The sequence below is a fragment of the Aureimonas sp. D3 genome (genome assembly GCF_001463805.1).
Lineage (GTDB): Bacteria > Pseudomonadota > Alphaproteobacteria > Rhizobiales > Rhizobiaceae > Aureimonas > Aureimonas ureilytica_A.
In genome coordinates this window covers 1-56269 of sequence record NZ_BBWM01000035.1, presented here as the reverse complement: position 1 = coordinate 56269, position 56269 = coordinate 1, and the positions used below count along the sequence as shown (strand labels likewise).

57 protein-coding genes and 1 pseudogene (1 of these 58 cut by a window edge) are annotated in these 56269 nt (G+C 61.0%); 18 read left to right on the top strand and 40 right to left on the bottom strand.

All coding sequences use genetic code 11. The features are described from left to right. Positions 1–147, top strand: partial view of a CinA family protein gene (locus tag AUL36_RS10300; protein WP_062220252.1) — the end only. The gene continues 366 nt to the left of window position 1, outside the view; only the last 147 of its 513 coding nucleotides appear in the window; its start codon lies off the left edge, out of view; the stop codon is at positions 145–147. Here AUL36_RS10300 and AUL36_RS10295 read toward each other — a convergent pair. The 14 genes from AUL36_RS10295 to tpiA form a co-directional block, all read right to left on the bottom strand. Then, entirely contained in the window at positions 135–608 is a 474-nt protein-coding gene (locus AUL36_RS10295; protein WP_058635980.1) for a type II toxin-antitoxin system RatA family toxin, read from the bottom strand. The genes AUL36_RS10300 and AUL36_RS10295 overlap by 13 nt on opposite strands. Positions 609–613: 5 nt before the next feature. Further along, the gene (lipA, locus tag AUL36_RS10290; RefSeq protein ID WP_058598353.1) at positions 614–1585 is read right to left on the bottom strand and encodes a lipoyl synthase; all 972 of its coding nucleotides are present in this window, start codon (positions 1583–1585) and stop codon (positions 614–616) included. Between the two features lie 42 nt (positions 1586–1627). After that, entirely contained in the window at positions 1628–1882 is a 255-nt protein-coding gene (locus AUL36_RS10285) for a GlsB/YeaQ/YmgE family stress response membrane protein (protein ID WP_058598354.1), read from the bottom strand. A gap of 111 nt (positions 1883–1993) precedes the next feature. Next, entirely contained in the window at positions 1994–3445 is a 1452-nt protein-coding gene (lpdA, locus tag AUL36_RS10280; protein ID WP_062220250.1) for a dihydrolipoyl dehydrogenase, read from the bottom strand. A 56-nt stretch (positions 3446–3501) separates the two neighbouring features. Then, positions 3502–4137 carry an SGNH/GDSL hydrolase family protein gene (locus AUL36_RS10275; RefSeq protein WP_062220248.1) on the bottom strand — a complete coding sequence of 212 codons (636 nt, stop codon included), beginning with the start codon at positions 4135–4137 and terminating at the stop codon, positions 3502–3504. A gap of 31 nt (positions 4138–4168) precedes the next feature. Next, positions 4169–5572: a pyruvate dehydrogenase complex dihydrolipoamide acetyltransferase gene (locus tag AUL36_RS10270; RefSeq protein WP_062220246.1), complete on the bottom strand. Its 1404-nt coding sequence runs from the start codon at positions 5570–5572 to the stop codon at positions 4169–4171. Between the two features lie 176 nt (positions 5573–5748). Further along, positions 5749–7158 (bottom strand): pyruvate dehydrogenase complex E1 component subunit beta, encoded by a 1410-nt coding sequence (locus AUL36_RS10265; RefSeq protein WP_062220244.1) that lies wholly within the window; start codon positions 7156–7158, stop codon positions 5749–5751. A gap of 9 nt (positions 7159–7167) precedes the next feature. Then, on the bottom strand, positions 7168–8217 hold the full coding sequence (pdhA, locus tag AUL36_RS10260) for a pyruvate dehydrogenase (acetyl-transferring) E1 component subunit alpha (RefSeq protein ID WP_306302761.1): 1050 nt from the start codon (positions 8215–8217) through the stop codon (positions 7168–7170). A gap of 189 nt (positions 8218–8406) precedes the next feature. Then, the gene (locus AUL36_RS10255; RefSeq protein ID WP_062220242.1) at positions 8407–8727 is read right to left on the bottom strand and encodes an FtsB family cell division protein; all 321 of its coding nucleotides are present in this window, start codon (positions 8725–8727) and stop codon (positions 8407–8409) included. 159 nt (positions 8728–8886) lie between these two features. Next, on the bottom strand, positions 8887–10167 hold the full coding sequence (eno, locus tag AUL36_RS10250) for a phosphopyruvate hydratase (protein ID WP_062220240.1): 1281 nt from the start codon (positions 10165–10167) through the stop codon (positions 8887–8889). Between the two features lie 75 nt (positions 10168–10242). Next, positions 10243–11076 carry a 3-deoxy-8-phosphooctulonate synthase gene (gene kdsA / locus AUL36_RS10245; RefSeq protein WP_058635286.1) on the bottom strand — a complete coding sequence of 278 codons (834 nt, stop codon included), beginning with the start codon at positions 11074–11076 and terminating at the stop codon, positions 10243–10245. A gap of 25 nt (positions 11077–11101) precedes the next feature. Then, complete coding sequence (locus tag AUL36_RS10240) at positions 11102–12730, bottom strand: CTP synthase (protein WP_058598362.1); 1629 nt, start codon at positions 12728–12730, stop codon at positions 11102–11104. Positions 12731–12835: 105 nt separating this feature from the next. Then, positions 12836–13435, bottom strand: a complete 600-nt coding sequence (gene secG, locus AUL36_RS10235) for a preprotein translocase subunit SecG (RefSeq protein ID WP_062220238.1) — start codon at positions 13433–13435, stop codon at positions 12836–12838. 77 nt (positions 13436–13512) lie between these two features. Then, the gene (gene tpiA, locus AUL36_RS10230) at positions 13513–14292 is read right to left on the bottom strand and encodes a triose-phosphate isomerase (protein ID WP_062220236.1); all 780 of its coding nucleotides are present in this window, start codon (positions 14290–14292) and stop codon (positions 13513–13515) included. 147 nt (positions 14293–14439) lie between these two features. Here tpiA and AUL36_RS10225 point away from each other — a divergent pair, with 147 nt between their 5' ends. From AUL36_RS10225 to lexA, 6 genes are all read left to right on the top strand, one after another. After that, positions 14440–16326: a SurA N-terminal domain-containing protein gene (locus AUL36_RS10225; protein ID WP_062220234.1), complete on the top strand. Its 1887-nt coding sequence runs from the start codon at positions 14440–14442 to the stop codon at positions 16324–16326. Next, on the top strand, positions 16323–17354 hold the full coding sequence (gene trpD, locus AUL36_RS10220) for an anthranilate phosphoribosyltransferase (protein WP_062220233.1): 1032 nt from the start codon (positions 16323–16325) through the stop codon (positions 17352–17354). Before AUL36_RS10225 ends, trpD begins: the two co-directional genes overlap by 4 nt. Then, complete coding sequence (trpC, locus tag AUL36_RS10215; protein ID WP_062220231.1) at positions 17351–18160, top strand: indole-3-glycerol phosphate synthase TrpC; 810 nt, start codon at positions 17351–17353, stop codon at positions 18158–18160. The genes trpD and trpC overlap by 4 nt, the downstream gene beginning before the upstream one ends. After that, positions 18157–18639, top strand: coding sequence for a cyclic pyranopterin monophosphate synthase MoaC (gene moaC, locus AUL36_RS10210; RefSeq protein ID WP_062220229.1), 483 nt, complete (start codon positions 18157–18159; stop codon positions 18637–18639). The genes trpC and moaC overlap by 4 nt, the downstream gene beginning before the upstream one ends. Then, positions 18636–19847: a molybdopterin molybdotransferase MoeA gene (locus tag AUL36_RS10205; protein WP_062220228.1), complete on the top strand. Its 1212-nt coding sequence runs from the start codon at positions 18636–18638 to the stop codon at positions 19845–19847. Before moaC ends, AUL36_RS10205 begins: the two co-directional genes overlap by 4 nt. Before the next feature lie 71 nt (positions 19848–19918). Then, a complete protein-coding gene (gene lexA / locus AUL36_RS10200) occupies positions 19919–20653 on the top strand; it encodes a transcriptional repressor LexA (RefSeq protein ID WP_062220225.1) in 735 nt (244 codons plus the stop codon). Here the strand turns inward: lexA and AUL36_RS10195 are convergent. After that, positions 20634–22907 (bottom strand): ComEC/Rec2 family competence protein, encoded by a 2274-nt coding sequence (locus AUL36_RS10195; protein ID WP_210168850.1) that lies wholly within the window; start codon positions 22905–22907, stop codon positions 20634–20636. The two genes, lexA and AUL36_RS10195, sit on opposite strands and share 20 nt — an antisense overlap. A 133-nt stretch (positions 22908–23040) precedes the next feature. Here AUL36_RS10195 and gltX point away from each other — a divergent pair, with 133 nt between their 5' ends. Both gltX and gltA read left to right on the top strand, forming a co-directional pair. Then, positions 23041–24465, top strand: coding sequence for a glutamate--tRNA ligase (gltX, locus tag AUL36_RS10190; protein ID WP_062220222.1), 1425 nt, complete (start codon positions 23041–23043; stop codon positions 24463–24465). Positions 24466–24750: 285 nt separating this feature from the next. Further along, on the top strand, positions 24751–26037 hold the full coding sequence (gene gltA, locus AUL36_RS10185) for a citrate synthase (protein WP_058598373.1): 1287 nt from the start codon (positions 24751–24753) through the stop codon (positions 26035–26037). Between the two features lie 29 nt (positions 26038–26066). Here the strand turns inward: gltA and lpxB are convergent, their stop codons facing one another. From lpxB to AUL36_RS10115, 14 genes are all read right to left on the bottom strand, one after another. After that, positions 26067–27242: a lipid-A-disaccharide synthase gene (lpxB, locus tag AUL36_RS10180; RefSeq protein WP_062220220.1), complete on the bottom strand. Its 1176-nt coding sequence runs from the start codon at positions 27240–27242 to the stop codon at positions 26067–26069. Then, complete coding sequence (locus AUL36_RS10175) at positions 27239–28123, bottom strand: LpxI family protein (RefSeq protein ID WP_244497097.1); 885 nt, start codon at positions 28121–28123, stop codon at positions 27239–27241. Before AUL36_RS10175 ends, lpxB begins: the two co-directional genes overlap by 4 nt. Then, complete coding sequence (lpxA, locus tag AUL36_RS10170) at positions 28120–28929, bottom strand: acyl-ACP--UDP-N-acetylglucosamine O-acyltransferase (RefSeq protein ID WP_062220216.1); 810 nt, start codon at positions 28927–28929, stop codon at positions 28120–28122. The genes AUL36_RS10175 and lpxA overlap by 4 nt, the downstream gene beginning before the upstream one ends. A 3-nt stretch (positions 28930–28932) precedes the next feature. Continuing rightward, positions 28933–29400 (bottom strand): 3-hydroxyacyl-ACP dehydratase FabZ, encoded by a 468-nt coding sequence (gene fabZ, locus AUL36_RS10165; protein WP_058635417.1) that lies wholly within the window; start codon positions 29398–29400, stop codon positions 28933–28935. Continuing rightward, positions 29393–30451 (bottom strand): UDP-3-O-(3-hydroxymyristoyl)glucosamine N-acyltransferase, encoded by a 1059-nt coding sequence (lpxD, locus tag AUL36_RS10160; RefSeq protein WP_062220214.1) that lies wholly within the window; start codon positions 30449–30451, stop codon positions 29393–29395. The genes fabZ and lpxD overlap by 8 nt, the downstream gene beginning before the upstream one ends. A gap of 22 nt (positions 30452–30473) precedes the next feature. Further along, entirely contained in the window at positions 30474–32918 is a 2445-nt protein-coding gene (bamA, locus tag AUL36_RS10155; protein ID WP_058598377.1) for an outer membrane protein assembly factor BamA, read from the bottom strand. Between the two features lie 200 nt (positions 32919–33118). Further along, entirely contained in the window at positions 33119–34258 is a 1140-nt protein-coding gene (rseP, locus tag AUL36_RS10150; RefSeq protein ID WP_062233273.1) for an RIP metalloprotease RseP, read from the bottom strand. 84 nt (positions 34259–34342) lie between these two features. Continuing rightward, entirely contained in the window at positions 34343–35134 is a 792-nt protein-coding gene (locus AUL36_RS10145) for a phosphatidate cytidylyltransferase (protein ID WP_244497096.1), read from the bottom strand. A gap of 63 nt (positions 35135–35197) precedes the next feature. Beyond that, positions 35198–35884 (bottom strand): isoprenyl transferase, encoded by a 687-nt coding sequence (locus AUL36_RS10140; RefSeq protein ID WP_058598464.1) that lies wholly within the window; start codon positions 35882–35884, stop codon positions 35198–35200. An 84-nt stretch (positions 35885–35968) separates the two neighbouring features. After that, entirely contained in the window at positions 35969–36526 is a 558-nt protein-coding gene (gene frr / locus AUL36_RS10135; protein WP_058598380.1) for a ribosome recycling factor, read from the bottom strand. A 32-nt stretch (positions 36527–36558) separates the two neighbouring features. Beyond that, on the bottom strand, positions 36559–37272 hold the full coding sequence (gene pyrH / locus AUL36_RS10130) for a UMP kinase (RefSeq protein ID WP_058635303.1): 714 nt from the start codon (positions 37270–37272) through the stop codon (positions 36559–36561). A 105-nt stretch (positions 37273–37377) separates the two neighbouring features. Beyond that, positions 37378–38304 (bottom strand): translation elongation factor Ts, encoded by a 927-nt coding sequence (gene tsf / locus AUL36_RS10125; RefSeq protein ID WP_058598382.1) that lies wholly within the window; start codon positions 38302–38304, stop codon positions 37378–37380. 108 nt (positions 38305–38412) lie between these two features. Next, complete coding sequence (rpsB, locus tag AUL36_RS10120) at positions 38413–39201, bottom strand: 30S ribosomal protein S2 (RefSeq protein ID WP_058598383.1); 789 nt, start codon at positions 39199–39201, stop codon at positions 38413–38415. Positions 39202–39387: 186 nt separating this feature from the next. Further along, a complete protein-coding gene (locus tag AUL36_RS10115) occupies positions 39388–40194 on the bottom strand; it encodes an EipB family protein (protein ID WP_062220210.1) in 807 nt (268 codons plus the stop codon). Between the two features lie 100 nt (positions 40195–40294). Between AUL36_RS10115 and AUL36_RS10110 the strand changes: the two genes are divergently transcribed. From AUL36_RS10110 to AUL36_RS10095, 4 genes are read left to right on the top strand one after another with little or no spacing between them, the layout of a single operon-like run. After that, entirely contained in the window at positions 40295–40759 is a 465-nt protein-coding gene (locus tag AUL36_RS10110) for a RidA family protein (RefSeq protein WP_062220205.1), read from the top strand. 5 nt (positions 40760–40764) lie between these two features. Beyond that, positions 40765–41490, top strand: a complete 726-nt coding sequence (locus tag AUL36_RS10105) for a glycerophosphodiester phosphodiesterase (protein ID WP_062220204.1) — start codon at positions 40765–40767, stop codon at positions 41488–41490. Between the two features lie 23 nt (positions 41491–41513). Further along, entirely contained in the window at positions 41514–42731 is a 1218-nt protein-coding gene (locus AUL36_RS10100; protein WP_062220202.1) for a GNAT family N-acetyltransferase, read from the top strand. A 58-nt stretch (positions 42732–42789) separates the two neighbouring features. Beyond that, a complete protein-coding gene (locus AUL36_RS10095) occupies positions 42790–43215 on the top strand; it encodes an HIT family protein (protein WP_062220200.1) in 426 nt (141 codons plus the stop codon). Between the two features lie 4 nt (positions 43216–43219). On the opposite strand, the gene AUL36_RS10090 is transcribed toward AUL36_RS10095, so the two are convergent. The 5 genes from AUL36_RS10090 to AUL36_RS10070 all read right to left on the bottom strand — a co-directional run bounded on the left by AUL36_RS10090 (position 43220) and on the right by AUL36_RS10070 (position 47883). Further along, a complete protein-coding gene (locus AUL36_RS10090; protein ID WP_062220197.1) occupies positions 43220–43591 on the bottom strand; it encodes an AzlD domain-containing protein in 372 nt (123 codons plus the stop codon). After that, entirely contained in the window at positions 43588–44448 is an 861-nt protein-coding gene (locus AUL36_RS10085; protein WP_244497095.1) for an AzlC family ABC transporter permease, read from the bottom strand. The genes AUL36_RS10090 and AUL36_RS10085 overlap by 4 nt, the downstream gene beginning before the upstream one ends. Next, entirely contained in the window at positions 44399–46915 is a 2517-nt protein-coding gene (gene clpA / locus AUL36_RS10080) for an ATP-dependent Clp protease ATP-binding subunit ClpA (protein WP_062220193.1), read from the bottom strand. Before clpA ends, AUL36_RS10085 begins: the two co-directional genes overlap by 50 nt. A gap of 8 nt (positions 46916–46923) precedes the next feature. Continuing rightward, the gene (gene clpS / locus AUL36_RS10075) at positions 46924–47292 is read right to left on the bottom strand and encodes an ATP-dependent Clp protease adapter ClpS (RefSeq protein WP_058598465.1); all 369 of its coding nucleotides are present in this window, start codon (positions 47290–47292) and stop codon (positions 46924–46926) included. Positions 47293–47523: 231 nt separating this feature from the next. Then, entirely contained in the window at positions 47524–47883 is a 360-nt protein-coding gene (locus AUL36_RS10070) for a phasin family protein (RefSeq protein WP_058598392.1), read from the bottom strand. A gap of 310 nt (positions 47884–48193) precedes the next feature. Between AUL36_RS10070 and AUL36_RS10065 the strand changes: the two genes are divergently transcribed. Next, positions 48194–49645: a D-alanyl-D-alanine carboxypeptidase gene (locus AUL36_RS10065; RefSeq protein ID WP_062220191.1), complete on the top strand. Its 1452-nt coding sequence runs from the start codon at positions 48194–48196 to the stop codon at positions 49643–49645. A 157-nt stretch (positions 49646–49802) separates the two neighbouring features. Further along, positions 49803–50030, top strand: a complete 228-nt coding sequence (locus tag AUL36_RS10060; protein ID WP_156419986.1) for a hypothetical protein — start codon at positions 49803–49805, stop codon at positions 50028–50030. A gap of 58 nt (positions 50031–50088) precedes the next feature. Here AUL36_RS10060 and AUL36_RS10055 read toward each other — a convergent pair whose 3' ends face one another. Continuing rightward, on the bottom strand, positions 50089–50520 hold the full coding sequence (locus AUL36_RS10055) for a DUF1489 family protein (RefSeq protein WP_062220189.1): 432 nt from the start codon (positions 50518–50520) through the stop codon (positions 50089–50091). Positions 50521–50630: 110 nt separating this feature from the next. Here AUL36_RS10055 and AUL36_RS10050 point away from each other — a divergent pair, with 110 nt between their 5' ends. Both AUL36_RS10050 and AUL36_RS10045 read left to right on the top strand, forming a co-directional pair. After that, entirely contained in the window at positions 50631–51344 is a 714-nt protein-coding gene (locus AUL36_RS10050; RefSeq protein WP_062220187.1) for a DUF599 domain-containing protein, read from the top strand. Further along, on the top strand, positions 51341–51604 hold the full coding sequence (locus AUL36_RS10045) for a DUF3253 domain-containing protein (protein WP_062220186.1): 264 nt from the start codon (positions 51341–51343) through the stop codon (positions 51602–51604). Before AUL36_RS10050 ends, AUL36_RS10045 begins: the two co-directional genes overlap by 4 nt. Here AUL36_RS10045 and AUL36_RS10040 read toward each other — a convergent pair. After that, positions 51574–52392, bottom strand: coding sequence for a YdcF family protein (locus AUL36_RS10040; protein ID WP_062220185.1), 819 nt, complete (start codon positions 52390–52392; stop codon positions 51574–51576). The two genes, AUL36_RS10045 and AUL36_RS10040, sit on opposite strands and share 31 nt — an antisense overlap. Positions 52393–52473: 81 nt before the next feature. Further along, entirely contained in the window at positions 52474–53304 is an 831-nt protein-coding gene (locus AUL36_RS10035; protein ID WP_062220183.1) for an aldo/keto reductase, read from the bottom strand. 97 nt (positions 53305–53401) lie between these two features. On the opposite strand from AUL36_RS10035, the gene AUL36_RS10030 reads away from it, so the two are divergent. After that, positions 53402–54355, top strand: a complete 954-nt coding sequence (locus AUL36_RS10030) for a heparan-alpha-glucosaminide N-acetyltransferase (protein WP_062220181.1) — start codon at positions 53402–53404, stop codon at positions 54353–54355. Positions 54356–54392: 37 nt separating this feature from the next. Here AUL36_RS10030 and AUL36_RS10025 read toward each other — a convergent pair whose 3' ends face one another. The 3 genes and pseudogenes from AUL36_RS10025 to AUL36_RS10015 all read right to left on the bottom strand — a co-directional run. Beyond that, a complete protein-coding gene (locus AUL36_RS10025) occupies positions 54393–54785 on the bottom strand; it encodes a MerR family transcriptional regulator (protein WP_058635320.1) in 393 nt (130 codons plus the stop codon). A gap of 127 nt (positions 54786–54912) precedes the next feature. Then, entirely contained in the window at positions 54913–55560 is a 648-nt protein-coding gene (locus tag AUL36_RS10020) for a Crp/Fnr family transcriptional regulator (protein ID WP_192843816.1), read from the bottom strand. 363 nt (positions 55561–55923) lie between these two features. Further along, positions 55924–56269, bottom strand: a pseudogene (locus AUL36_RS10015) (hypothetical protein); the annotation flags it as partial.

The window sequence follows — 56269 nt, the reverse complement described above, 5'->3', positions numbered from 1 at the left end:
GCGGTCTCGACGCGCGCTCGAACCCGTCATCACGTCGAGCAGTTCGGTGATCTAGGACGTGACCGAGTGCGCGACGGCGCTGTCATCATCGCGCTCGACCTTCTTCTCGAGGCACTTTCCCGCACCGAGCGCGATCAAGCGGGTTGATCACTCGCGGCAGTGTTCGACTTGTAAATCTCGTCCGCGCGTTCTTTGAAGGCCGACGAAAACCGCCGAAAGGCGAAATCGAACATGGAACCCATCAGGAGTCCGAGCGTGCGGCTCTTGAACTCGTAATCGATGAAGAAGACGACCTCGCAGCCATCAGGATGGTCTCGAAACATCCAGCGGTTTTCGAGATACCGAAATGGCCCATCGACATATTTCACGTCGATTTCACGCTCCGCCGGCTTCAGCAGAACCTGCGACGTAAACGTCTCGCGAACCATCTTGTACGCAACCGTCATATCCGCGATCAGCAACATCTTCTCATCACGCTCTTTTCTGGAGCGCACGACAAGGCGTTGGCAGAGCGGCAGAAACTCGGGATAGCGCTCGACATCCGACACGAGGTCGAACATCTGGCGAGGCGTATGCCGGACGATCTGGCTGTTTTCGAACTTAGGCATGAAATTTAAGCTGCGGCCTGCTTGGCCAAGCGCGCCGCCTTCAGCCTTTCGAAATCCTCACCCGCATGGTGAGAGGACCGCGTCAGAGGGCTGGACGCCACCAGAAGGAAGCCTTTCGTTTTCCCAACGGTCTCGAACGAGGTGAACTCCTCCGGCGTGACATAGCGGATCACGGGATGGTGCTTGCGTGTCGGCTGGAGATATTGGCCAATCGTCATGAAATCGACGTCCGCCGTCCGAAGATCATCCATCAGCTGAAGAATTTCGTTCCGCTCTTCGCCCAACCCAACCATGATGCCCGATTTTGTGAAGATCGTCGGATCGAGCTCCTTGACGCGCTGCAGCAGGCGGATCGAATGGAAATAACGCGCGCCCGGACGTACGGTCAGATAATTGCGCGGCACCGTTTCGAGGTTGTGGTTGAAGACATCGGGCTTCGCCTCGACCACGCGCTCCAGCGCTCCCGGCTTTCTTAAAAAATCGGGAGTCAGGATTTCGATTGTCGTGCCCGGTGCCGCCGCGCGGATTGCGCGAATGGTCTGCACGAAATGCTCGGCGCCGCCATCGGGAAGATCGTCGCGATCCACCGACGTGATCACAACATGGGAGAGCCCCATTTTCGCCACGGCGCGTCCGACACTTGCCGGCTCCTCCGGGTCGAGAGCGTGCGGAAGTCCGGTAGCGACGTTGCAGAAGGAACACGCTCGCGTGCAAATTCCGCCCATGATCATGAAGGTGGCGTGCTTCTTCTCCCAACATCCACCGATATTGGGGCACCCCGCTTCCTCGCAGACGGTGACGAGTCTGTTGGATTTGACGAGTTCGCGCGTCTCGAAATAGCCGGGGGAAACGGGCGCCTTGACGCGAATCCAATCGGGCTTCGGCAGCACCTCCGTATCGGGACGGTGGGCCTTTTCGGGGTGTCGTGGCCGAGGCGCCGCCTCAGCCACTGTGCGCGTGTCGAGAATGGTGACCATGAGCCTTATCTAAGACAGGCCACCTTCGGACGCAACGAGACCTTAGGCTCGGCCGCGGATCGCGCGCCAGAGGAAGATCAGGATGCAGGCGCCGACGATGGCGACGATGAGCTGCGTGAGCCAGTTCGGATTGGTGTAGACGCCGAGCAGGCCGAGGATGAAGTTGAGGAACAGGGCACCCACGATACCCAGAATGATGTTGGTCAGAAGGCCGACATTGGCCTTCATGATCTTTTCCGCGATCCACCCCGCCAAACCGCCGAGGATGATCGACATGATGATTCCAACGCCGTTCATACAGAAACTCCTTCCAAGCCTGCGGCCATCTGGCTCGCCCAAAGTGTAGATGGGCGAAATTGTGGCTGGTCAAGGCGGGATGGAGTTTCAAAACGGCGTCGGAGCGACGGATCACATGTGGATGACGCGTCCATAAGCGTCGAGAACGCTCTCATGCATCATTTCCGAGAGCGTAGGATGCGGGAACACCGTATGCATCAGGTCTTCTTCGGTGGTCTCCAGACCCATGGCGACCACGAAGCCCTGGATCAGTTCCGTCACTTCCGCGCCCACCATGTGCGCGCCGAGAAGCTCGCCAGTCTTGGCATCGAAAACGGTTTTGACCATGCCTTCCGGCTCGCCCAGAGCAATAGCCTTGCCATTGGCGATGAACCGGAATCGACCGACTTTCACCTCGCGGCCGTTTTCCTTGGCTTTGGCTTCTGTCAGTCCCACCGATGCGACCTGTGGCTGGCAGTAGGTGCAGCCGGGGATTTGCTCACGCTTCATCGGATGGACATGAAGCCCCTTAATCGCTTCGACGCAGATCGTGCCTTCATGCTCAGCCTTGTGCGCCAGCATCGGCGCACCCGCGACGTCGCCGATTGCGTAAACACCTTCGATATTGGTTCGGCCGACCGCGTCGATCTTGATGATGCCGCGCTCCACGGCAACGCCGATCGCTTCGAGGTTCAGACCTTCGGTATTCCCCTGAACACCAACGGCCGAAATCAGCCGCTCGGCCTTCAGCACCTGGCTCTTGCCGCCCTGCTCGACCGTCACTTCCACGCCGTCGCCGGTCTTGGCGACCTTCGCGACCTTGGCATCTGACAGAATCTTCAGACCCTGCTTCTCGAACTGCTTGCGCGCGACCGCTGCGATCTCCGCGTCTTCAACGGGCAGGATCTGCGGAAGCAGTTCGACCACCGTCACGTCCGCTCCCATGGTCCGGTAGAACGACGCGAACTCGATCCCGATCGCACCCGATCCCATCACGATCAGCGATTTCGGCATGGAAGCCGGCTTCATCGCCTCGAAATAGGTCCAGATGCGGTCGCCATCCGGCTCGATGCCCGGAAGCACGCGGGGCCGCGCGCCGGTCGCGATGATCACATGTTTGGCCTTGTACGTCCCATGGCCGAGCACGCCCTTCGGAACCGGGTTCTGCGGCTGGACAGCCGGTTTGGTCGGCTCGCCGACCTCGACTTCGACCGGACCACCCTTCCCGGCCTTGCAGATCTTGGCCTGACCCCAGATGATATCGATCTTGTTCTTCTTCATGAGCATCGCGACGCCGCCGTTCAATTGGGCGGACACGCCCCGCGAACGCTTCACCACGGCATCCATTTCGAAGGTCGGCTTTTCGATCTTCAGGCCGTAGTTCGAGCCATGCTCGGCATAGTGGAAGATTTCGGCCGAGCGTAGGAGCGCTTTGGTCGGGATACAACCCCAGTTCAGGCAGATTCCCCCCATATGCTCGCGCTCGACAACGGCCGTCTTGAAGCCGAGTTGCGCGGCACGAATGGCTGCGACGTAGCCGCCCGGACCACCACCGATAATGAGGATGTCGTAGCTCTCGGCCATCGTGACGGCTCCTTCTGAGACAAGGACGACGCGCCCGAAGTGGCGCGAGACAATTTCTAGAAACGGGACTTCAAGGCTGATGCCAAGGCAAAGCCTAGTGTGCGGGTGTTTTCTGCGTCGAGATGAACGCCATCCAAGGGGGCGGCCAGGCAATGATCTGAGGCTGCCAGATGAGCGCATTGCTCCTGCTGCGCAACGCGAGCATAGGCGGATTTGAGCTGCCTCGACTCTTCGATCGCGCCGCCGAACATCTGATGAAAGTCCGGGTCCTGCGTTGGCACCAAGGCTGGTGGGGAGACGATCAACACATCGGGGATAGCGAAGCCCATCGTCGATCGGAACTCACGAACCACAGCGATGAGGCGCTGGATACCGGCAGCAGCCTGAAAAGCCGTTCCGCCGCCGGTGTGGCGCTTTAGATCATTAGTGCCGAGCGCTAGAATCACGACGTCGATCGGCTCATGGGAAGCGAGCATGGTCGGTAAAATTCGCGCGCCGTTGCGATCCGCAGCCGCTAGATGGTCGTCATACGCTGTGGTTCGGCCGTTCAGCCCTTCGGGAATGATCCTGACGTCATCGCCCAATTGGTGGGCGATGACGGATGGCCAGCGATCACCATAGGCATGGCGGCCGGGGCCCTCGGCATCATAGCCCCATGTGAGGGAGTCGCCGTAGCATAGAATCGTCTTCATGCCTGCGCGTCTCCCTCCCGAAGCTAAGTCGTTAGACCAACATGCTCATCGGGTTTTCGATGAACTGCTTGAACGCCGAAATCAATTCGGCTCCGAGCGCACCGTCCACAGCCCGATGATCCGTCGAGAGCGTCACCGTCATCACGTTGGCGACCGAGATCGCCCCGTTCTTGACCACGGCCCGCTCCTCGCCCGCACCGACCGCGAGGATCGTGGCATGAGGCGGGTTGATGACGGCGGAGAATTCTTTGATGCCGAACATACCGAGGTTCGACACGGCGGTCGTGCCGCCCTGATACTCTTCCGGCTTGAGCTTGCGGCTGCGAGCGCGCTTAGCGAGATCCTTCATCTCGTTGGAGATGGCGGACAAGGTCTTTTCCTCGGCGCGACGAATGATCGGCGTGATCAGACCGCCATCGATGGACACGGCCACACCGACATCGGCGTGCTTGTGCTTTAGCATCGCGCTATCGGTCCAGGACACGTTGGCGTCCGGCACCGCCTTCAGCGCGCAGGCCATGGCCTTGATGACCATGTCGTTGACCGAGAGCTTATAGGCCGGGCGCTCGCCCGCCTCACCCTTGATGGTCGGGGCTGCCGTATTCAGCTGCTTGCGCAGCGCGAGCAGCGCGTCGAGTTCGCAATCCACCGATAGGTAGAAATGCGGCACCGTCTGCTTGGATTCCACGAGACGCTTGGCGATGGTCTTACGCATTCCGTCATGCGGAATCTTCTCGTAAGAGCCTTCTGCGAAGAGCTTGAGCGTGGCGTCGTCGTTGGAGGCTTTCGCAGCCGGGGCCGGCGCAGCGACGGAAGCACTGGCCTGCGCCTGAGGCTTGTTCTCGGCGGCGGGCTTGGGGCTTTGCGCCGCGCGTTCGACGTCGAGTTTGATGATGCGGCCATGCGGGCCCGAACCGGAGACGGCTCCGAGATCGACGCCCTGCTCCTTTGCGATACGGCGGGCCAAAGGCGAAGCGAACACACGTGTTCCCTTCGAGGCCGATGCCGAACCGGCCTGACCGCCTTCGCTCGATGTTGCGGTTTCTGGTGCGCGCTCATAGCCGCGCTGGGAGGCATCCTTCGCGGACGCTTCCGAACCGACCGCGGCATTGTCGGCCGCTGGCGACGATGCTGCCGGCTTGGAGGCGGAGGCGGCAGCACCGTTGCCGGTCTCGGCTGCCGACGCGTCCTCGCCTTCCGCTGTCAGAATGGCAATGATCGCGTTGACCTTGACGCCTTCCGTGCCGGCGGGAACGAGGATCTTGGCCACCGTGCCTTCGTCCACGGCCTCGACTTCCATCGTGGCCTTATCGGTCTCGATTTCGGCGATGACGTCTCCGGACGAGACCTTATCGCCTTCCTTGATCAGCCACTTGGCGAGATTGCCTTCTTCCATGGTCGGCGAGAGCGCCGGCATCGTCACGTTGATCGGCATCTGCCCGGATCTCCTCAATCGCCCTCATGGTGGGGCTTCGAATTCGTCTTACGCTGTGCGGGCGGCGAGCGATCTCAAGCCTTGCACGACCCGCGCCGCGCGGCAGGAGACAGCGCGCACGTTGTCTCCTCTTTTTTCGAAAGGCTTCCTCGAAATGGAGGAAGCTCAGCTTGATGTCAGCGGTAGCAGACGGCCTTGACCGCCTCGACGACGTCCTTTGCCGAGGGAAGCGCGAGCTTTTCCAGATTGGCGGCGTAAGGCATCGGAACATCCTTGCCGCAGACCTTGAGCACCGGCGCGTCGAGATAGTCGAAGGCGCGGACCATCAGCTGCGAGGCGATCTCGGAGCCGATCGAGCTCTGCGGCCAGCCTTCTTCGACGGTAACGCAACGGTTCGTCTTCTTCACCGAGCGGACGATCGCATCGACATCCATCGGACGAATGGTGCGAAGGTCGATGACCTCAGCGTCGATCCCTTCCTTCGCCAACTGCTCGGCCGCCGCGACCGCATAGGTCATGCCAATACCGAAGGAGACGATCGTGACGTCTTTGCCCTTGCGGTGGATGCGAGCCTTGCCGATCGGGACAGTCCAATCCTCGACCTGCGGCACTTCGAAGGAATGGCCGTAGAGAATCTCGTTCTCGAGGAAGATGACGGGATTGGGATCGCGGATGGCAGACTTCAGAAGACCCTTCGCGTCCGCCGCTGAATAGGGCTGCACGACCTTGAGGCCCGGAATATGGCTGTACCAGGCGGCGTAGTCCTGGCTGTGCTGCGCGGCGACGCGCGCCGCCGCGCCATTCGGCCCACGGAACACGATCGGGCAGCCCATCTGACCGCCGGCCATGTAAAGTGTCTTGGCCGCCGAGTTGATGATCTGATCGATCGCCTGCATGGCGAAGTTGAACGTCATGAACTCGACGATCGGACGCAGACCCGCCATGCCCGCGCCGACGGCCATACCTGCAAAGCCATGTTCGGTGATCGGCGTGTCGACCACGCGACGCGCGCCGAACTCGTCGAGAAGCCCCTGGCTGATCTTGTAGGCGCCTTGATATTCCGCGACTTCCTCACCTAGGAGGAAAACAGTCTCGTCGCGGCGCATTTCTTCTGCCATGGCCTCGCGGAGCGCTTCGCGCACCGTCTTGGTTTCCATGGTCGTTCCGGCCGGAATTTCTTCTGCGAAGTCGCCATCGGCGTCTTCGGCCGTGGGATGCGACAGGCTCTGGGCCGGAACGGCAGCCGGCTTCGACTTTTCGGCGTCGGTCGCCTCGGGCTTGGCTTCCTGCGGAGCGCTGGCAGCGGCCGGGGCCGAAGCCTTGCCGATATCGGCGGCGCTTTCGCCTTCACCCAGCAGGATCGCGATCGGCGCATTCACCTTCACGCCTTCCGTGCCGGCGGCGACGAGGATCTTACCGATTGTCCCCTCGTCCACAGCCTCGACTTCCATCGTGGCCTTGTCGGTTTCGATCTCGGCGATCACGTCGCCCGGAGAGACGCTATCGCCCTCCTGCTTGACCCACTTCGAGAGAGTGCCCTCTTCCATGGTCGGCGAAAGGGCGGGCATCAGGATTTCGGTCGGCATGGCGCCCTCTTACTTCGCGGCCTGCGGAATTTCGTCGGCGTAAATATCGGTCCAGAGTTCCGACACATCGGGCTCGGGATCGTTCTGTGCGAAATCCGCCGCGTCCGCCACGATGTCGCGAACGTCCTTATCGATCGCCTTCAGCTCATCTTCGCTCGCATTGTGCGCTTCCAGAAGACGCTGGCGAACCTGCTCGATCGGATCGCGCTCGGCGCGCATCTTCTGAACTTCATCGCGCGTGCGATACTTCGCGGGGTCCGACATCGAATGGCCGCGATAGCGATAGGTCAGCATTTCGAGAATGATCGGACCCTTGCCCGAACGGCAATGCTCCATGGCGAGATCCGCTGCGGCCTTGACCGCGCGCACGTCCATGCCATCCACCTGGATGCCCGGAATCTTGAACGAAATGCCGCGATGAGCGAAGTTCGTTTCGGCCGACGCGCGATTGACCGACGTGCCCATCGCATAACGATTGTTCTCGATGATGTAGATCACCGGCAGCTTCCACAGCGAGGCCATGTTGAAGCTCTCGTAGACCTGCCCCTGATTGGCAGCGCCATCGCCGAAATAGGTGATGGAGACGGAGTCGTTGCCGCGATAGCGGTTGGCGAAGGCGAGACCTGTTCCCAGAGACACCTGCGCGCCGACGATGCCATGGCCGCCGTAGAAATGCTTCTCCTTCGAGAACATGTGCATGGAGCCGCCCTTGCCCTTCGAGTAGCCGGAACGGCGACCCGTAAGCTCGGCCATGACGCCGCGCGATTCCATGCCCGTGGCCAACATATGGCCATGATCGCGGTAACCGGTGATGACCTGATCACCCTCTTTCATCGACATCTGCATGCCGATGACCACGGCCTCCTGGCCGATGTAAAGGTGACAGAAGCCGCCGATGAGACCCATGCCGTAGAGCTGGCCGGCCTTTTCTTCGAAGCGACGGATCAGGAGCATGTCCCGATAGGCGCGAAGGTCGTCTTCGCGCGAAAAGTCCAAGGGGGCCGGAGGCTCGAAACTTTCGAGCGTCTTGACGATTTCGGCAGAGGACTGTGCGTCCATTTCGGCCACGTCGACTGAGGCGGCCTTCTGCTTACCGGTTGCCATTCGTGATTCCTCGTCCTCGACGCCCGCAAGAGCGGACCGATCGCGCGCAGTATAGCGATGCGCGCTATCGGAGCAAGAGACCGAACCAACTTAACTCGAATAAGATTAAATGCTGCAATGCAGCAGATATTAACGCGAAGAGGGTTAACTCTTCCAGCGTTCGAGAATCGTAATCTCGTCTTCGTTGGACATGTTCAACGAACGGCGTGCCCGCTCGTCGATCATATCGCGTTCTAACGTTCCGTCACTCAGAAGTTTTACGCGCTGTTCCAGGGCTTTGCGCGAGTGGACGAGATCGTCATAGGTCTTCGTCTTTGCCGCCAATTCTCCCTGCATTTCCTGCCCCGCCTCCAATCCATAGCGACCGGTCTGAGACTGCATCGCGAAATAGGCGAGGCACGGCAGTGTGATTGCCGGGACGATGAGCGGTGTGAACCAGGACTTGCGTTTTTGCTTCGTGCGCATGAGCTTCTCCTCTTCGGAGGATAGCCGGTATGAGCTTAAGGCGGTGTTAAGGCTGACAAAGCCTTTCCATTACGTATCGGCGTGCTTTGAACGTTTGATATGAAAAAGGCCCGCCATCGGAGGCGGGCCCTTCTGTCGATTAAGCGATATGCGCGAAACTCAGCCGCGCGTACGCAGAATGCTGCGGCCGGCATAGATTGCCTGATCGCCCAGTTCTTCCTCGATGCGCAGGAGCTGGTTGTACTTGGCGAGCCGATCGGAGCGAGCGAGCGAGCCGGTCTTGATTTGACCGCAGTTCGTCGCAACTGCGAGATCGGCGATGGTCGAGTCTTCGGTTTCCCCGGAGCGGTGCGACATCACGGCCGTATAACCGGCACGATGCGCCACATTGACGGCATCCAGGGTTTCGCTGAGCGTGCCGATCTGATTGACCTTCACGAGAATGGAGTTGGCGACGCCCTTCTCGATGCCCTCACGCAGACGAGTCGAATTGGTGACGAACAGATCGTCGCCGACCAGCTGCACCTTGTTTCCGACGCGATCGGTCAGGCTTTTCCATCCGGCCCAATCGTCCTCGGCCATGCCGTCTTCGATGGAGATGATCGGGTAAGCGGCCGCCAGCTCGGCGAGGTAGGCCGCCATCTCGTCAGCCGAGAGCTTACGCTTCTCGCCTTCGAGATCGTAGACGCCACCCTTGAAGAACTCGGTCGATGCGCAATCGAGCGCCAAGAAGACGTCCTCGCCGGGACGATAGCCCGCCTTCTCGATCGAACGGACGACGAAATCGAGACCATCCTTCGCTGATGCCAGATTGGGCGCGAAGCCACCTTCGTCACCGACATTGGTGTTGTGGCCCGCGTCTTTCAGCGCCTTCTTCAGCGTGTGAAAGATTTCAGCGCCCATGCGCAAGCCTTCGCGGAAGCTTTCCGCGCCGACCGGCATGATCATGAATTCCTGGAAGTCGATTGGATTGTCGGCATGGGCGCCGCCATTGATGATGTTCATCATCGGCACCGGCAGGACGCTGGCGCTCGCGCCGCCGACATAGCGATACAGAGGAAGACCAGCGGACTCGGCGGCAGCCTTCGCGACCGCCAGCGAAACACCCAGAATGGCGTTAGCGCCCAGGCGGCTCTTGTTGGCCGTTCCATCGAGTGAGCGCATGACGGAATCGATACGAATCTGGTTTTCGGCCTCGAATCCGACCAGAGCTTCGAGCAGATCGTTGTTTACGGCTTGAACTGCCTGCTGAACGCCCTTGCCGCCGTAACGATCGTCGCCATCGCGAAGCTCCACGGCTTCGTGCGCGCCAGTGGAGGCACCGGAGGGAACCGCAGCGCGCCCCATGGAGCCGTCTTCCAGCACCACATCGACCTCGACGGTCGGGTTGCCCCGGCTGTCCAGAATTTCCCGTGCGATGATATCGATAATCGCCGTCATGCTCGTTCCCTCATTCGACTGGGGCTGGGGTCGGCGCCTTGTAGGCTGGATTGGCCCTGGGACGCCAGAGACAGTTCAAAAGGCTTTGGCCGCTGCGTCGAGCGCCTTCAGGCGGCGCAGCAGTTCCGGCATATCATCGAGACGAACCATGTTCGGGCCATCCGACGGCGCGGAATCCGGGTCTTCGTGGGTTTCGATGAAAAGGCCGGACACGCCCACCGCAACGGCGGCTTTGGCAAGGGTTTCCACGAAGCGGCGCTCGCCTCCCGATGAGCCGCCCTGCCCGCCCGGCTGCTGCACCGAATGCGTCGCGTCGAACACCACGGGCGCACCGATCTCGGCCATGATCGGCAGGGCACGGAAATCGGACACCAGCGTGTTGTAGCCGAAGGACGCGCCGCGCTCGGTCAAAAGAATATTTGGGTTGCCGCTCTCGAGAACCTTGGCAGCAACATTGCGCATGTCCCACGGCGCCAGAAACTGACCTTTCTTGATATTTACAATGCGACCCGTGCGGGCTGCGGCGATCAGAAGGTCCGTCTGGCGGCAGAGGAAAGCTGGGATTTGCAGAACGTCGCAGACTTCCCCGGCCACAGCGCACTGTTCTTCCGTGTGCACGTCAGTGAGAACTGGAATATCGAACGTCCGTTGGACCTCATCGAACACTGGCAGCGCGCCGGTGAGCCCGATACCACGACGCCCGGACAAGCTGGTTCGATTGGCTTTGTCGAAGCTGGCCTTGAAGACATAGCCGATCCCGAGATCCGCCGTGATGCGCTTCATGCGCTCCGCGATCATCAGGGCGTGATCGCGGCTTTCCATCTGGCAGGGGCCAGCGATCAGGGCGAAGGGTCGATCCTGGGCGAAGGTGACGCCGCGAAGATTGACGGAAGCATGGGGGCTGATCATCGCGGCATCGGTCTTTCTGGCAGGCTCAAACGAGGCGGGAGCGTTCCACCGCTGCGCCGATGAACGAGGCGAAAAGCGGGTGAGGCTCGAACGGGCGGGATTTCAGTTCGGGATGATACTGGACACCGATGAACCACGGATGATTCGGGAGCTCGACGGTTTCCGGCAGGAGACCATCTGGCGACATGCCTGCAAAGCGCAGACCGGCCTCCTCCAGCCGAGCCCGATAGGTCCGGTTCACCTCATAGCGGTGGCGATGACGCTCCTCGGCAAGCGTGTCGCCGTAGATTTGCGCAATACGCGAATCTGGCGCGAAGCAGGCTTTGTAGGCGCCCAGGCGCATGGTCCCACCGAGATCGCCCTCGACGGCCCGCTGCTCAAGCTCGTTGCCCTTCATCCATTCGGTCATGATGCCGACGACGGGTTCGTTCGTCGGGCCGAACTCGGTCGATGCCGCGTCTTCGATCCCAGCCAGGGATCGAGCGGCTTCGATCACCGCCATCTGCATACCGAAGCAGATGCCGAAGTATGGCACATTGTGCTCGCGGGCGAACTTGGCGGCGAGGATCTTGCCCTCCGATCCACGTTCGCCGAAACCACCTGGCACAAGAATACCGCTGACCCGCTCCAGATACGGCGTCGGGTCTTCCTTTTCGAAAACCTCCGACTCGATCCAATCGAGCTTGACGCGAACCTTGTTGGCGATGCCGCCATGCTGCAAGGCTTCGATCAGCGACTTATAGGCATCCTTCAGGCCGGTGTATTTGCCGACCACGGCGATCGTCACCTCGCCCTCGGGATGAGCGATGCCTTCGACAACCTGATGCCAGCGGTCGAGCTTGGGCTTCGGTGCTGGGTCGATACCGAAAGCAGCAAGCACTTCGGTGTCGAGGCCTTCCTGGTGGTAGGCGATCGGAACATCGTAAATGGTCGCGACGTCGAGCGCCTGAATCACGGCGCTTTCGCGAACATTGCAGAACAGGCTCATCTTGCGCCGCTCTTCGCGCGGGATGGGTCGATCGGCGCGCACGAGCAAGATGTCTGGCTGGATGCCGATGGAGCGAAGCTCCTTGACCGAATGCTGCGTCGGCTTGGTCTTCAACTCGCCGGCCGTCGGAATATACGGCATCAAGGTCAGATGCACGTAGACCGCGCCGCCTCGAGGCAGATCGTTGCCGAGCTGACGGATGGCTTCCATGAAGGGCATGGCTTCGATGTCGCCAGCCGTTCCGCCTATCTCGCAGAGAACGAAATCGTAGTCTTCGTTGCCTTCGACCACGAAGGCCTTGATGGCATCGGTGACATGGGGGATCACCTGCACTGTCGCGCCGAGAAAGTCTCCGCGCCGCTCCTTGGCGATCAGTTCCTGGTAGATCCGCCCGGTGGTGACATTGTCCATCCGGTTCGCGGAGCGACCTGTGAAGCGCTCGTAGTGACCCAGGTCCAGATCCGTTTCCGCGCCGTCGTCGGTCACGAAGACCTCGCCGTGCTGCGTCGGACTCATCGTGCCCGGATCGACATTCAGATAAGGGTCAAGCTTTCGAAGGCGCACGCGATAGCCGCGTGCTTGCAGAAGTGCGCCGAGGGCTGCCGAAGCAATGCCCTTTCCCAAAGAGGAAACCACGCCGCCGGTGATGAAGATATATCGCGCCATGGGCCTTCCCGATACGCTTTCGATGAGGATTCGGCCAGTCGAAAAATTGGCCTGAAACGAAATGGGGCGCCGAAGCGCCCCAACGATTTGATTGAGCGAGCGAGCTTACTGAGCCGGCGCGTTGGAGGTGCCGCCCGAAGCCGCGCCGTCTGTGGCGGCCGGAGACGGAGCCTCGACCGACGGAACGGTTGGCTGGGAGCTTGCATTCGGGGCCTGCGGCGCCGGATTGGCCGGAATTTGCTGGACAGGCGCCGAGCCTGCGCCGGTCGGCACGCCACCGCTATTCTGCGGAACGGCTGCAGGCGTTGCCGCTGGTGCAGTCGATCCCGCAGCCGAGCCTCCGGTGGGGACGCCCGAGTTGCTGTTGTTGGTCTGATCCGGAAGGCCGCCCAGCTGATCTAGAAGCGAGCCATTTGCCGCGGGTGCAGCGCCGGGCGCCGTCTGGCCGGCCGGCACGCGGTTCAGAATATCCAGCGGATCACTTCCGTAGCGAGCCATGATGGCGAGCGCCATGGATGTGATGAAAAACAGTGTCGCCAGAATGGCCGTGGTGCGCGTCAGCATGTTGGCGGCACCGCGTGCCGTCATCAAGCCGCCGCCACCCCCGCCCATTCCGAGCGCGCCGCCTTCGGAGCGTTGAAGAAGAACGACCACCACGAGCGCGAGGACGATCAAGAGATGGATGACGATCAAGACAGTCTGCATGGGCTTCGCGCAATCGTTCAGGAGTTGGGCGCCTTCTATAGGACGCCCCCATATATTCCAACCTTATTCCGCAACGCCTATCGGTAGTTGCGGGCCGCCTCGCAGATGGCAAGAAAATCCTGCGCTTTCAAGCTGGCGCCACCCACAAGCGCCCCATCCACATCTTCGACGGACAGAAGCGATGCCGCGTTGGTGGGCTGAACCGAGCCGCCATAGAGAAGTCGCAGGCTGGTTCCGATCTCTTGGCCGAACCGCTCCACCAAGCGACGGCGCAGATGCGAGTGGACCTCTGCGACATCTCCGGCCGATGCGGTCTTGCCGGTCCCGATCGCCCAGATCGGCTCGTAGGCAATGATCGTGTTCCCGGCGGTGACGTCGTCATGAAGCGAGTTTTCGAGCTGGCGCTCAAGGACGCGTAGCGCTTCCCCCGCTTCGCGTTCCTCCAGCGTTTCGCCAATACAGACAATGGCGACCAGCCCCGCGCGGTGCGCGGCCTCCAACTTGCTTCGAACGGTCGCGCAGCATTCGCTATGATCGGCACGGCGTTCCGAATGGCCGACGATCACATGCGACGCACCGGCGTCGCGCAGCATCTCGGCCGAGATGTCGCCAGTATGAGCACCCTTTTCCTTGGCATGACAATTTTGCGCGCCAACCAGGAGATCGGAATGGGCTGCGTCTCGAACGGTTCGCAGGAGCGTTGCCGGCGGACACACCAGAATATCGACCTCCCCCACGGTGGCGCTGCAGCCTTCGGAAATCTTGCGGACTTCTTCGAGCTGGCCCGACAAGCCATTCATCTTCCAGTTTCCCGCGATCAAAATCTTGCGAGCCAAGTTGTTCTCCTCCCGTCTCATTGTGAATTTCCTCCATCCCATTTCGACAGCTATCGGCGGAGATCGGGAAAATCAAACCGGCGCTTCGGCAGGATCGACTTTTCTTCTCCGTTCGGAATGCCTATTCGGGACATCGATGAGACTAGGAAGATCGGGAGTTCGCAGCGGATGCTGAACCAGATGCGTCGCGGTGCCTCGGGTTGGGTCGCCAAACTTTTGCTGGGTGGCCTCGCCGTCAGCTTCGTGGTGTGGGGTATCGCGGATGGGCTGCGGTCTCACGGCTCGGGATCGACCGTTCTGCAAGCCGGTGACATCCGGGTTTCGGTGGCGGAATACCAGCAGGCCTATCAGCAGGGGCTCAATCGCCTCGCACAGCAGCTGCAGCGTCGCCCGACGTCCGAACAAGCCGAAATGTTCGGCGTGGACCAGACCGTTCTGGCGCAATTGCGGGCCGGCGCGTTGGTCGATCTGAAAGCCGAGCACGATGGCATCGCCGTTTCCGATGAGGGATTGATCACGCTGATTCAGCGCGAGAAAGCCTTTCAAGACGCAAGCGGCCGCTTTTCGCGTGACACCATGCGGGCGGTGTTGGCAAATGCCGGTCTCAGCGAAGCCGCTTATCTCACGGATCTCAGGCGCTCGGCGGTGCGAGGGCAATTGCTCGGTGCCGTTGCGGACGACGTCGTAATCCCCAACGCCTTTGTCGATGCCTTGGGGATCTACAATGGAGAGCGGCGCACCGTTCAATATGCGGTTCTCCAGCCCCAGCCCGCTGACAGCATGTCCGATCCATCGGACGATGATCTCAGCACCTATTACACCGAGCATCAGGACACGTATCGCGCGCCCGAATATCGAGGGTTCTCCTATGTGGCTCTGACGCCGGCCACCATGGCCGAGACGGACAAGGTGACGGACGAGGAGATCGCGCGCTACTACGAGGCCAACCGCGCCCAGTTCACGACTCCCGAGCGCCGCGCCGTTCAGCAGGTCGTTTTCCCCGACCGCGCAACTGCCGACGCCGCCGCGCAAGCCATCGCATCTGGCCGTTCCCTAGCCGATGCCGCCAAGCAAGCAGGGCGCGAAGTGGCCGATCTCGGAACGATCGGTCGTGCGGCTCTTGGGAACGCGACGCTCGCGGATGCCGCCTTCGGCGCTCAGGTGGGTGTCCCGACCGCGGTCGTGGAGGGTCCGTTCGGACCCGTGATTCTGAACGTCACTGCGGTCGAGCCGGAGGTCGTGCGTCCGCTTGATGATGTTAGAGCCGACATCCGCCAGAGTCTCGCGCGCGATGCGACCAATGCGCGTATCACAAGCGCCTACAACACGATGTCGGATTCTCTGCAGAGTGGGGCTCCGCTCGCTGAGGCCGCCGAACAGGCGGGCTTGAAGGTGGTGTCGGTGCCGCCCGTATCGCGGGAAGGGGTGACGCAGGACGGCACGAAGGTCGACACGATCCCTGGCTCCCAGCAAGTCTTGGGTGCTGTCTTCACGGGTGACGAAGGCAACGATATTCCGCCGGTCAATTTCGATGGAAACAGCTACGTCTTTCTGGCACCCGGCGAAGTCATCCCTTCGCGCGAGCGTCCGCTGGATGAAGTTCGCGCCCGCGTAACAGCGGACTGGAAGCAGGACGAGGCGGTTCAAATGGCGGTCGATCGCGGCCAGTCTCTGGCCGAGCGCGTCCGCAAGGGCCAGTCCTTCGGCGACATGGCGGAAGTCGAAGGACTGTCTCTTCAGACGGCCTCGGCCGTGACGCGGCAGTCCGCTCTGCCCGTTCTGGGTGAAGCGGGGATGCGCGCAGCCTTCTCCGGGCCGCAAGGGTTCGTTGCCTCCACACCTGCGAAGGATTCCGGGCAAGTTCTGGTTCTCCAAGTGTCCGAAGTGGCGCCGCCGGCTGACCCCGCGGCCTCAGTCGCGCAGACCACGAAGACCGGATTGAGCCAGGCGCTTCGGGGTGATCTCGAACAGAGCTACATCGCCTCGCTCCAGAGCGGGGTCGATGTGACGTATAATCAGGCCGTGATCCAGCAGGCGAAGGCGAGCGTTCGATGAGCGCAGGAATGAAGCCGCTTCTGACCAAGGTCGCAGCCGGCGAGGCGCTCAATCGGGCGGAAGCGCGGGCGGCCTTCTCGATCCTGATGTCGGGCGAAGCGACGCCCTCGCAGATCGGCGGTTTCCTGATGGCGCTGCGGGTGCGTGGCGAGGTCGTGGACGAGATCGCCGGCGCGGTGGACGTCATGCGCGCCAACATGCTCCCGGTGGAGGCCCCTGGCGATGCGATCGACATCGTGGGGACGGGTGGCGATCAAGCGGGAACCTACAATGTCTCGACCTGTGCGGCCTTCGTGGTTGCAGGTTGCGGCCTGACGGTCGCCAAGCATGGCAACCGGGCGCTGTCCTCCAGGTCGGGTTCGGCGGATGTGCTGGCGGCGCTGGGTGTCAATGTCGATCTCTCGCCGCATCAGATCGGAGAGGTCATTTCCACCGCCGGCTTGGGCTTCATGTTCGCGCCCACGCATCATGCGGCTATGCGCTTTGTGGGCCCCAGCCGCGTGGAACTAGGAACCCGTACGATCTTCAACCTGCTTGGTCCTTTGGCGAATCCGGCCGGCGTCAAAAGGCTCCTGTTGGGGGTCTATTCCCGTGAATGGGTTCGCCCGCTTGCGGAGGCCTTGAACGCGTTGGGGGCCGAGAAAGCCTGGGTCGTCCACGGGGAGGGTCTGGATGAGATGACGGTGTGCGGTCGCACGCATGTCGCCAGTCTGGAACATGGCTCGATCCGCGAATGGGAACTCATGCCCGAAGAGGCGGGGCTCGCGCTCCATCCCACCTCGGACCTCATCGGCGGTGATGCGGCACATAATGCCGAAGCGCTTCGCCGTGTTCTGGCCAACGAGCCCAGCGCCTATCGGGACATCGTGCTGCTCAATGCTGCCGGTGCTCTGATCGTCGCCGATAAGGCGTCAAGTCTGGACCAAGGGGTAGCAATGGCGAAAGCCTCACTCGCCGAAGGACGAGCGGCTGAAGCGCTGGCCCGGCTCGTGACAACATCACAAGAGATCGGGAGAAGACCGTCGTGACCGACATTCTCGAAAAGATCGAAACCTACAAGCGCGAAGAAATCGCCGATGCGAAGCGCGAGATGTCCCTCGCCGCTCTCGAAAGCGTCATGCGTGACCTGCCGCCGACCCGAGGTTTTGCCGACGCGCTGCGGCGCAAGCATTCGCTCGGTCAGTTCGCGCTGATCGCGGAAGTGAAAAAGGCGAGCCCGTCCAAGGGGCTCATCCGACCTGATTTCGAGCCGGTATCGATCGCTCAGGCCTATGAGCGCGCGGGCGCTGCGTGTCTCAGTGTTTTGACCGACACTCCGTCCTTTCAGGGTGCCCCGGAATATCTGACGGCGGCACGAGGTGCGACCGCCCTGCCCGCGCTTCGCAAGGACTTTCTGTTCGATACCTATCAGGTGGCGCAGGCTCGCGCCTGGGGTGCGGACGCTATTCTGATCATTCTCGCTGCCGTGGACGATGCGCTGGCCAACGAACTGGAGTGCGCCGCGATCGAACTCGGTCTCGATGTGTTGCTGGAAGTGCATGACGAGACGGAGGCCGAACGGGCGCTCAAGCTCCGATCGTCGCTGTTTGGCGTCAACAATCGCAATCTGCGGACCTTCGAAACCGATATCGGGACGAGCGAGCGACTGGCGCGCATCGTTCCCGCTGACCGGATCGTCGTCGGTGAAAGCGCGATCAATGGTCATGAGGACTGCGTTCGGCTGGCCGCGTCCGGCATTCGGACCTTCCTCGTGGGCGAGAGCCTGATGCGGCAGGACGATGTCGAGGCGGCGACGCGCAGGTTGCTGTTTGGCGGACAGGCTCATAGCGCATGAGCGAACCATCCTTGACGCATCTCGCCGCCGATGGCTCCGCCCATATGGTGGATGTCGGCGAGAAGGCCGAAACGATCCGAACGGCCCGCGCCGAAGGGCTCGTGCTGATGAAGGCCGAAACGCTCGATCTGATTCGAGAAGGCAGCCTCAAGAAGGGCGATGTCATGGCGATCGCGCGGATCGCCGGGATCATGGGCGCAAAGAGAACCCATGATCTGATCCCTCTCTGCCATCCCCTGATGTTGGAGAAGGTGTCGGTCGAACTGGACTTCGAACCGGCTCTTCCCGGCATTCGCGTCACCGCGACTTGCCGCGTCAGTGGCAAGACCGGAATCGAGATGGAGGCGTTGACGGCCGTTTCGGTGGCTTGCCTCACGATCTACGATATGGCGAAGGCGGTGGACCGCAGCATGACCATCAGCGCTATCCGGTTGTTGGAAAAAGCTGGCGGCCGATCGGGTGCGTGGAGCGCCGAGTGAGCCTCCTTCCAGTCGAAGAGGCTTTGGCGAGGTTGCTGACGGACGCCGAACCCGTTCGGCGTATCGAGCAGGTCGGGCTCGACGCTCTGGCCGGTCGGCGTCTGGCGGGCGATCTCGTGGCTCGGCTGACGCAACCGGCCTTCGATGCCTCCGCCATGGATGGATACGCCGTTCGTGCCGACGATCTGCGCTCTGCGGCAACGGAACTTCGCGTTATTGGCGAAGCGGCTGCCGGCGCAGCCTTTGAAGGGACGGTCTCGGCAAATCAGGCCGTACGGATCTTTACCGGTGCTCCTGTACCCGCAGGGGCAGATGCCGTCGTAATCCAGGAAAACACCGAACGTCCCGACCCTTCGACTGTCATCGTGCTGGAGCCTGTGCAGCCGGGGCGCCATATCCGCCCTGCCGGCAATGACTTCCAAGCAGGTAAGCCCGTTCTGGCTGATGGAGCCGTTTTGCGCCCTGCTTCCATCGCTCTCGCGGCAAGCGCCGGATACGATTTTGTGCCCGTGCGCGCTCGCCCCCGGGTCGCGATCGTCATGACGGGCAGCGAACTGGTCTGGCCTGGCACGCGCCCTGGTCCCTCGCAGATCGTCGCGTCAAACGGTTTCGGTATTGCAGCGATCGTGGAAGCGGCGGGTGGCGACGCCATCTCCTATGGCATCGTCCCCGACGATCGAGCAGCCTTGCGACGGGTTTTCGAGAATGCCAGAGCCGAGGGAATCGACGTTTTCGTGACCATCGGCGGAGCTTCGGTCGGTGATCATGATCTTGTTGCGCCGGTCCTGCGGGAGTGCGGTGTCGAACTGGATTTCTGGAAGGTCGCCATGCGACCGGGAAAACCTCTGATGGCAGGTCGCCATGAGGCGATGCGATTCCTGGGCCTGCCCGGCAACCCGGCGTCGAGCCTCGTAACGGCGGAATTGTTTCTTCGGCCGCTCGTGGAACGTCTCGCCGGGCGCCCGTCTCGCCCCCGATACGAAACCGGAACACTCGGTGCGGCCGTTCTCGAGAATGACCATCGGGCGGACTTCATGCGCGCAACGATCGAACAAGACGACGACGGACGAACGGTCCTCATGCCGCTTGCTCGGCAGGACTCGTCGCTTCTGAGTGTCTTCGCGACCGCCGATGCCCTTTTGGTTCGTCCCCCTCATGCCGCCGCCGCCCAGCCGGGAGAAACCTGCGAGTTCGTTCGATTGACGTGATGGAGTTCCTTGCAGAACACAAACAGAACATATAGGGTTTGTTCAGGTTTTGTTTTGTCCGGATTCGCGCGATGTTGACCCGCAAGCAGCATGAATTGCTTCTCTTCATTCATGACCGTTTGCAATCGGTCGGAATTCCTCCCTCCTTCGACGAGATGAAGGAGGCTTTGGATCTGAAATCCAAATCGGGAATCCATCGTCTCATCACCGCCTTGGAGGAACGGGGCTTTATCCGGCGTCTCCCCAATCGGGCTCGGGCTTTGGAAGTCCTGCGCCTGCCGGACTCCCTGAGTGGCAAGGATTCGAACGGCGGTTTGGCGGTACCGACGGCGTCGGAAGCGTCGATCTCGCGGCAAGTGATCCCTCTTCCGAAGCGTGCCGGAATCGAGCCGGTCCTGGCGAGAGCGGAACCGGCCAATGATTCGATGCCCGTACCGGTCATGGGACGCATTGCTGCAGGCGTTCCCATTTCTGCGATCCAACAAAACAGCCGGTCCATCGCCCTCCCGGTCGAGATGTTCGGCTCCGGTGAACACTACGCCCTGGACGTCAAAGGCGATTCGATGGTCGATGCGGGCATTCTGGACGGAGACACGGTTCTGATCCAGCGTTCTGAGACGGCGACAGCGGGCGAGATCGTCGTGGCTCTGATCGACGACGAAGAGGCGACGCTCAAGCGCTTTCGTCGGCGAGGCTCCGTCGTGGAATTGGAAGCCGCCAATCCTGCCTATGAGACGCGTGTTTTGGAAGCGGGCCGGGTCAAGGTTCAAGGGCGTCTTGTCGGGCTCATTCGGCGCTATCACTAGAACGATGAGGTAACCCGACCTGCCCGGGTTCGGAGCGCTGGTTTCGCCTTTCGCTTTCCGGCCATGGGGCCGATCGATGCACGTTCCATTCGTTGAAGGGCTGAGCGATCGAGGGTTGAAGGGTCCATTGCGCTCCGTTTGCGGAGGGAAGCAAAAGAGCGCCGGTCTGCCGGAGAGTGCGAAGCGTGACGAGCTTCGCGCCGGAACGGCACGACGTCATGCGGGGCGCTCGCGCCATCACGGCGATGTCGGCACTGTCGCAAAGCTCTCCCATACGTTCCAGTTTGTCGCTCCATGCGATGCGGAGGCCTGACCGCGATGTCGCGCGGCAGATATCGCCTGAACACTCGAACTGCTTCCGAGGGGTACGAGACGGTGGCAATCGAAGTTGAAATGCGCGTTGCCATTGATCGTGGATGAAGCGATTGGGCCGCTTGCGCAGATCAATGGTCGATCCATCCTGGCCGATCACCGCGATATCCCGAGCATCCTCCGCAATCAGAAGCTCGGGTCGATTGGTCGGTGGGATCAAGACCCAGCCGAGCGTCAATGGCAAAACGAAGAGCCAGCGCATCGCGCTCTGGCAAAATGACAGGACGAGTAAAGCCATAGTGAGGCTGAGAAGGCTTGCGAGGCCGATCTGGCCCACGGCGTAGTCCGGTAATTCTTCAGCCAGGCGTTTCGCCAGCCAGAATACGACGTCCAGCCCCCAACCGATGGGATGCAACGCCATGCTTTCCCAACCAAAGGGCATCAGGCAGACCGAAGCCAGAGCGAGCGGCATGATCCAGAACGAAAAGATCGGCGTCGCCAGAACATTGGCCACGAGGCCGAATGGAGCGGCCCGCTGAAAATGATAGACGGCATAGGGTGCGGTCGCCGCACCCGCGATCAGGGATGACAGAAACGCGCCGAGAAGCAAAAGTGCGAGTGTTCGAAAGCGAGCGTGATCGCTTGCCTTACCGTCGGACTGGTTCGACCAGCGAGAGTATGCGCCGTATGCACCCACCAGAGCGGCGGTTGCTGCGAAGGACATTTGGAACGTAGCGGTCATCAAGGCGTGCGGAGAGATCAACATCACCGCCATCGCTGCCATACCGACGTTGCGGATTGTCAGTGCAGGTCGATCCACCAGAACCGCGCCCAGCATGATGGCGATCATGATGAAGGAGCGTTCGGTGGCGGCATTGTCTCCAGCTAGTAGGAAGTAAAAGCCGGTGACCCCCAAGGCCAGGACCGCGCCGATCTTCCTCGTCTGCCATCGAAGGGCGATGGCCGGAAAAGCGGCAGCCGCGCCTCGCACAACGACCATGGTCATGCCCGCGACCAGTGCCATGTGGAACCCGGAAATCGAGAGGACATGGGCAAGACCCGTCGCACGGAGCGCGTCTTCGATGTCCTTGGGGATGCCGGCCCGTTCGCCATTGATCAAGGCCGCTGCGACGGCTCCTCGTTCGTCAGGGAGAACAGCCCGAATGCGTTCGCCGATCGCGAGACGAAGGCTTGCGACTTGGCCCATCAGGCCGCTGGGTACCGCCTCCTCCTCTTCGGAGACCTTGGGAGGGCCCAAGGAATAGCCGAACGCGCTCGTACCATCGAAAAACGGCGTGAAGGCAAAATCATAAGCGCCGGGAAAAGCTGGTCCTGCTGGCGGACTTAGCCGCACGAGCCCGGAGTAGCGGGCCCCGATGGGCAAGGGCTCGTGTCGGCTCGACACGAGAACGCGAACGCGTTGCGGCGGACGCGAAAGGGTCGGCCGCTCCGTTCGCTCGACATCGATCGTGTATCGATAGCGCCCGCGATCGTTCTGTTCCCGCAGAGTCACCACGCCGATGATGCGTGTCGTGGCATTCCCGGACAACATGACCGTTCGTGTCGTGGTCAGTTCCACCCATCCCGCACCCAGCCCCAAACCGAAGCCAAGAGGCAGGAGAAGCAGCGACCGCCTGAAAGGTTTAGCCTCGGAGAGCCTCGAAGCAAGCCAGCACAGCGCAAGAAGGGCGGGCGCGAGCCAGACAAAGGGGCGCCAGCCGCATCCATAGATCAAACCGATCGCCAGCATGGTCCCGATCGGAAGGAACGCGAAAGACGAGCGCTGCTCTTGCTCGATCTGGATTTGATCGGCCAGCCAGGATTTCAGGCGCAACAAAGAATTGCGGCTGCGCCCCCATCTCTGCTCGGAGCGCTCACCCGGCTTGTCGATCCGCAGATCCGATGTCGATGGCATCGGTGCATCAGGCGTTGTAGCCGGCACGGGCGCTCCGCCTTGAGTCCTTCTAGGTGTATGTTACACACCGAAGCACGAAAGCGCAGCCCGGTCTGTCCGGTCAGGCGCATCCCAACCGGGGCCTGCGGCGAGGTCGCGCCCCGCTTTCAAAGGCAGACGAATGACCGACCGCGTGGTGACACGTTTCGCCCCCTCGCCGACAGGCTTCCTTCACATCGGCGGCGCGAGAACGGCCCTGTTCAACTGGCTCTATGCCCGGCGCATGGGTGGCACGATGCTGCTGCGGATCGAGGATACGGACCGCGAGCGCTCCACGGACGCGGCGGTTCAGGCGATCATCGAAGGTCTCGACTGGCTCGGCCTGAAAGCCGATGGTGAGCCTGTGTCGCAGTTTGCGCGCGCTGCCCGGCATCGCGAGGTGGCGGAAGAACTGGTCGCCGCTGGCAAGGCTTATTATTGTTACGCTTCCCCCGCCGAGCTTGATGAGATGCGCGAGAAGGCGAAAGCTGAAAAGCGCCCACCGCGCTACGATGGCCGCTGGCGCGACCGCGACCCCTCGGAAGCCCCTGCCGGCGTTGCTCCTGTGATCCGCATCAAGGCGCCGCAAGAGGGCGAGACTTTGGTTCGCGATGTGGTTCAGGGAGACGTTCGTTTTCCAAACAAGGATCTGGATGATTTCATCCTGCTCCGCTCGGATGGCACCCCCACCTATATGCACGCCGTCGTCGTCGATGATCACGATATGGGTGTGACGCACATCATTCGAGGCGACGATCACCTGACGAATGCCGGACGTCAGACCTTGATCTATCAGGCGATGGGCTGGGACGTGCCCGTCATGGCGCATATCCCGCTCATTCATGGTGCGGACGGCGCCAAGCTCTCGAAGCGGCACGGTGCCTTGGGTGTCGATGCCTATCGCGGGATGGGCTACCTGCCGAAAGCGCTTCTCAATTATCTCGTGCGCCTCGGCTGGAGCCATGGCGACGACGAGGTGATGTCGATCGAGAACATGATCTCGTGGTTCGATACGGTCGACATCAACAAAGGCGCAGCTCGCTTCGATTTCGCCAAGCTGGATGCGATCAACGGCCATTGGATTCGCGGCTCGTCCGACGATGATCTCGTGGAAACCCTGATGGTGGAACGCGACCACCTGCCGAATGGCGATATTCTTCGTCAGCATGACGATGCGACCGTTCGCGCGCGGCTCGGCGCGGCCATGGCTGGGCTGAAGGAGCGAGCCAAGACGCTGGTCGAATTGACCGAAAGCTCGGCCTATCTCTTTGCCCAGCGGCCGCTTTCGCTGGATGAAAAGGCGGCCGACATTCTCACCAACGGCGGGCGCGATATCCTGCGCGATCTCTTGCCAGTCCTGAGGGAGGTGACCGACTGGTCCGCCGCCCCCTTGGAAGTCGCGATCAAGGGATTCGCCGAATCGTCGGGACTGAAACTCGGGAAGATCGCCCAGCCGCTTCGTGCCGCACTCACAGGGCGTTCCACATCCCCGGGCGTGTATGACGTCCTGGCCGTCCTCGGGCGTGAGGAAACGCTCGGACGACTTCAGGACCAGGTGTCGGCGTAAGGCGACTACAACAGGGCGCTAAAGGCCTGCCTTCGAAAGAGATGAACGCCGAAGCTCCTCTTTCAAACCGCTTTTGACGCGAGGGCGAACTGAATCGTTCGTCTTCGCGAGGCCTCTTCGAAGGCGTGGACGTTCGACGTCGAGCTGGAGCGGGTGTTGCGGCGCAAAAATGCTTTCCTCCAGAAACTTGTTCCTTAACCACCTTTCCGATACGCATTCGCACGAAGCTGGCGTTCGCCGCAGGAGCGGCCATGGGCGCCTGAGCTCGTGCAGAAGGGGTAACGCATGAATCAATCGGCGAAACTGGCCCTTGGAGACAAGAGCGCGGAGCTGACGCTCCGATCAGGAACCATCGGACCCGATGTGGTCGACATCGCGTCCCTCTATAAGAACACGGGCCTGTTCACTTACGATCCGGGCTTCACTTCGACGGCGTCCTGCGAGTCGAAGATCACCTATATCGATGGTGACGAAGGCGTGCTTCTGCATCGCGGCTATCCGATCGATCAGCTCGCGGAACGCGGTGACTTCCTGGAGACTTGCTATCTCCTTCTCTACGGCGAACTGCCGACCGCGAGCGAGCGAGCCGACTTCGTCTACCACGTGACGCGCCACACCATGGTGCACGAGCAGATGTCCCGCTTCTACACGGGCTTCCGCCGCGACGCGCATCCGATGGCCGTCATGGTCGGTTCGGTTGGCGCTCTCTCCGCTTTCTATCACGACTCCACCGACATCACCGATCCGCATCAGCGGATGGTCGCGTCGATCCGCATGATCGCGAAGACCCCGACGCTCGCCGCCATGGCCTACAAGTACCATATCGGCCAGCCATTCGTTTATCCGCGCAACGATCTGTCCTACGCGGAAAACTTCCTTCACATGTGCTTCGCGGTTCCCTGCGAGCCGTATCAGATCAACCCGGTTCTCGCGAAAGCGATGGACCGCATCTTCATTCTGCATGCCGACCACGAGCAGAACGCATCGACCTCGACGGTTCGTCTTGCCGGCTCGTCGGGGGCCAATCCGTTCGCCTGTATCGCAGCTGGCATCGCCTGCCTTTGGGGCCCCGCTCACGGCGGCGCCAACGAAGCCGCGCTCAACATGCTGGCGGAGATCGGCTCCAAGGATCGCATTCCCGAGTTCATCGCTCGCGCGAAAGACAAGAACGATCCGTTCCGCCTCATGGGCTTCGGTCACCGGGTCTACAAGAATTACGATCCGCGCGCCAAGATCATGCAGCAGACATGCCACGAAGTTCTGAACGAACTCGGCATCAAGGACGATCCGCTGCTCGAAGTCGCCATGGAACTCGAGCATATCGCGTTGCATGACGAGTATTTCATCGAGAAGAAGCTCTACCCGAACGTCGATTTCTATTCGGGCATCACGCTGAAGGCGCTCGGCTTCCCGACCACGATGTTCACCGTTCTGTTCGCTGTTGCGCGCACGGTCGGCTGGATCGCGCAGTGGAAGGAAATGATTGAGGATCCGCATCAGCGCATCGGCCGCCCACGTCAGCTCTACACGGGTGCGCCCCAGCGCGACTACCTTTCGGTCGGCGATCGCTGATCGAAGGATTAGATACGGAAACAGGCGCTTCAGGCGCCTGTTTTTTTGCCGGTCTTGCGGGTTTCGATCTCGCGAACAATAAGATCGGCGATGGTCTGGGCGGGCGGATGTTCGACCCTCATCACCTCGCGAATTTGCCTTAGCCCATCGAGTTGTGCAGCCCGCTCAGGCGTCGGCTTCATCAGCCGTTCCAGCCGTCGGGCGAGCGCTTCCGGGCGAACGAATTCATGAAAATGTTCGGGTACCAGCGGGTGGCCTGCCAGAAAGTTCGGCAACGCCGCCGTCCAACCGGTGACGAGATGGCGCAGCAGATAGGACACGGGGTCCAGCCTATACGCCAGGACCATAGGAACCCCTGCTAGGGCGAGTTCGAGCGACACGGTGCCACTGGCCGCCAAAGCCGCGTCAGCTGTCCCGAAAGCCGCCCATTTCGCCTCGTTGCCATCGAGGAGCTCGGGGCGGACAGGCCAACTCCCAAGCCGTTGCTCGATCAGATTTCTGACCCGTGGCACAACTGGAAGACTCGCGCGCAGACCGGGCATCCGCTCATGGAGCAGCTGATAGGTCCGCCCGAAATCATCCATCAAACGATGGATCTCGCCGCGCCTCGAGCCTGGCAGGATAAGGAGATGCGCTGGCTCGGAGGGCAGGCGCATCCCTGAGAAGCGTTCGCGCTCCAGAATCTCGTCCAAGCCAGGGTGGTCGAGAAGCGGATGGCCGACATAGGTCGCCGGCGGACCACCGTGCTCCGCGAGATAACGAGGCTCGAAGGGAAACAAGCTCGCAACATGATCGACAGCTTGGCCGAGGGCCTGCGCCCGGCCCGGCTTGTAAGCCCAGATCGCCGGCGGCACGACGTTGACGATGGTGGCCTCTGGCCAGCGCTTTCGAACTCGGATGGCGACGCGATTGGTGAACGTGAAGCTGTCGATCGTGATGATCGCGTCTGGCTTCTCCGCCACAAGGAACTCGACCGTCTGTCGAAGCCGGAATAGAAGTCGCGGCAGGCGAGCCAGGATGGCCCCGACACCGATGATCGAAAGTTCCTCGACATCGAAAAGGCTTTCGAGACCTTCCTTCTCGAGAGCTTTACCGCCCAGCCCCACGAGTTGCAGCGATGGGCCCAATCGCGTGCGCAAGGCTCGAGCCACCTCGCTTCCGATGCGGTCAGCCGATTCCTCGCCGAGCACGAAGGCTATCTTCATAGCCGACCGTCTTCCATGTCTTGCACCCCCAGAACGAAGAGGCCGGCGGTCTGCGCAGCGTCCGCTACCTTCTGTGGCTCAATGAGCAGCGATCGTTTGGCCGTCATGGCGATGCCGGCAATGCCCGCCGCCTCGGCTTGAGCGATGGTTTCGACGCCGATACTGGGGAGGTCGAAGCGCATATCCTGCTGTGGCTTGAACGCTTTGAACAGGACGCAAGCCTCCCCGCGGCCGATCCGCTTTCGACTTCGCAAATCCGCGACGCGAAGCAGCAGCTCCCGTGTACCTTCGATTCCCTCGAGTGCGATGATGCGGTCTTGGGAGGCAACGACGGCCTGACCGATATCGAGAAGGCCAAGACGAACGGCAGCGATTTCGGCCCGGTCGATGGCGGCTTCGTGATTGGCCACAACCGCCACATTGGTCAAGTTTCCGAGCGGAAGAAGCAGGTTCGGCATGATGGTCTGAACGCTCAGCACCTCCACTCCGCGTCGTTCAAAAACCTGCGCGACGGCGCGGAGCAGACTGTCGTCTCCGCCTTGGGTCATTCGAAAGAGCTCGGGTAGCATCTTGAGCGTCGGCCAGCTTGGCAGCATCGACCGATAATCCGGACGAACCGAGATTGTGCCGGAGAAAACAATCTTGCTCACATTCCTTCGGCGAAGATGGTCGAACACATCCCCCGTCCGGCTCCATGGCAGGGAAATGTGATCCCATCCCTCCCAGCTCCGTTGGCGTCCATCCGCTATGGCAACAATGAAGGGCTGCCATCCCAGGCGCTTCGCCTCTTCGGCAAGAAGCAAAGGAAGAGTGCCACCACCCGCGACGATTCCGAGCCGCTCAAGCGGTCGGCTAGGGCGAATGCCGTCGACTGCGCTCAAGCCGGTCGCGTGCTGCGAGGAAAGCATAAAGCGCGATCTCCGCCGGATCGGATAAATCCGAGAAGGTCTTGAACCAGCGGGTCGTCGGGATATTCCGACTCGACCTCCTCCATGTTTTCGCGGAAGGTCAGATCGTCCGAGAACAGCATACGGTAGGCTTTACGCACGTTTCGGATCGCCTCGCGACCAAACCCGGCCCGTTTCATGCCGATGACATTCAACCCCGACAGATAGGCTCGGTTGCCGAGAACCATGCCGAAGGGAATGACGTCACCCTCCACGGCCGCCAGCCCGCCGACATAGGCGTGATGGCCCACTCGCGTGAACTGATGGATGCCCGATCCGCCGGCGATGGTCGCGTAATCGCCCACGACGCAATGGCCCGCGAGCATGACGTGGTTGATCAACGTCACGTTCGATCCAACGACGCAGTCATGCGCGACATGCGAACCCGTGAAGAATGCGCAATTGTCTCCGACCGTCGTTTCCGAGCGCCCTTGAACCGTGCCAGGATTCAATGTCACATGTTCGCGAATCAGGCAATTCGCGCCGATGACGAGCCGGGTCTCCTCACCCTGATACTTTAAATGTTGGGGGTCATGCCCGATGGAAGCGAAAGGATAAATTTTCGCACCATCACCGATTTGCGTATGCCCGGCGATCACGACATGGGAACGCAGCGTCGAACCGGCGCCCAGAACGACATTCGGCCCGATATGGCAAAACGGCCCAATCGAGCATCCGACACCGATGGTTGCGCCATCTTCGACAACCGCCGTCGGATGAATGAACGTCTCATGTGCCATCGTCTAGTTCGAACCTTCCGGCACCAGCATGGCGCTGATGGTCGCCTCGGCAACCTTGGCGCCATCGACCAGAGCGACGCAATCGAATTTCCAGATATTTCCGCGCTTCTTCGACTGCGTGACGTGGTATTCGAGACGGTCTCCAGGCACCACAGGCTTTCGGAACTTGGCGTTATCGATCGTCATGAAATAAACGATCGAGCTGGCCGTTCCACCTGTGGCGAGCTGGCAAATGGCTCCGGCCGTCTGCGCCATCCCTTCGATGATCAGAACGCCTGGCATGACAGGGTAATGAGGGAAATGCCCCTGAAAATGCGGCTCGTTCGCCGTTACGTTCTTGATGCCGACAGCTCGGCGATCGGCATCGATTTCGACAATACGGTCCACCAAGAGAAACGGATAGCGATGCGGCAAAAGCTGCATCAGCTTGAGGATATCGGCGCTCTCCAAGGCAGCCGGCGTCTCACCCATCGTCACGTTCATCTCTCCGAGCCGTCTTTCCCAGTTTCTTCAACTGCGCCATTTCGCGAATCCAGTCGCGCACCGGCCGTGCCGGCGTCCCGCCCCATCGCGCACCGGCGGGCACATCACCTGCCACCACGCTGACGGCTGCGATCTGGGCTCCATCGCCGATTGTGACATGGCCGTTGACGCCGGACTGGCCGCCGATAGCCACGCCGTTTCCGATCGTTACGCTTCCCGCGATGCCGACTTGGCCGACGATCACGCAGTTTCGACCGATTGTGACGTTGTGCGCGATCTGCACAAGATTGTCGATTTTCGTGTTTTCACCAATGACCGTATCACGCACGGCCCCACGATCGATCGTCGTGTTGGCACCGATCTCGACGCCATCCTGAATGATGACCCGACCGATCTGTACGACCTTTTCAAGCCCGGCCGGTCCCGCAACATAACCGAAGCCGTCCTGGCCGATCCGCACACCAGGATGGATAACCACGGAGTTGCCGATCAGAGCATGCTGGACGGAAACGTGTGTTCCGATATAGCTATGCCGCCCGATCTGGCAGCCCTCGCCAATAATCGCGCCCGAGGCCAGAACCGTTCCCGTTCCAATGTGAGCTCTCGCGCCGACCATGGCGAAAGGTTCGATGGTCACGCCAGGCTCAAGGAATGCCGACGGATGGACCGACGCCAAGGACGAGATCTCGCCAGCGGTCAGGAGTGATGCAGGTTTCGTCGCGGTCGGAAACAAAGACCGCCCGATCTGACCGAACGCCGTTTGCGGGTGCCGGGCGACCAACACCGGGAAATGCTCGGGAATAGAGGCGGCGTGGCGCTTGGACGTAACGATCAGACCCGCGCGAGAGACTGCGAGATCCGGTGAGTAGCTGGGATTCTCATACAGCGCGACGTCGTCGGGTCCGGCCTCTTTCAAAGCCGCAACGCCCGTCACACGCCGATCGGCTATGGCGCTATCTAAGAGTTCACCGCCACATAAAGAGGCCAGCGCGGCGAGGGTATATCCCTCGCCGCGCTGAAAAAAGGAGCGTTCAATCATTTGAGACGCGAAACCCTCGCCGTTAGAACCGCGACGAGAAACCGAAGGAGAATTCCTGCACCTTGTCGTAGTTCTCCTTGGCCAACGGCACCGCGTAGTTGACGCGGAGAGGGCCGAAAGGCGACGCCCAGATCAGACCGACACCGGCCGATGCGCGCAGCGCGAATTCCTCGCCCTGAATTCCGAGCTGCCCGTCCGTATTGTCGAGGCCCCACAGAGAGCCGGCATCGGCAAAGGCCGCACCACGGAAGCCGAGGTCGCGCGAGATCAGCGGCAGCGGGAACGTCATTTCCGCCGAGGCGTTGGCATAGTTCGTACCACCAATCGCGACGCCATTCTGACGCGGACCGATACCTTGGTACTTGAAGCCGCGAACGATGTCCTGACCCTTGAAGAAGTTGTCGAAGACGCGCAGATCGTCCCCGATGGCGCTGACATTCCCCGCGCCACCGCTCAACTGACCGATGACATCATATTCTTCGGAGAGAAGGCTGAAGTAGGAGGCGCGACCCGTCGTACGGATGAACCGCGCATCGCCGCCGAGACCCGCCACTTCCTGCCCGACCTGCGCGAACACGCCGTTGCGCGGGTCGCGCTGGTTGTCCAGCGTATTGTAAGTCAGCGCGTAGGACACCGACGACGTCGAATAGGGGCTGTCGCAGATCGCCTTGTTGATGATCGGCGAGAGCGTGTAGAGAGGCGCGCTCAGTCCCGGCAGACGACCACCAATTGTCGGATCGCCGCACGTGCTGGCGAGAGCCTGGCCATTGACGAAGGCGTAGGGGAAACCGGTGAACGGGTTCGTCGTCAGACCCCTGTTGTCCCCGAATGTCTCTTCCTTGTAGTTGTACGCAATCTGCGCCGTGAGGTTCTCCGTGATCGGAGCGGCGATACGTAGCGTTCCACCCGTCCGCTTGATGTCGTAGGCGCTCGAAGACGAGTTCTCGGTGCGATACAGATCGAAGCCGGCTGCGAGGCGGCGACCCAAGAAATAGGGCTCGGTGAACGAGAGGTTGTAGTTGCGCGTGTTCTCACCGAAACCGGCCGAGACTTTCACGAACTGACCGCGACCGAGGAAGTTGCGCTCGGTGATGCCGACTTCAGCGACGGGACCAGAATTCTCGCCGCTCGTCGTGTAGCCACCGCCGACCGAGAACTCACCGGTGGACTGCTCGTCGACCTGAACCACCAGGACTACGCGATCCGGCTGGCTTCCCGGGGCCGTGGAGACATTGACCGTCTTGAAGAAACGAAGAGCTTCCAGACGCTTCTTGGCGCGCTGGACCAGAACCTGGTTGAACGCGTCACCTTCGGACACGTCGAACTCGCGACGGATGACGTAGTCGCGGGTCTTCGTGTTGCCACGAATTTCGATACGCTCGACATAGGCCCTAGGACCCTGGTCGATTACGTAGTCGATCGAAATCGTATTATTGGCGAAATCGCGATTGCCGCGCGGCGTCACCTGCGCGAATGCGTAGCCCTGATTGGCAACGGCGTTCGTCAGATCGACAAGCGTTTCTTCGACCTTCTCGGCGCTATAGGTGTCGCCCGGCTTGGTCTTCAATTGAGACTGAAGCGCCTGAGCGTCGATACCCGGAACGGTCGAGTCGATATTCACCGTCCCGTAAGTGTAGCGCTCACCTTCATCCACAGTGATCGTGATGAAGTACTTGTTCTGCGTCGGCTCCAGCTCGGCAACCGATGAAACGATCCGGAAATCCGCGAAACCGCGGTTGAAATAGAAGCGACGCAGCGCCTCCTCGTCGGCGCGCAGACGATCTTCCGCGTAGATATCGTTGCGCTGAAGGAAGCTGAAGAGACCAGATTCGCGAAGCGCGATGACTTCCTTCAGTCGGGAATCGCCGAAGGCGTTGTTCCCAACGAAATTGATCCCGCCGATCCGCGTGCGGTCACCTTCTTGGATGTCGAAAACAACGTTGACGCGATTGCCCTCGGCTGGAGCCGTGCGCACGGAAACCGTCGCGTCGGACCGACCGATCCGGACATAGGCAGCCTTGATCGCCTCGACATCGGCCTGTGCCGTTGCCGCGTTGTAGGGCGCGCGAGTCGCAGTCTGTACCGTAGCGACGAGCTGCTCGTTCTTGATCTTGTCGTTGCCTTGGAAAATGACGTCGCCGACGATCTGATTCTCGGACACATCGACGATCAGCACCCCGCCCTGCTGACGGGCGCGCACATCGGAGAACAAGCCGGTCGAGAACAGCTTGGTCACGGCCGCATCGACATCCGCGTCGCTCGCATTCCGGCCAGGCTTTATGTCGATCAGATTGCGGACCGTATCAGCATCGACGCGCTGATTGCCACGCACTTCGATGCGATTCACGGTCGCCGCTTCAGCTTCAGACAGGGTCACAAGCCCCATAGTGACGGCTGACGCAGTGAGCACGGTAGACGAGAGAGCTGCTGCAGACAGTGCGCTCAGAAGCTTCGAACCAGCCGCCATTGGCCTCGTACCCTTTTTATGTCGCCGACAACGCCGAAACCGATACGTCGGCAGGCCGTGTGTTTGTATCGGCTTTGCAGACGCATTCAACCAAACTGATCCGATTCTCTTTATGAAACGGAAAAGAGTTGCACGACCGCCACGTGGACGATCGTGATGGTGAATAGTCGACTAACCCTCTCCAAGTCCCCGATCGATCTTCAAGTGCGACCCGAAAGATCGTTCCAGAAAGCGAATACCATAAGCAGCATCACGAGCGCGAGGCCAATCCGGAAACCGAATTCCTGGACGCGCTCGCTCAGGGGTTTTCCACGCGCTGCCTCGAACGCATAAAACAGGAGATGGCCGCCATCCAGCATGGGAATCGGGAGCAGATTCAGAAGGCCGATGGAGATAGAAAGAAGGGCGGCGAGGTTCAGCAAGGGCCCGAAGCCCAGTGTCGCAACCTGGCTGGAAACCTGGGCGATCTTGATCGGTCCGCCGATCTGATCAGCTTTCTCGGCGCCACGGAAAATCCCACCAATGAACGCGACCGTCCGCTCGATCACGAACCATGTCTGTGATACACCGTAATTGAGGGCTTCAACCGGGCTGAGGTTCTCATGGCGAAACGCCGCCTGCTCGCTATTGGCAACGATCCCGATGACGGCGACCTGGTAGCTGTTGCCAAATCCATCGGTTTGGGTCTGAAGATCGGGCGTTACACTGACCGTCTTGTTCTCGCCCCCCCGTTCCAGGCCAAGCTGAATGGGTTCGCCCGCCCTCGTCGAGACGTAGCGCTGAAGGTCGCTGAAGTAACGGATGCGCTCCCCGTCGGCTGATGTTACCCGATCCCCTGGCTGGATGCCCGCGACGGCCGCCGGCGAGTTCGGGCGCACTTCCGATACGATCGGATCGCCGACGACGATGCCACTCGCGTAAGCAGTGGCTGCGAAGATCACGATGGCGAGTATGAAGTTCGCGATGGGACCGGCCGCAACCGTTGCTGCGCGCTTTCCCACGCTGGCGCTCTGAAACGCACGGGCCCGGTCTTCGGCCGACGCTTCGCGCAGGGCGGCGTCACTCGGCATACTGGCCGCGTTCTCATCTCCGAAAAACTTGACGTAGCCACCGAGAGGAATGGCACAAAGCTTCCATCTCGTCCCATGGCGATCCGTCACGCCGACAAGCTCCGGACCGAACCCGATCGAGAAGGCCATAATCTTGATGCCGGACCAGCGGCCGATCAGATAATGGCCGAGTTCGTGAAAGAAGACGATGACCGTCAGCACGAAAAGGAACGGCACGATCTTGATCAGCGCCATGTTCCAGATGGCGTCAGGCAAACTCGCGAGATCCATGTCCATGCCCTTTGTTCATCTCGTCAGGCGACGGACATAGCGCCCGCCGCTTAGCGATGTTCGCTCAACATTCTCGTTTTTAAGTCAGAAATCGAAGACCGCGCGAGCTGGATGCGCCAATCCGGAGCCCAGGATGCCGACCAGAAGCAGGACGCCGGTCGAAATGATCAGGGCGTCAATCCGATCCATGAGGCCGCCATGCCCCGGGATCAAACGCCCGGAATCCTTCACGCCGAAGCGGCGCTTGATCCAGGATTCATAAAGGTCGCCTGCCTGCCCTACGATGGAAAGAACGGCGCACAGGACAGCGACTTTCAGACTGATATCGTCGGTGAGCCAATATTCGAAGCCCATCCCGAGAAGTGTTCCGGCCAACAGACCGCCCAGCGCCCCGGACATGGTCTTTTTCGGTGAAACCATGGGCATGAGTTTGGGGCCGCCGAAGGTGCGCCCTGTAAAATAGGCGAAGATATCGGTCGCCCATACGACGCAGATGACTAGCCCGAGCGCGGCCAATCCTTCCGGGCCGCTGTCTCGCAGAATGCCCGGCGCCATGCCTGCGGCTCCGCCGTAGACGAGGCCACCCATGACCCAATTGGCCTTGCGCTCCCCTTGATCCACGATCCCGATGAACGCGGTGGACCCCAGGAGGACCGTCAATGACCAGCCATGAAGTCCGAAGAAGAAAAGTGCCAAGCTCACATACAGGGAGCGGCGGGCGAAGATATAGATATCCCCAGCCCGCTTTGCGCGCGTCATTCGCGACCACTCATCGAAGACGATGACGGAGGCTGCGCAGCAAAGAAGACGAAACGCCACGCCTCCCATGAACGTCAGAAGCAGGACGGTGATTCCCAGCACGATCGCCGAGATCAAACGCGACCGGAGGTCCGTCCAAGATTGCGTTGCGGCGAGGCGTCCGAGACCAAGTCCCATTCGTCAGGATGCAATTTCATGCGACAAGCCGCCGAACCGGCGGTCGCGCATCGTGTAGTCGTCAAGGGCCGCTCGGAAAGCAGCTCGGTCGAAATCGGGCCAGAGGCACGGCAGGAAGGCGAATTCGGAATAGGCAGCCTGCCAGAGAAGGAAGTTGCTCAAGCGCAATTCGCCGCTCGTGCGAATGATCAGGTCTGGGTCGGGAATGCCAGCGGTGTCCAGATGCTCGTCCACGAGCGTTGGCGAAATCGCATCCAGCGACAGTTCGCCGGACTGGATTTTGGAGCCGATCCGCTTCATCGCGCGAGCCATCTCGTCTCGCGCGCCGTAGTTGAAAGCAATGATCAGTGTGTTGCGATCATTGCCGACCGTTAGACTTTCAGCTTCTTCCAGAAGTCCGCGGATATCGCGCGGCAAGCTCTGTCGCTCGCCAATAACGCGAACGCGAACGCCCTCCCGGTGCAGGTCGGCAAGATCGCGCCGGATAAAGACTTTAAGAAGACGCAGAAGCTCGCCGACCTCTTCGACCGGCCGTTTCCAGTTTTCGGACGAAAAAGCGAAGAGAGTGAGATAGCGCACACCGAATTCGCGCGCCGCACGCACGGCTTCTCGCACGGCCTCGACGCCGCGTCGATGCCCAAGCGTGCGCGGCAGGCCACGCGCCTTTGCCCAGCGTCCATTGCCATCCATGATGATGGCGACGTGTTGGGGCTGCCGCACCTGTTCCACCGCGCTCTCCGCTCTGCCGTCTAGATTATTGGGATCGACCGAAAACTAGACCTGCATGATTTCAGCTTCCTTTACGGAAAGCGCCTTATCGATCTCGGAAATGGTTTCATCCGTCATCTTCTGAATGCGGTCAGACGTGACGCGGCTATCGTCCTGGCTGACGTCGCCGTCCTTTTCCGCCTTTTTCAAGGTGTCCATTCCGTCGCGGCGAACATGGCGCGCGGCAACACGCGCGTTCTCGGCATAGGTATGGGCGACCTTGGCGAGTTCACGGCGGCGCTGTTCATTCAGCTCGGGAAGCGGAATGCGCAGGGTCGAACCGTCCGTGATCGGATTGAGGCCGAGGCTGCTTTCGCGAATAGCGCGCTCGACGGCACCCACCATGCCCTTGTCCCAGACGGACACGGCGACCATACGCGGTTCGGGAACGGTCACGTTGGCCACCTGATTGAGCGGCATGGTCGAGCCGTAGGCCGTCACGACGATCGGGTCCAGGAGGTTTGCCGAAGCGCGGCCCGTCCGAAGTCCTGCAAGATCGCCCTTGAACGAGGTGACCGCGCCATCCATGCGACGCTTCAATTCATTCAGATCCGGAGCAGCCATGGGATTTCCTCTGATTATTCGTACGCTGAACTTTAGTCGGACACGATCGTGGAGCGGCCACCGCCCGTCAGGATCCGGGTGAATTCGCCCTGTTCGTGGATCGAGAACACGACGATCGGAATATGGTTCTCACGCGCCAGCGCGACGGCCGTCACATCCATAACAGCAAGGCCGCGACTCAACACGTCATCGTGCGTCAGCTGGTCGAAACGCGTCGCGTCCGGCACGAGCTTGGGATCGGCGGAATAGATACCATCGACCTGCGTCCCCTTGAACAGGGCGTGCGCGCCCATCTCGGCGGCTCTGAGGGCGGCGGCGGAGTCGGTCGTGAAGAAGGGATTGCCTGTGCCGCCCGCAAAGATCACCACCCTGCCCGCTTCCGCATGGGCCAAAGCGGCGCGTTGGGAGAAGCTCTCGCAAATTTCCGGCATCGCAATGGCCGAAAGAACAATCGCGTCGACGCCGATCTTGGTGAGCGAGGTACGCAGCGCCAGTGCGTTGATGACGGTCGCCAACATGCCCATATGGTCGCCGGTGACGCGATCTCCGCCTTTGGACGCGACTGCAACGCCGCGGAAGATATTGCCGCCGCCGATCACGACCGAAATCTCGACGCCGAGTTCGCGCGCTTCGCGAATGTCACCTGCGATGCGGTCGGCCACGGCAACATCGATGCCGAAACCTTGCTGGCCCATCAACGCCTCGCCCGACACTTTCAGAAGAACGCGTTTGAAACGGAGGGTCATGCAAGTGTCCTGATTGAGGTGCCGGCTTGCGATACAGGAAGGGCGCCCGCTTCTCAAGCGGGCGCCCCGAATATCGAACAAGAAGAAAGAAAGGCGGCTTCCCGCTTACTTCTTGCCAGCTGCAGCCGCAACTTCGGCGGCGAAGTCGCTCTGCTCGCGCTCAATGCCTTCGCCCAGCGCGAAGCGGACGAAACCGGTGATCTTCGCGGGAGCGCCGGCTTCCTTGGCGACGGCTTCGAGAGCCTTCTCGACCGTGAGGTCGGGATTGATCACGAAAGCCTGCTTGAGGAGAACGACTTCCTCGTAGAACTTGCGCAGACGACCCTCGACCATCTTTTCGACGATCGCGTCCGGCTTGCCGGACTGACGGGCCTGCTCCGAGAACACGGCCTTCTCGCGCTCGACCGTCGCGGCATCGATTTCCGTCTCGACCAGAGCGAGTGGGTTGGTAGCGGCCACATGCATGGCAACCTGACGACCGAATGCGTTCAGCGCCGCCTTATCGCCGTCCGACTCGATCGCAACCAGAACGCCCATCTTGCCGAGGCCTTCAACGACCTGATTGTGGATGTAGGTCGCCACGACGCCGTTGGACACGCTGAGCTGCGCCGAACGACGCAGGTTCATGTTTTCGCCGATCGTGCCGATCGCGTCCTTGATCGTGTCGGCAACCGACTTCTCGGATGCGGGATAGGTTCCGGCTGCAACCGCGTCGACCGTGCCGTCCGTCGCCAGAGCGACCTGGGCGACGTTGCGAACCAGCGTCTGGAACGCATCGTTACGAGCAACGAAGTCGGTTTCGGAGTTCACTTCGACGACGACGGCCTTGTTGTCGCCGGCCGCGACGCCGACGAGGCCTTCAGCCGCGGTGCGACCCGACTTCTTGTCTGCCTTGGCAATGCCCTTGGCGCGCAGCCAGTCGATCGCGGCTTCAATGTCGCCATTGGTTTCGGCCAGCGCGGTCTTGCAGTCCATCATACCTGCGCCGGTCTTCTCGCGCAGGTCCTTCACCATCGAAGCGGAGATCGTCATGAATTGGCCTCTGTCTTAAAAAATTGGCGCACCAAACCTCTGAGGAAGGGTGCGCCGTTTGGTTCGGCGGCGCGCAGGCACCGCCGGGATGCTCGTTCGTTCGGTCGATCAGGCCGCAGCGGAAGCTTCGGTCTCGGCCGAAGCCTCTTCGAGCGCGGGCTCGATCGGCGCTTCTTCCATCGCGCCGATATCGACGCCCATCGAGCCCTGCTGACGGGCGATGCCGTCGACCGCAGCGCGAGCGATCAGATCGCAGTAAAGCGAGATGGCGCGCGCGGCGTCGTCATTGCCCGGGATCGGGAAGTCGATGCGGGAAGGATCGCAGTTCGAATCGACCACGGCGACGACCGGAATGCCGAGACGCTTAGCCTCGTCGATCGCGATCGACTCCTTGTTGGTGTCGATGATGAAGATCATGTCCGGCACGCCGCCCATGTCCTTGATGCCGCCCAGAGCGCGGTCGAGCTTGTCGCGCTCGCGCTGCAGGTTGAGGCGCTCCTTCTTGGTGAAGCCCTGGGCTTCGCCGGACAGAAGCTCATCGAGCTTGCGAAGACGCTGGATCGAGTTCGAGATCGTCTTCCAGTTCGTCAACATACCGCCGAGCCAGCGGGCGTTGACGTAGTACTGAGCCGAACGGTTCGCCGCATCGGCAATGATCTCGGAAGCCTGACGCTTGGTGCCGACGAACAGAACGCGGCCGCCGCGCGAGACGGTGTCCGACACCGCCTGGAGCGCGCGGTGCAGCATCGGCACAGTCTGCGCGAGATCGATGATGTGGATGTTGTTGCGTGCGCCGAAGATGAAGGGCGACATCTTCGGGTTCCAGCGATGAGTCTGGTGTCCGAAGTGGACGCCTGCCTCGAGGAGCTGACGCATGGAATAATCAGGCAGAGCCATGGAATTGTCCTTTGACCGGTTGAACCTCCACGGACAGAAGCAGGGAAATACCTGCCACCGGCGAGAAAGAAAGGTCGCTTGGGACCGTCGATCCTCGAAATCCGTGTGTGGAATAGGCGGCCGCTTACACCATCCCGCCCTGCTGAGCAAGATAGGAAGGCCGAAGCCGGATTGCGAGAGCCTCTGTCATCGCGTCGTCGGACAGGAAGCGTCCATAAGGCTGAGGTGCGAAAGATGCCCCTTGAGCGCATAGCTGCCGAAGTCGAGCTTCAGGTCGTCGGACACCCCGTTTTCATAAAGGCGGTAGCGCGTCTCGAAGATCGGCATCCCGTCCTTATCGCTATCCTTGTTGTAGTAGGACTCGATGATCAGCCAGGATCGCAGGCCTGCCAACTGGGTGGCGACCGCCTCGCTGGGCTTGTCCGCCGGCTTCTCCACGAAGGGGGCGATCAGGGCCGTTGTCGTCAGACCTTTGTCGGCTTCATTGTCGCCGTCGAACAGGCGTGTTTCGAATATGCGTTGGCCCATTTGGGCCTTCTCGATGATCTGAGCTGTATGATGCAAAGGGAAGGTCGCGAGTTCGATCTCGACCTCCCGTGCCACGGGCTTTTCGTAGGCGATATGGGTTCCGCCCGGACCGTTCTCCGCTTTCCCCTGAACCGTCTCCTGCTCTGCTCCGTCGATCGTGCTCCGTGTTTCGAACTCGAACCGATCGCCTTTGACCGTCTCCCGCGACAGCGTGCGTTGATCGGTCATGGTCGTCTCGGTTTCCTGCTGGAAGCGCACCAGAAACCGGTAGTCGAGGCTCAGCGCTTCGCAGGCATCCTGCTTCAATTGCAGGGCGATCCGTCCCTGCGCTCCGCTGATGTCCGAGTCGGAGCGATCGAGTGTCAGGTCGTAGACCGCCTCATGAGGACGCAAAGCGGCGGCTGTCGCCGGCATGAGCGCAGCCGTCTGGATGACGGCGCCGAGGGTGAGGAGACGGATCCGCATACGGTTCGAACTTTCGCTAGAGATTGCCTTCGGCACGTATCGAAGGCTCGGCCAAAACCTGCTAGCGGTCGCTTCGAGGCATCAACCGATGAGGATTCGCATGACCAGCACGATCGCCAGCCGCTTGGCCGACGCAGGTGTCCAGCTGCCGCAGGCCGCCGCACCGGCTGCCAATTATGTGCCCTGGGTTCGGTTTGGCAACCTGCTCCAGACATCGGGTCAGTTGCCCCTGTCGGAAGGCAAGATCGCGGTTGCGGGCAAGCTCGGCGCCGGCGTCTCCCTGGAAGATGGCCAAGCCGCCGCGCGCTACTGCGCAATCAATATCCTGGCGCAGGCGGAGGCCGCTCTCGGAGACCTCGAATCGATCGGCCGCCTCCTGAAGCTCACGGTCTTCGTGGCAAGCGATGCAGCTTTCACCGACCAGCATAAGGTCGCCAACGGAGCGTCGGATTTCCTCGTTCAGATCCTGGGCGATCGCGGCCGTCATGCACGCTCGGCGGTGGGTGTTCCCGCGCTTCCGATGGATGCGGCCGTCGAGATAGAAGCCTTGTTCGAGATCGCGTGAGCGACATGGCCGGGTTAACCGCAGACTGGCTGAAGGAGCGCCCGATCGCGCATCGGGGGTTGCATGACGGGAATGCTGCCGTCTTCGAGAACTCGATGTCGGCGTTTCGGGCCGCGATCGACGCCGGATACGCCATTGAGTGCGACGTGCATCTCTCGGCCGATCGTGTGCCGGTCGTGTTTCATGACGAAAATCTCGAGCGGCTGACGGGTAGCGCGGGATCGATCCGCACTCGCTCGGCCGATGCCCTATCGGCGTTGCGTCTGGGATCCAGCTCCGACACGATCCCGAGTCTTGCGGACCTGTTGGCCCTCGTGTGCGGCCAGGTTCCCCTCATCGTGGAGCTGAAGGGCATCGATCCAGCCAGTGACCAGGGGTTCGTCGGGGCGGTCGCAGCGGTGGCCCAAGATTATAACGGCCCCCTCGCCTTCATGTCCTTTGATCATTGGCTGCTGGAGCAGTCCGATGATCTCGGCGGGCTCTATCCCCTTGGCTTGACCGCCGAAGGGATCCGCCCGGAAATTCTGGACGCGCATCGGCGGATTTTCGACGATCGATGCGACTTCACGTCCTATAACGTTCATCATCTTCCGAACGCATTCGTGGATTGGGTTCGTACGGAACGCGGCGCGCCGGTCATCAGTTGGACGGTGCGCACACCGGACGAGATGGAGCGCAGTTCGCTCCATGCGGATCAAATGACATTCGAGGGATTTACGCCAACGCGCTGACTTCCCCCAAACCTGGAGGTCCTATGGACGTTGGCCGCGACGGCGTCGATCCGACGCCAGGCACCATGACGCTGAGCGTGATCGACGCCATATCGGGCGTCGATCCCGAGCTGTGGGACGGGTTGGCCAAAGTCGACTCAGCCTGCACGATCAACCCATTTGTCTCTCATGCATTCTTGTCTTGCCTTGAGGATGCCGGCTGCGTCGGACCGCGCTCTGGATGGCAAGTGCAGCACCTCGCCCTGTCCGATGACTCGGGGCGGATCGTGGCGGTCGCGCCCGCCTATCTCAAGAGCCATAGTCAGGGCGAATATGTCTTTGACCACGGCTGGGCCGACGCCTTCGAGCGGGCGGGTGGGCGATATTATCCCAAGCTCCAGATCAGCGCGCCCTTTTCTCCGGTGACCGGCCCGAGGCTTCTGGTTGGCAGCAGCGAAGAGGCAGGACTTTGCCGGCATATGATGGCGCAAGCCATCAAGGGCTATGTCGCGGCGGCGGGAGTCTCGTCGGCTCATGCCACCTTCCTGACGCCGGACGATCTCGCCGCGCTGTCGGACGACGAGTTTCTGCATCGGACCGACCAGCAGTTCCACTTCGTCAATCGCGGCTATGACAGTTACGACGAGTTTCTGGAGACCCTGGCGTCCCGCAAGCGCAAGGGCTTGCGCAAGGAACGCCGGGACGCGCTGGACAACGGCATCAGCATCGAGCGCCTGAGCGGACGAGAGCTGACCGAAAGTGCGTGGGACGCGTTCTTCTCGTTCTACATGGACACGGGAAGCCGGAAGTGGGGTCGGCCCTACCTCAACCGTCGCTTCTTCTCGCTTCTTGGCGAGCGCATGGGCCCAAGCGTCGTTCTGGTGATGGCGAAGCGCGAAGGGCGATATATCGCCGGTGCGCTCAATCTTGTCGGCGCCGGTCGCATCTTCGGTCGCTATTGGGGATGCATCGAGGAGCATCCCTTCCTGCATTTCGAAGTCTGCTACCATCAGGCGATCGATTACGCGATCGAGCACAAGCTGGAGGTCGTGGAAGCGGGCGCTCAGGGCGAGCATAAGCTCGCGCGCGGCTATGAGCCCGTCACCACGCATTCTGCACATTACATCGCCCATTCCGGTTTGCGCGCCGCTGTCGAACAATATCTCCGGCGCGAACGACGGGATGTCGAGCGGATGCACGAGCTTCTCTCGGATCATACGCCCTTTCGCAAAAACGACGATGGCGACCACGGCGGCAGCTAGACCTGCGACACCTCGCAATTAAGATCGGCGGATCGTAACCCGAGGATTTGAGCTGGCCATGATGCCTTATGACGACACTAATATTTTCGCGAAGATTCTACGCGGAGAGATTCCCAGCACGAAGATCTACGAAACGGATGCCGTTCTCGCGATCATGGACATCATGCCGCAATCCGAGGGGCATTGCCTCGTCATCCCGAAGTCAGCGTCCCGCAATCTTCTCGACGCCGAAGATGCAGCGCTTCAGTCCGCGATGGTCGAGGTCGCTCGTCTCGCACGCGCCACGAAGTCAGCCTTCGGTGCGGACGGCGTTTCGGTGATGCAGTTCAACGAAGCGGCGGGCGGGCAGACCGTCTTTCACCTGCATTTTCATGTGATTCCGCGCTACGAAGGTTTGGTGCTCAAGGGGCACGGCGTATCCGGGATGGCGGACCCATCCGTTCTCACCGAACAAGCCGAACGGATTCGCGAACATCTGGCTTAATGGATCAGATGATACCCATCATCCAAGGCAAACCGAGGAGGATGATCTCGGCGACGAGGATGGCAACGAGCGTCTGACGCCCGAGCCAGAGGTAGGCACAGAATCCTCCTCCCAGAGCCGCGATCCGGATCCAATCCGGGATCGCGGCCAGCGACGACCCACCGGGAAATAGCACGAGCCGCGCGATCACGGCGGCGACCAGCCCCGTCGCAACAGCCCTTGCGCCGATGATCAGCGGCGATGATTCGCTGATCCGTCCCGACGACAGGACACCCAGCCATCGCCAGATGTCGGTCGGCAACCATCCCGCCAGAAGAATGAATACGAAGGGCCACCATGGGGCGGCCATGGCGCCGTAATTGAGATCGAGGCTCATTCAGGGGACCTCGACGCCACGAGACGACCGATCACAAGGGACAGAAGCCCGGCCGCAATCCCGGCGATCAGAATGTCGAAATCGGGAGCAAGCCGATTGGCTGGAACGATGGCGACCATCCCGAGAAACAAGGCCAACCGGCCGGTCACGTCACGCGCGGAGCCGTAGAGCGATGTGAGAAAATAAACGGGCGTCAAGAAAGCCAGGGCGCCAGTGACGAGCGCCGGAAACTGACCCATCAGATTGAAGGCGAACGCGACGATCAAGGTGTTGATGACAGTCAGCGTGATGCCGAACCCCGCGAAAAACGCTGTTCGGTAGCGGCGTGGAATATCGGGAAGGCGCTCCATCGCCACGACCCAGGCTGTGACCGCCACGAAATGGGACAGAACAAGAAGTGTGCTCGTTCGTGTTCGCTTCGCGCGAAGGTCCGGCATCAACGACATGACCATCGGCATCAGCCGCAGGGAAGACAACCCGACGGCAAAAGCTGTCGCCACCAACGACAAGCCGGCGGTGATCGAACCCAGAAGGATGATATTGGCCGGCAGCGCCCAGATCGAAAAGACCATAAACGAGGCTTCGAACCAGTTGAGCCCGGCATCGCGCGCCAGACCGGCGAAACCCAGATGTGCCGTCACCAGAATCAGCGCCGGCGCAGAAGCGATCTGACGAATTCCTCGCCAGACCCAAAGCCGCGTCTCGTCCTGTTCGTGCTCTTGCAAACGGTCCATGCCATCGCCCGATTGAATCAACAGGGCGGCGACATGAAAAAGGCCGCCCGGAAGGCGGCCTTTCCTTAACCCATCAATTCGGCTTGCGGGGAATTTTCGGAACGGTTCCGGCCCTTTTGCCACCGCGAGACGAGGGCTCTTCAGCTGGACGAGCGGTCTCCTGAGCCTCGCCAGACTCCGTGACATCCTGATTGTCGTCGAGTTCGAAGTCTTCGTCCTCGTCCTCTTCGATGACGTCTTCGCCGTTCGGTCCAACCTTAGCTCGCTTTGCGCTGGCCTTGCGAGGTTTGGTGAAGGATTCGTCCGCAATGGCTTCGAGCGCGAGCTTCTTGGCACCCGCCTCGTCCGACACCACCGTGACCTTGACCGTCCCGCCGCGCTTGAGCTTGCCGAAGAGAACCTCGTCAGCCAGAGGCTTTTTGACATATTCCTGAATGACACGGCCGAGCGGCCGCGCCCCCATGTGCTCATCATAGCCCTTCTCTGCCAGCCATGCGATGGCATCGGGATGAAGTTCGAAGGTCACGCCGCGCTCCGAAAGCTGCGCTTCCAGCTGCATCACGAATTTCTGGACGACTTCGTGAATCACCGGCGTGGGCAGCGGGCCGAACGGAATGATCGCATCGAGGCGGTTGCGGAATTCCGGTGTGAACAGGCGGTTGATCGCCTCCACATCGTCGCCCGTCCGTCTGGTCGAGCCAAAGCCGATCGCGGCCTTTTGGGACTCTGACGCGCCCGCGTTGGTCGTCATGATCAGGATCACATTGCGGAAGTCGATCTTCTTTCCGTTGTGATCCGTCAGTTTCCCGTGATCCATGACCTGCAGCAGGATGTTAAACAGATCGGGATGCGCCTTCTCGATTTCATCGAGCAGCAACACGCAATGCGGATGCTGGTCGACGCCGTCCGTCAGCAGGCCGCCCTGATCGAAGCCTACATAGCCGGGAGGCGCGCCGATCAACCGCGAGACCGTGTGGCGCTCCATATACTCGGACATATCGAAGCGCAGGAGCTCGATCCCGAGTGCCGACGCCAGCTGTTTGGCGACTTCCGTCTTGCCGACGCCGGTCGGGCCCGAAAAGAGGTAGGAGCCGATCGGCTTCTCCGGTTCACGCAGGCCCGCGCGCGCCAGCTTGATCGCCGTCGTCAGGCTCTCGATGGCGGCGTCCTGACCATAGACGACGCGCTTCAACTGCTCGGTGAGGTTCGAGAGAACCTCTTCGTCATCCTTGGACACCGATTTCGGCGGAATGCGCGCCATCGTCGCGACGGTCGCCTCGATCTCCTTGACCCCGATGCTCTTCTTGCGCTTGGGCTCGGGCAGCAGCATCTGCGATGCGCCTGTCTCGTCGATCACGTCGATCGCCTTGTCCGGCAGCTTCCGATCGTTGATGTAGCGGGCCGACAATTCCACGGCCGAACGGATGGCCTCGTTCGAAAATTTCACATGGTGGAAATCTTCGAAGTAAGGCTTCAATCCCTTCAGAATGGCCACCGCATCCTCCACGGAGGGCTCGGCCACGTCGATCTTCTGGAAGCGACGGACGAGCGCCCGGTCCTTCTCGAAGAACTGGCGGTATTCCTTATAGGTGGTCGAGCCGATGCAGCGGATCGCCCCCGAAGACAACGCCGGTTTCAGAAGATTGGACGCGTCCATCGCGCCGCCCGAGGTCGCGCCTGCCCCGATTACCGTATGGATCTCGTCGATGAACAGGACGGCACCCGGAAACTCCTCGAGCTCCTTGACGACCTGCTTCAACCTCTCCTCGAAATCGCCACGATAGCGCGTGCCGGCCAAGAGCGTTCCCATATCGAGCGAGAAGATCGTGGCATCCGACAGGACTTCCGGAACGTCGCCTTCAACGATTCGCTTGGCCAGACCTTCCGCGATCGCCGTCTTTCCGACGCCGGGGTCGCCGACATAGAGCGGGTTGTTCTTGGAACGGCGGCAGAGAACCTGAATGGTTCGGTTGATCTCGTTGGCGCGTCCAATCAGCGGATCGATCCGCCCGGTTTTCGCCTTCTCGTTGAGATTGACGCAATACGCCGTCAGAGCGTCCTGCGTCGACTTGCGACGCCCCTCGTCCTCATTCCCCATGACCGACTGCTCGTCCTCCGTTCCGCGCACGGTGCGGCCTTCGGACGCGCCAGGACGCTTGGAAATTCCATGCGAAATGAAATTCACGGCATCGTATCGCGTCATCTCCTGCTCCTGCAGGAAGAAGGCGGCGTGGCTTTCGCGCTCGGCGAAGATCGCGACGAGAACATTGGCGCCCGTCACTTCGTCCCGGCCAGAGGACTGAACGTGAATCACGGCGCGCTGGATCACGCGATGGAAGCCGGCGGTCGGCTTGGAATCGTCGTCGCTGCCGTTCACCAGATTGGCGAGTTCGGTATCGATATATTCGATCAGGGACGAGCGCAGAGCGTCGAGATCGACACTGCACCCGCGCATCACATTGGCCGCGTCCTTATCGTCCAGAAGGGCCAGGAGGAGATGTTCGAGAGTGGCAAATTCCTGATGGCGTTCGTTTGCGTAGGTCAGCGCTTGATGCAGCGACTTTTCGAGGCTTTGAGAAAATGTCGGCAAGCTTCACCTCAATTCTTTTCCATCACGCATTGAAGCGGATGCTGATGCTGACGGGCGAAATCCATGACCTGCGTCACCTTCGTTTCCGCGACCTCGTAGGTGTAGACGCCGCACTCGCCCACCCCATGCTTGTGGACATGGAGCATGATGCGCGTGGCCGCCTCCCGGTCCTTCTGAAAGAACCGCTCGAGAACGTGGATGACGAACTCCATCGGAGTGTAATCGTCATTGAGAAGAAGCACTCTGTAAAGATTGGGTCGTTTGGTTTTCGGCTTCGTACGCGTAATGACGGACGTGCCCCGGTCGTTGCCGACGCCGTCGTCATCACCCGCCTGTAGGCGGACCTTCGATGTCGGAGTCCTTGTCCTCAAGACCATATCGTTCAATGCCGTCACCTTCGCCTTCGGCTGATATGTATGTGCACTCTGGCTCATTTTAAGACGCCATCCCGCCGCAGCCGAAATTCTCAACGCCACCCTTGCGATCCCAGACACCACAAGATTCGGTCTGTCGCCGCAAGAGGCGGTATCGCTCTACACCGAAGAACATAAAAAAAGCCCGGCTGGCGCCGGGCTTCGTGCATTCTCGCTCGTTGTAGGAAGGAGGCTTCAGGCCGCCTGATACGAAGCGTCCTGAGCGAAATTTGCCGCCTTGTTCAGGTTGTTCTCGAACGGCTTGAAGGTCTCGCGAGCGACGCCGGCGTAGATCTCGTTGATCTTCGAAGCCTGCGAGACCCATGCCTCGTAGCAGGACTTCATGTAATTCGTCTGGACTTCGATCGCCTTGTCGGGCGTCCGGGTCTGAGCGAGCTCTTCCAACATCTTGGTCGAGGTCTCGTAATTGCGCTTGGTGAAGTCACCGGTCTCGGCGGCGATCTGCTGGAAGCCCTTCGTCATCGCGGAGATCGACTTGAGGACGTTGTCCATGGCTTCCTTGCTGGCCTGACCAGCGTCCGCATACATGTTCATTGCAATGCTCCCGTTTCCAACCCGTCACCGCAGTTCGCTGCAGCGCATCCGAATATATTGCATCGCACAATGAATGCAAGCTGCAATCGGAGGTTTTGAGGAAAAAAGGGTGAAGCCTTCCGATTTCACATAAACTTTGAAGCGAATGCCCTCATGCGATCACAAGGTTCCGGCAACCATAAACGGATTGGTAAGGCCCTCGGGCGTATCTTTCCTCCAGATGAGATCGCTACGCCACACTGTTGGTAAGGGTTCGACTGCGAAGTCGAGTCGCGGCATCTCGACAATTGCAGAGACGAGAGAGCTGCCCATGCTCAAGGCCCCTTCCCGGATCGATGTCTTCGCCAAGTCGATTGGCTTGACGGCTGGATCCCTCCTCGTTGGCGCCACGCTCATTCTACAGGCGCCCGCGGCGCACGCTCAGGCCAAGGACGACCGCTATTCGGCGATCGTGATTGACGCGAACAACGGCAAGGTTCTCTTCTCCAAGAGCAGCGACGAACGCCGTTATCCCGCTTCGCTCACGAAGATGATGACCCTCTATATGCTGTTCGATGCGTTGGAGAGTGGCCGTGCGACGCTTTCCACCCCGATGAAGGTCTCGGCTTACGCCTCCGCTCGCCCGCCATCTAAGCTCGGGTTGAAGCCCGGAACCACGATCTCCGTGGAGGAAGGCATTCTGGGTCTCGTCACGCGATCGGCTAATGACGCGGCTGTGGTGATTGGCGAGTTTCTCGGGGGCACGGAGAGCCAGTTCGCGGAGATGATGACGTCGAAGGCTCGCAAGCTGGGCATGACGCGGACGAATTTTCAGAACGCCAACGGTCTTCCCAATCCCGGCCAGATGACGACCGCGCGCGACATGGCGACGCTCGGCATCGCCCTTCGTGAGCATTTCCCGCAATATTACAGCTACTTCAGCCGTCGCTCCTTCAACTTCCGTGGCCAGGTGATCGGCAATCACAACCGGCTTCTCGGGCGTGTTCAAGGTGTCGACGGCATCAAAACCGGCTATATCAACGCATCCGGCTTCAACCTCGTCACCTCGGTCGTTCGCGGCAACAAGAAGCTGGTGGCGGTGGTCATGGGCGGGCGGACGGCCCGCTCGCGCGATGATCATATGGTCGAGCTCGTCAACAAATATCTTCCTGACGTGAGCACGCGTGGCAGCGAGCCTTTGATCGCGGCTTATTCGCCGGCTGTTCGCGGTCCGTCCGTATCGTCACACGTCGCCGAAGTCCCGCAGAGCGTCCCGTTGCCGACGCGCCGGGCCTCGTCCATCAACGAGCGTGTGGCGCAGGCTTACGGCTCCAACGCGGCCGGGGCGATGAACGCGATTACGGCGCCCGAACGATCCGCGATTGGCCGGGATGCGCTGCGAGCCGCCATGGGGCAGAAAGGTCAGGACGCTCTCGAAATTCCGACCTCGAATGCCTTGGCGGGGGCGCCGCGTCCGCGCGTGGCTATTCCGGGAGCGTCCGTTCCAACCGTGGCGACGGCATCCCTCGCCTCTTCGGGCTGGATCGTCCAAATCGCGGCCACGCCGGCCGAGTCGACCGCATTGGATATTCTCGCCGAAGCCAAGCAGCGTGGCGGGTCGGCGCTCGCCCGCGCCAAGCCGTTCACGGAAGCTGTCGCCAGCGGTTCGCAGACCCTCTACCGAGCGCGTTTCGCGGGTTTCGACACGAAAGCCGCCGCCAACGCGGCCTGTGATGTTCTGAAGGCCCGCTCCTACGCCTGCTATGCAATCGGCGCTGATTGATCAACGCTGAACCGGCTCGACCGCGATCCGTATTGGTTTCGCAGTCGATCGCTCACCTTATTTCGCCCGCCAGTTTGTTACGAGTCAGTTCGAGGTTCCCATGTCGGTTGAGCAGGAAATCCTTGGTTACACGTCCGCCGGGGAAAAGGCCTCGAACGTGTCTTCGATCGGTCTTCACCCGCTCCAGCAAGCGGCCTCGCGTCTGGGCGACTATCGCGACGGCAAGACGCGGGTTCGCGCGAAGGACTTGGTGGGTCTACTCCTGTGCCATGGCGCTCGGGCTTGGCGCGCCGCGCAGCCCGAAGGCCTGATCTACCTCAAGGTCGACGGACCTGCCGGCACGCCAGCCGTGCGCATCTCCTGTGGGCGCAGCCCGCGCGGTTGAGAGCTGGGGGACGAAGCTTCCAGTTGATCCCGCGCGGATTTGGCATCGGCTCTTCACCTTAGAGCAGGCCGAGATCGGCCAACTCGCGTTGAAGCTGCTGGGGAAGGCCAACGCCCTCCTCGGCCCCTCGGTCGGGCGGCGCATCGTCCGAGACGAGATAGCGCCAGCCCTGAAAGGCGCGCCTGGGCTGCCATTGCGTGGCGATGAACTCGGGCCTGAGAACGATCCGGCAACGCTCGATCCCGTCCTCGGCGGTGAATGGGTCGAACCGCAAGACGGGCTGACGAACCTGAACCTGCCCGCGAATGACCCAGTAGAGGGAGCCGCCGGCGACAATGTCATCTGCGCGTTTGGGCATGACTCGGGTGACGTGGAATTGCTCTTCCGGCTGGCCGGCGAGACGCTGGGCCAGCAGGCGATGTTCGACATGCGTCTGGAGGTCCTCGATTGTCTCGACCCCGACGCAGAGCTTGATCATATGAAGCGGCATGAAACCTCCATCCGCTTGACAACCGATCAGGTCAAGGCCGCCTGACGTCGCTCCCACAACATGCTAGGGGCCAAGCGCCGTCACCCTTCTTCAGCGTCGGATCTCCCGCCATGCCGTTCCAGCAGATCTTCGATGTCGAGAATCTTCTGGCACTCGTCACCTTCAGTCTGGGCTGGGCCATCTACTCTTTCGCGGTGGACGGCACCGCTCTTTCCAGCCATGGCCTCAGCCGCCGGATGAACAGCCAGCGCGAGATCTGGATGTGGACGATGCTGAAGCGCGATCTACGCATGATCGACACGGCCATCATGACCGGGCTCCAGCAAGGCACGGGCTTTTTCGCCTCGGCTTGTATTTTCGCCATTGGCGGATGTTTCGCGTTGATCGGTGCGGCCGATCATATCGCCTCGGTCGTCACCGACCTTCCGCTGGAAGGCAATTTCGACCGCGCGCTTCTGGAAACGAAGCTTCTCGGCCTCGTCACGATCTTCATCTTCGCCTTCTTCAAATTCGGCTGGGCCTATCGCCTGTTCAATTACTGCACGATCCTGATCGGCGCCGTTCCGATGGCGCGGGAGGCCGAGGCGGATCAGGACGCGGCCGAGCGGGCTGTGCGTCGCGCGATCCGCATGAACCAGATCGCGGCTCGCCACTTCAATTCCGGACTCAGGGCGATCTTTTTCGGCATGGCCTATCTTGGCTGGTTTCTAGGCCCGAAAGTGCTGATGCTGACGACGACGATCGTCATCCTGATTCTTGCCCGTCGTCAGTTCTTCTCGGAAGCGAACGATTGCCTGGCCCCTGACTCGGAGGAACTTCGATGATTTCGAAAGAAGCCATCCAACAGGCCATCGCTTCGGCGGTGATGGAGCGAGGCGCAGACAAGACCGTCTGCCCCTCGGAAATCGCCCGCAGCCTCGCAGGATCGGATGAAAAGGTCTGGCGCCGGATGATGACCCCGATCCGGGCGGAGGCGGTCAGAATGGCGAAGGCCGGCGACGTTCGCATCCTGCGTAAGGGACGGCCGGTGGATCCGGACGATTTCAAGGGAATCTACAGATTGGCCTTACCGGATGGCGCGTGAGGCGCTGGGATCCAGGCATCGGTCTTCCCTGTCAGATAATAGGCGAATAGGCCCAGATATTCGCGTATCGCAAAATGCACCTTTTCCAGATTGCGCACCGTGGCCGTCGAAGGCCGGTATTTCATGTCGCCGCCCGGTGTCTGATAGTCGGTTGGATATGGGATGATGTCGAAGCCGGCTGTACGGAAACAGCCGACCGACCGAGGCATATGAGCCGCGGAGGTGACGAGCAACCAGGTCTCACCTCGCTGCGGCGAGGCCAACTCCTTTGAGAAGCGCGCATTCTCGATCGTGTTGCGGGAACGGTCCTCCAGAATGAGGCGTTCGGGTGCCAGCCCAAGTTGGTCAAACAGTTTCTGAGCAACCGAGGACTCGGTCACGTCCTCCTCGAACATCGCCGCGGCCCCGCCGCTGAAGATCACTTTGGCGTCCGGGTAGAGGCGAGATAGAGCGAGTGTCGTCGTGATGCGGTCAGCCGCGTCGTTAAGCTCTGGCTCGCCGCGTGTTCGGGCGACGAGCGTATCGAACGAGCCGCCGAGAACCACGATGCCGGTCACGCGCTCGGGCAATACCGGCTTGGGAAATCGGTTCTCAAGCGGAGCCAGCATGAGGAGCCCGAGTGGCGACAGGCTGAAAATGGTTAGACTCGCGCAGCCGATCGCCAGAAGCGTGATGCCGGTTCGCGGCAGCTTCAGTGCGAGGCAGAGAAAGCCGACACCGAAAGCCAGAAGGATGGCGACAAGAGGCTGGACGAGATACCAGCCCAGTTTGGAAACCGCGAAGAACATAAATCGGTTGAAACCTTTCAGAGTCAACGCAGGGACGGCATAGGCATCGATGCGCCGCCCCGCGATGCGATCCTGCGCGTGTCAGATCCGATCCCAAGCCGGTGCGAAGCTGGGGTTCACCAATCGCTTGCGCTGCTGCGTCATCGCGTTCAAGGATTGGCGGTCGGTATCGGACAGCTCGAACGAGAAGACGTCGAAATTTTCTTGTAGGCGCTCTTCATTGGATGTTCGGGGAATGGCTCCGACCCGAGGCTGATCGAGTTCCCAACGCAGGATGACTTGAGCGGGGGTCCGCCCGAGACGGTTCGCAATACCCATAACGGTCGGATGCTGGAGCAACTCGCCTCCTTGGCCGATCGGCGAATAGGCTATCAGCGCCGTGTCATTGCGTTCGCAGGCGTGCAGGATCGCCTCCTGGGACAGGAGCGGATGATATTCGACCTGATTGCAGACGAGCGGAGCCGAGCTCATCGCCGCGGCATCATCCATCAGGGTGCTGGGGAAGTTCGCGACGCCGATATGACGCGTCAGTCCCTTCTCCTTCGCCTCGTTCAGCGCGCCGATGGAATCCTCCAGCGGGATGGCTGCGTTCGGCCAGTGGATCAGCAGGAGATCGACGGGCCCGACATCCAGCGCTTCGACAGCCTCGGTGGCCGACCGCATGAGTCGATCCGCGCCAATATCTTCGAACCAGACCTTCGTGGTCACGAACGCTTCGCTGCGCGCGAGACCGCTGTTTCGGATGCCCTGCCCAACCTCGCGCTCGTTGCCATACATTCGCGCGGTATCGATATGCCGATAACCGGCTTCGATCGCTTTCTCCACCATTTGGACGCAAAGATCGCCGGTGAGTTTGTAGGTTCCAAATCCCAGGGCTGGAATGCGAGCGCCCGATGCTTCGATCATCTTCATGCGTGGGTCTCTTTCGGCGTCAGGCTGTCCCCTATGCGGGTCGCCTTTGATCTTGGATTGAGATAGGCGAAACGGGCAGCGAACCAGTGGAAGCGTCATGACGACATCGCAAAACAGAGCGATCGGCCGGATCGAATGTCTCGACGTGGCGCGCGGCTGCGCGCTCATCGCGATGCTCGTGTACCATTTCACTTGGGATCTGGAGTTTTTCGGTTATCTGCCGCCAGGCTATGCTCAGGTGGGCGGCTGGAAGCTTTTCGCCAGAGTGATCGCCTCGAGCTTCCTGATCCTCGTTGGCGTCGGTCTCGTGCTGGCCCATGGCGAGGGCATTCGCTGGCCATCGTTTCGCAAACGCTGTTTTCAGATCGCCGCCAGTGCAGCCGCCATCACAGCGGCCACGCTGGCCTTCACGCCCCAAGGCTTCGTTTTTTTCGGCATTCTGCATCTCATCGCATTGGGAAGCCTGCTGGCGCTCGCCTTTCTGCGTCTGCCCTTCTGGCTGACGGCAGCCTCAGCCGCACTTGTCATCGCCGTCTCATTCGCTTTCACGACGCCTTGGACGGACAGTCGATGGTTGGCGTGGATCGGCTTCTCCGAGCATCCCCCGCTTTCCAACGATTTCGTTCCTCTGTTTCCCTGGTTCGGGCCGATCCTGATCGGCATGGCGATCGCGCAGGCTTTCGCTCGGTTCGGCATCTGGAGGAAGCTGGAGGGCCTGAATGGCGTGTTTCGCCCTTTATGGCCCCTTTCGACGCTCGGGCGACATTCCCTTCTGTTCTATCTCCTGCACCAGCCGATTTCGATCGGTGTGGTCGCGGCCGCGGCCTTCATCGCCCCGCCGGATCAGACGGCAGCCTTTCAGCAAAGCTGCCGCCAGACCTGCGAGAGAGATCGGGATGCCAGTTTCTGTGTGGCTTATTGCGGATGCGTGCAACAGAAGCTTCAAGAGGCGCATCTGCTGGATCGGCTCCTTCGAAGCCAGTTGACCGAGGCCGAAACGGGCCGCGTCAGCGAGACCGTCAATTATTGTTCGTTCAACGCGCAGCCATAGGGCGTCGTTGCGCCCGCATCGCCCCGGGCGCGCGAACTCAGCTGGAAGGAGAAATTCCGAGTTCGGCCATACGCGTCAGGCAGGCTTCTTCCGCCTGATCCAGTTCGGCCAGTAAATCATCGATATCGCGCCGCTTCTGTTCGAGTTCCGAGCGCTTGTCCGCCACACGCTTGACGATCGCTCGCAACTGTCCCGCTTCGCCGGGCGGCGTCTTGTACATCCCCATGATCTCGCGGATCTCCGCGATCGAAAATCCGAGGCGCTTTCCGCGCAGGATCATGCGCAAAAGATGACGATCCGAATGGCGAAACAGACGCGTGCGCCCGCGCCGGATCGGCGCGATCAGCCCTTCGTCCTCATAGAAACGGATCGTCCTCGTCGAGATGTCGAACTCGCGAGTCAGCTCCGTGATCGTATAATAATCGCGCATGAAAATCGTCCGAATGAACTCCTTGTCTGACGTGGGGACGCGGCCGAGTCAATCCGCAGGCCCCGTGTCAAGCCGCTGTGTTCGGCCCGATCGAGCGCACTTCCGTTAGAGACGTCTTGCGGTCCGATCAATCGTTGAGATGAAGGAAGGTCGGGTCGAACTGTCCGAGACCAGCCAGCCGATTCCAATCCAGAATGTCGATGCGACCACGATCCCAGACCACAAGACCCTCCGCACGAAGCAGTTGCATGGATCGGTTCACGCTCACGATGCTGAGCCCGAGAACCTGGCCCACCATTTCTTGTGTCATCGCAAAGGGAAAGCCGGAATTGTCCGTCAGCCCGACCGCCTCGAAGCGGCACCACATCTCGCAGATGAAATGTGCCAGCCGCTCGGTTGATCCAAGGCGCGCGTTGCGCACGATGATGGCACGATAGAGAGCCGCGTCGATCAGCGACTCGCGCCAAAACCGAGCAGTCAAATCCTTGGATCGTTCGAGCGTGCGCAAAATGGCATCGTGGCTGATGAACGCCACCCTGCAAGGGGAAACGGTTCCGATATAGTGATCCATCTGCTTGAGATGGAGACTCTGGAGGTCCGGCATATCACCGGGAATATGAACGGACTGGATCTGGCGTTCGCCGCCCTGCGTGAAGTTGGAGCGGATGATCAGACCATCGATCAGCAGGCAGCAACGGTTCGGCCGATCTCCCTCATTGAGGAAGTCGGTCTTTGCGGGAATGTCGACAACATCCCAATGCAAACGCGACAGCATCACCTCGTCCATCGTGCTGAGTGAGCCTGCCGCGCGCAACCGTCTCGCCAGCATATCATTGGCATCATCGGATCGACTGATTACGGTACTCACGTTCTCGCCCCCATCTGATTTTCTCCGCCCTCGCGGCGAGCTGGTAGCACAGGGCCTGCCCTGCCAGACCCGTTTGCCTGAGCGTCCAGGAACATCGTCTGGCCTCGAAACGGCAGCGGCGTCCCGCAGGCGACACGTCCGCTATTCAAGTGGATTACATGTCCGCTCGAAACCCAAATGGAAGGCAGGTGACATGGAGTTTCGTAAAGCGACCTATATGATAGGCAGGCCGAACAGAGAATTTTTAATGTCCGGAACGACCCGACAGGATCAGGGGGCTTGTCGGGGCGCAATGAACTCGCGCAGTGAGAGAATACCGAGCGCCTTGTGCGGGTGAGCGGTATCGTCGTGTTCGAACCAGATCGGCACGGTATCGATGACGGTTCGAGCATTCGGAAGGCACGAGACGTGGACATAATCGCGCTCGATCATGCGCGCGATGGCCTTGGCCATGCCGTTGAATTCCGGGTTCTCCACGGGCGCGACCCCAAGGTCCGGTCCGGCGTCGCGTGCCAAGTGCTTGGTTCGCCGGCGATAGTGCCGGAGCCGTCGTCGCTGAGCCATTCGATCATCTACTTTAAGCGGTTCACGCGGCGGAGGCGCGCTTTCACGGCTT

Bases quoted from the DNA above. Each gene is read 5' to 3' on its own strand.
- AUL36_RS10295 (WP_058635980.1), bottom strand. From the start codon at position 608: ATGCCTAAGTTCGAAAACAGCCAGATCGTCCGGCATACGCCTCGCCAG.
- lipA (WP_058598353.1), bottom strand. From the start codon at position 1,585: ATGGTCACCATTCTCGACACGCGCACAGTGGCTGAGGCGGCGCCTCGG.
- AUL36_RS10285 (WP_058598354.1), bottom strand. From the start codon at position 1,882: ATGAACGGCGTTGGAATCATCATGTCGATCATCCTCGGCGGTTTGGCG.
- lpdA (WP_062220250.1), bottom strand. From the start codon at position 3,445: ATGGCCGAGAGCTACGACATCCTCATTATCGGTGGTGGTCCGGGCGGC.
- AUL36_RS10275 (WP_062220248.1), bottom strand. From the start codon at position 4,137: ATGAAGACGATTCTATGCTACGGCGACTCCCTCACATGGGGCTATGAT.
- AUL36_RS10270 (WP_062220246.1), bottom strand. From the start codon at position 5,572: ATGCCGATCAACGTGACGATGCCGGCGCTCTCGCCGACCATGGAAGAA.
- AUL36_RS10265 (WP_062220244.1), bottom strand. From the start codon at position 7,158: ATGCCGACCGAAATCCTGATGCCCGCCCTTTCGCCGACCATGGAAGAG.
- pdhA (WP_306302761.1), bottom strand. From the start codon at position 8,217: ATGGACGCACAGTCCTCTGCCGAAATCGTCAAGACGCTCGAAAGTTTC.
- AUL36_RS10255 (WP_062220242.1), bottom strand. From the start codon at position 8,727: ATGCGCACGAAGCAAAAACGCAAGTCCTGGTTCACACCGCTCATCGTC.
- eno (WP_062220240.1), bottom strand. From the start codon at position 10,167: ATGACGGCGATTATCGATATCATCGCACGGGAAATTCTGGACAGCCGG.
- kdsA (WP_058635286.1), bottom strand. From the start codon at position 11,076: ATGATCAGCCCCCATGCTTCCGTCAATCTTCGCGGCGTCACCTTCGCC.
- AUL36_RS10240 (WP_058598362.1), bottom strand. From the start codon at position 12,730: ATGGCGCGATATATCTTCATCACCGGCGGCGTGGTTTCCTCTTTGGGA.
- secG (WP_062220238.1), bottom strand. From the start codon at position 13,435: ATGCAGACTGTCTTGATCGTCATCCATCTCTTGATCGTCCTCGCGCTC.
- tpiA (WP_062220236.1), bottom strand. From the start codon at position 14,292: ATGAGACGGGAGGAGAACAACTTGGCTCGCAAGATTTTGATCGCGGGA.
- AUL36_RS10225 (WP_062220234.1), top strand. From the start codon at position 14,440: ATGCTGAACCAGATGCGTCGCGGTGCCTCGGGTTGGGTCGCCAAACTT.
- trpD (WP_062220233.1), top strand. From the start codon at position 16,323: ATGAGCGCAGGAATGAAGCCGCTTCTGACCAAGGTCGCAGCCGGCGAG.
- moaC (WP_062220229.1), top strand. From the start codon at position 18,157: ATGAGCGAACCATCCTTGACGCATCTCGCCGCCGATGGCTCCGCCCAT.
- lexA (WP_062220225.1), top strand. From the start codon at position 19,919: ATGTTGACCCGCAAGCAGCATGAATTGCTTCTCTTCATTCATGACCGT.
- gltX (WP_062220222.1), top strand. From the start codon at position 23,041: ATGACCGACCGCGTGGTGACACGTTTCGCCCCCTCGCCGACAGGCTTC.
- gltA (WP_058598373.1), top strand. From the start codon at position 24,751: ATGAATCAATCGGCGAAACTGGCCCTTGGAGACAAGAGCGCGGAGCTG.
- lpxB (WP_062220220.1), bottom strand. From the start codon at position 27,242: ATGAAGATAGCCTTCGTGCTCGGCGAGGAATCGGCTGACCGCATCGGA.
- lpxA (WP_062220216.1), bottom strand. From the start codon at position 28,929: ATGGCACATGAGACGTTCATTCATCCGACGGCGGTTGTCGAAGATGGC.
- fabZ (WP_058635417.1), bottom strand. From the start codon at position 29,400: ATGGGTGAGACGCCGGCTGCCTTGGAGAGCGCCGATATCCTCAAGCTG.
- lpxD (WP_062220214.1), bottom strand. From the start codon at position 30,451: ATGATTGAACGCTCCTTTTTTCAGCGCGGCGAGGGATATACCCTCGCC.
- bamA (WP_058598377.1), bottom strand. From the start codon at position 32,918: ATGGCGGCTGGTTCGAAGCTTCTGAGCGCACTGTCTGCAGCAGCTCTC.
- rseP (WP_062233273.1), bottom strand. From the start codon at position 34,258: ATGGATCTCGCGAGTTTGCCTGACGCCATCTGGAACATGGCGCTGATC.
- AUL36_RS10140 (WP_058598464.1), bottom strand. From the start codon at position 35,884: ATGGATGGCAATGGACGCTGGGCAAAGGCGCGTGGCCTGCCGCGCACG.
- frr (WP_058598380.1), bottom strand. From the start codon at position 36,526: ATGGCTGCTCCGGATCTGAATGAATTGAAGCGTCGCATGGATGGCGCG.
- pyrH (WP_058635303.1), bottom strand. From the start codon at position 37,272: ATGACCCTCCGTTTCAAACGCGTTCTTCTGAAAGTGTCGGGCGAGGCG.
- tsf (WP_058598382.1), bottom strand. From the start codon at position 38,304: ATGACGATCTCCGCTTCGATGGTGAAGGACCTGCGCGAGAAGACCGGC.
- rpsB (WP_058598383.1), bottom strand. From the start codon at position 39,201: ATGGCTCTGCCTGATTATTCCATGCGTCAGCTCCTCGAGGCAGGCGTC.
- AUL36_RS10115 (WP_062220210.1), bottom strand. From the start codon at position 40,194: ATGCGGATCCGTCTCCTCACCCTCGGCGCCGTCATCCAGACGGCTGCG.
- AUL36_RS10110 (WP_062220205.1), top strand. From the start codon at position 40,295: ATGACCAGCACGATCGCCAGCCGCTTGGCCGACGCAGGTGTCCAGCTG.
- AUL36_RS10105 (WP_062220204.1), top strand. From the start codon at position 40,765: ATGGCCGGGTTAACCGCAGACTGGCTGAAGGAGCGCCCGATCGCGCAT.
- AUL36_RS10100 (WP_062220202.1), top strand. From the start codon at position 41,514: ATGGACGTTGGCCGCGACGGCGTCGATCCGACGCCAGGCACCATGACG.
- AUL36_RS10095 (WP_062220200.1), top strand. From the start codon at position 42,790: ATGATGCCTTATGACGACACTAATATTTTCGCGAAGATTCTACGCGGA.
- AUL36_RS10090 (WP_062220197.1), bottom strand. From the start codon at position 43,591: ATGAGCCTCGATCTCAATTACGGCGCCATGGCCGCCCCATGGTGGCCC.
- clpS (WP_058598465.1), bottom strand. From the start codon at position 47,292: ATGGTCTTGAGGACAAGGACTCCGACATCGAAGGTCCGCCTACAGGCG.
- AUL36_RS10070 (WP_058598392.1), bottom strand. From the start codon at position 47,883: ATGAACATGTATGCGGACGCTGGTCAGGCCAGCAAGGAAGCCATGGAC.
- AUL36_RS10065 (WP_062220191.1), top strand. From the start codon at position 48,194: ATGCTCAAGGCCCCTTCCCGGATCGATGTCTTCGCCAAGTCGATTGGC.
- AUL36_RS10055 (WP_062220189.1), bottom strand. From the start codon at position 50,520: ATGCCGCTTCATATGATCAAGCTCTGCGTCGGGGTCGAGACAATCGAG.
- AUL36_RS10050 (WP_062220187.1), top strand. From the start codon at position 50,631: ATGCCGTTCCAGCAGATCTTCGATGTCGAGAATCTTCTGGCACTCGTC.
- AUL36_RS10045 (WP_062220186.1), top strand. From the start codon at position 51,341: ATGATTTCGAAAGAAGCCATCCAACAGGCCATCGCTTCGGCGGTGATG.
- AUL36_RS10040 (WP_062220185.1), bottom strand. From the start codon at position 52,392: ATGTTCTTCGCGGTTTCCAAACTGGGCTGGTATCTCGTCCAGCCTCTT.
- AUL36_RS10035 (WP_062220183.1), bottom strand. From the start codon at position 53,304: ATGAAGATGATCGAAGCATCGGGCGCTCGCATTCCAGCCCTGGGATTT.
- AUL36_RS10030 (WP_062220181.1), top strand. From the start codon at position 53,402: ATGACGACATCGCAAAACAGAGCGATCGGCCGGATCGAATGTCTCGAC.
- AUL36_RS10025 (WP_058635320.1), bottom strand. From the start codon at position 54,785: ATGCGCGATTATTATACGATCACGGAGCTGACTCGCGAGTTCGACATC.
- AUL36_RS10020 (WP_192843816.1), bottom strand. From the start codon at position 55,560: ATGCTGTCGCGTTTGCATTGGGATGTTGTCGACATTCCCGCAAAGACC.